General features: G+C 70.2%; 55 protein-coding genes and 2 pseudogenes (1 of these 57 running past the window's edge). 32 read left to right on the top strand and 25 right to left on the bottom strand.

Annotation, left to right across the window (positions count from 1 at the left end; genetic code table 11):
* Positions 1-390: 390 nt before the first annotated feature.
* Positions 391-588 (bottom strand): annotated as a pseudogene (locus OG349_RS00425) (phosphotransferase); the annotation flags it as partial.
* A 120-nt stretch (positions 589-708) separates the two neighbouring features.
* Here OG349_RS00425 and OG349_RS00420 point away from each other — a divergent pair.
* The 3 genes and pseudogenes from OG349_RS00420 to OG349_RS00410 all read left to right on the top strand — a co-directional run.
* A pseudogene (locus OG349_RS00420) lies at positions 709-1,140 on the top strand (iron chelate uptake ABC transporter family permease subunit); the annotation flags it as partial.
* 371 nt (positions 1,141-1,511) lie between these two features.
* Positions 1,512-1,685, top strand: a complete 174-nt coding sequence (locus tag OG349_RS00415; protein WP_327232627.1) for a hypothetical protein — start codon at positions 1,512-1,514, stop codon at positions 1,683-1,685.
* Between the two features lie 5 nt (positions 1,686-1,690).
* A complete protein-coding gene (locus OG349_RS00410; protein ID WP_327232626.1) occupies positions 1,691-2,230 on the top strand; it encodes a hypothetical protein in 540 nt (179 codons plus the stop codon).
* A 219-nt stretch (positions 2,231-2,449) separates the two neighbouring features.
* Here the strand turns inward: OG349_RS00410 and OG349_RS00405 are convergent, their stop codons facing one another.
* Positions 2,450-2,830: a fic family toxin-antitoxin system, toxin component gene (locus tag OG349_RS00405; protein WP_327232625.1), complete on the bottom strand. Its 381-nt coding sequence runs from the start codon at positions 2,828-2,830 to the stop codon at positions 2,450-2,452.
* A complete protein-coding gene (locus OG349_RS00400; RefSeq protein WP_327232624.1) occupies positions 2,827-3,126 on the bottom strand; it encodes a type II toxin -antitoxin system TacA 1-like antitoxin in 300 nt (99 codons plus the stop codon). The genes OG349_RS00405 and OG349_RS00400 overlap by 4 nt, the downstream gene beginning before the upstream one ends.
* A gap of 108 nt (positions 3,127-3,234) precedes the next feature.
* Here OG349_RS00400 and OG349_RS00395 point away from each other — a divergent pair, with 108 nt between their 5' ends.
* The 6 genes from OG349_RS00395 to OG349_RS00370 all read left to right on the top strand — a co-directional run bounded on the left by OG349_RS00395 (position 3,235) and on the right by OG349_RS00370 (position 8,637).
* Entirely contained in the window at positions 3,235-4,068 is an 834-nt protein-coding gene (locus tag OG349_RS00395) for an aldo/keto reductase (protein ID WP_327232623.1), read from the top strand.
* A 230-nt stretch (positions 4,069-4,298) separates the two neighbouring features.
* Positions 4,299-5,258 (top strand): serine hydrolase, encoded by a 960-nt coding sequence (locus OG349_RS00390; protein ID WP_327232622.1) that lies wholly within the window; start codon positions 4,299-4,301, stop codon positions 5,256-5,258.
* A gap of 132 nt (positions 5,259-5,390) precedes the next feature.
* A complete protein-coding gene (locus OG349_RS00385) occupies positions 5,391-6,257 on the top strand; it encodes an oxidoreductase (RefSeq protein ID WP_327232621.1) in 867 nt (288 codons plus the stop codon).
* Positions 6,258-6,390: 133 nt separating this feature from the next.
* Positions 6,391-6,795: a TraR/DksA family transcriptional regulator gene (locus tag OG349_RS00380; protein WP_327232620.1), complete on the top strand. Its 405-nt coding sequence runs from the start codon at positions 6,391-6,393 to the stop codon at positions 6,793-6,795.
* A 135-nt stretch (positions 6,796-6,930) separates the two neighbouring features.
* Positions 6,931-7,341 carry a GlcG/HbpS family heme-binding protein gene (locus OG349_RS00375; RefSeq protein WP_327232619.1) on the top strand — a complete coding sequence of 137 codons (411 nt, stop codon included), beginning with the start codon at positions 6,931-6,933 and terminating at the stop codon, positions 7,339-7,341.
* A 294-nt stretch (positions 7,342-7,635) separates the two neighbouring features.
* On the top strand, positions 7,636-8,637 hold the full coding sequence (locus OG349_RS00370; RefSeq protein WP_327232618.1) for a hypothetical protein: 1,002 nt from the start codon (positions 7,636-7,638) through the stop codon (positions 8,635-8,637).
* A gap of 99 nt (positions 8,638-8,736) precedes the next feature.
* On the opposite strand, the gene OG349_RS00365 is transcribed toward OG349_RS00370, so the two are convergent.
* The 3 genes from OG349_RS00365 to OG349_RS00355 all read right to left on the bottom strand — a co-directional run bounded on the left by OG349_RS00365 (position 8,737) and on the right by OG349_RS00355 (position 12,050).
* Positions 8,737-9,831, bottom strand: a complete 1,095-nt coding sequence (locus OG349_RS00365; RefSeq protein WP_327232617.1) for a protein kinase family protein — start codon at positions 9,829-9,831, stop codon at positions 8,737-8,739.
* An 82-nt stretch (positions 9,832-9,913) separates the two neighbouring features.
* Positions 9,914-10,870 carry an alpha/beta hydrolase gene (locus tag OG349_RS00360; RefSeq protein WP_442806171.1) on the bottom strand — a complete coding sequence of 319 codons (957 nt, stop codon included), beginning with the start codon at positions 10,868-10,870 and terminating at the stop codon, positions 9,914-9,916.
* 178 nt (positions 10,871-11,048) lie between these two features.
* Positions 11,049-12,050, bottom strand: a complete 1,002-nt coding sequence (locus OG349_RS00355) for an aldo/keto reductase (RefSeq protein ID WP_327232616.1) — start codon at positions 12,048-12,050, stop codon at positions 11,049-11,051.
* 136 nt (positions 12,051-12,186) lie between these two features.
* Between OG349_RS00355 and OG349_RS00350 the strand changes: the two genes are divergently transcribed.
* Positions 12,187-12,786, top strand: a complete 600-nt coding sequence (locus OG349_RS00350; RefSeq protein ID WP_327232615.1) for a TetR/AcrR family transcriptional regulator — start codon at positions 12,187-12,189, stop codon at positions 12,784-12,786.
* A 106-nt stretch (positions 12,787-12,892) separates the two neighbouring features.
* On the opposite strand, the gene OG349_RS00345 is transcribed toward OG349_RS00350, so the two are convergent.
* Positions 12,893-13,309, bottom strand: a complete 417-nt coding sequence (locus OG349_RS00345; RefSeq protein WP_327232614.1) for a nuclear transport factor 2 family protein — start codon at positions 13,307-13,309, stop codon at positions 12,893-12,895.
* Between the two features lie 103 nt (positions 13,310-13,412).
* On the opposite strand from OG349_RS00345, the gene OG349_RS00340 reads away from it, so the two are divergent.
* A complete protein-coding gene (locus tag OG349_RS00340) occupies positions 13,413-13,853 on the top strand; it encodes a MarR family winged helix-turn-helix transcriptional regulator (RefSeq protein WP_327232613.1) in 441 nt (146 codons plus the stop codon).
* Here the strand turns inward: OG349_RS00340 and OG349_RS00335 are convergent.
* Positions 13,819-14,709 carry a helix-turn-helix transcriptional regulator gene (locus OG349_RS00335; protein WP_327232612.1) on the bottom strand — a complete coding sequence of 297 codons (891 nt, stop codon included), beginning with the start codon at positions 14,707-14,709 and terminating at the stop codon, positions 13,819-13,821. The genes OG349_RS00340 and OG349_RS00335 overlap by 35 nt on opposite strands.
* A gap of 161 nt (positions 14,710-14,870) precedes the next feature.
* Here OG349_RS00335 and OG349_RS00330 point away from each other — a divergent pair, with 161 nt between their 5' ends.
* Positions 14,871-15,710 carry a class I SAM-dependent methyltransferase gene (locus tag OG349_RS00330; protein WP_327232611.1) on the top strand — a complete coding sequence of 280 codons (840 nt, stop codon included), beginning with the start codon at positions 14,871-14,873 and terminating at the stop codon, positions 15,708-15,710.
* A 34-nt stretch (positions 15,711-15,744) separates the two neighbouring features.
* On the opposite strand, the gene OG349_RS00325 is transcribed toward OG349_RS00330, so the two are convergent.
* Positions 15,745-16,620: an alpha/beta fold hydrolase gene (locus tag OG349_RS00325; RefSeq protein ID WP_327232610.1), complete on the bottom strand. Its 876-nt coding sequence runs from the start codon at positions 16,618-16,620 to the stop codon at positions 15,745-15,747.
* Positions 16,621-16,834: 214 nt separating this feature from the next.
* On the opposite strand from OG349_RS00325, the gene mptB reads away from it, so the two are divergent.
* Positions 16,835-18,322 (top strand): polyprenol phosphomannose-dependent alpha 1,6 mannosyltransferase MptB, encoded by a 1,488-nt coding sequence (mptB, locus tag OG349_RS00320; protein WP_327232609.1) that lies wholly within the window; start codon positions 16,835-16,837, stop codon positions 18,320-18,322.
* Positions 18,323-18,564: 242 nt separating this feature from the next.
* Here mptB and OG349_RS00315 read toward each other — a convergent pair whose 3' ends face one another.
* Positions 18,565-18,735: a hypothetical protein gene (locus OG349_RS00315; RefSeq protein ID WP_327232608.1), complete on the bottom strand. Its 171-nt coding sequence runs from the start codon at positions 18,733-18,735 to the stop codon at positions 18,565-18,567.
* A 299-nt stretch (positions 18,736-19,034) separates the two neighbouring features.
* On the opposite strand from OG349_RS00315, the gene OG349_RS00310 reads away from it, so the two are divergent.
* Positions 19,035-19,466: a PPOX class F420-dependent oxidoreductase gene (locus OG349_RS00310; RefSeq protein ID WP_327232607.1), complete on the top strand. Its 432-nt coding sequence runs from the start codon at positions 19,035-19,037 to the stop codon at positions 19,464-19,466.
* A 68-nt stretch (positions 19,467-19,534) separates the two neighbouring features.
* On the opposite strand, the gene OG349_RS00305 is transcribed toward OG349_RS00310, so the two are convergent.
* Positions 19,535-19,972, bottom strand: coding sequence for an organic hydroperoxide resistance protein (locus tag OG349_RS00305; protein WP_327232606.1), 438 nt, complete (start codon positions 19,970-19,972; stop codon positions 19,535-19,537).
* A 135-nt stretch (positions 19,973-20,107) separates the two neighbouring features.
* Between OG349_RS00305 and OG349_RS00300 the strand changes: the two genes are divergently transcribed.
* On the top strand, positions 20,108-20,608 hold the full coding sequence (locus OG349_RS00300) for a MarR family winged helix-turn-helix transcriptional regulator (protein WP_327232605.1): 501 nt from the start codon (positions 20,108-20,110) through the stop codon (positions 20,606-20,608).
* A gap of 152 nt (positions 20,609-20,760) precedes the next feature.
* Positions 20,761-21,924, top strand: a complete 1,164-nt coding sequence (locus tag OG349_RS00295; protein ID WP_327232604.1) for a cytochrome P450 — start codon at positions 20,761-20,763, stop codon at positions 21,922-21,924.
* A 93-nt stretch (positions 21,925-22,017) separates the two neighbouring features.
* Here OG349_RS00295 and OG349_RS00290 read toward each other — a convergent pair whose 3' ends face one another.
* From OG349_RS00290 to OG349_RS00270, 5 genes are all read right to left on the bottom strand, one after another.
* Positions 22,018-23,172, bottom strand: a complete 1,155-nt coding sequence (locus OG349_RS00290; RefSeq protein ID WP_327232603.1) for an oxygenase MpaB family protein — start codon at positions 23,170-23,172, stop codon at positions 22,018-22,020.
* 206 nt (positions 23,173-23,378) lie between these two features.
* Complete coding sequence (locus OG349_RS00285; RefSeq protein ID WP_327232602.1) at positions 23,379-23,741, bottom strand: STAS domain-containing protein; 363 nt, start codon at positions 23,739-23,741, stop codon at positions 23,379-23,381.
* Entirely contained in the window at positions 23,738-25,054 is a 1,317-nt protein-coding gene (locus tag OG349_RS00280; RefSeq protein ID WP_442806170.1) for a PP2C family protein-serine/threonine phosphatase, read from the bottom strand. The genes OG349_RS00285 and OG349_RS00280 overlap by 4 nt, the downstream gene beginning before the upstream one ends.
* Entirely contained in the window at positions 25,051-25,854 is an 804-nt protein-coding gene (locus OG349_RS00275; RefSeq protein WP_327232601.1) for an alpha/beta fold hydrolase, read from the bottom strand. Before OG349_RS00275 ends, OG349_RS00280 begins: the two co-directional genes overlap by 4 nt.
* 212 nt (positions 25,855-26,066) lie before the next feature.
* A complete protein-coding gene (locus tag OG349_RS00270; protein WP_327232600.1) occupies positions 26,067-26,237 on the bottom strand; it encodes a hydrophobic protein in 171 nt (56 codons plus the stop codon).
* Positions 26,238-26,581: 344 nt separating this feature from the next.
* Here OG349_RS00270 and OG349_RS00265 point away from each other — a divergent pair, with 344 nt between their 5' ends.
* From OG349_RS00265 to OG349_RS00230, 8 genes are all read left to right on the top strand, one after another.
* The gene (locus OG349_RS00265) at positions 26,582-27,586 is read left to right on the top strand and encodes a LacI family DNA-binding transcriptional regulator (RefSeq protein ID WP_327232599.1); all 1,005 of its coding nucleotides are present in this window, start codon (positions 26,582-26,584) and stop codon (positions 27,584-27,586) included.
* 266 nt (positions 27,587-27,852) lie between these two features.
* Entirely contained in the window at positions 27,853-29,190 is a 1,338-nt protein-coding gene (locus tag OG349_RS00260; RefSeq protein WP_327232598.1) for an ABC transporter substrate-binding protein, read from the top strand.
* A 7-nt stretch (positions 29,191-29,197) separates the two neighbouring features.
* Positions 29,198-30,148: a carbohydrate ABC transporter permease gene (locus OG349_RS00255; protein WP_327232597.1), complete on the top strand. Its 951-nt coding sequence runs from the start codon at positions 29,198-29,200 to the stop codon at positions 30,146-30,148.
* Between the two features lie 62 nt (positions 30,149-30,210).
* The gene (locus OG349_RS00250; RefSeq protein WP_327238385.1) at positions 30,211-31,017 is read left to right on the top strand and encodes a carbohydrate ABC transporter permease; all 807 of its coding nucleotides are present in this window, start codon (positions 30,211-30,213) and stop codon (positions 31,015-31,017) included.
* A 75-nt stretch (positions 31,018-31,092) separates the two neighbouring features.
* Positions 31,093-33,822, top strand: coding sequence for an alpha-mannosidase (locus OG349_RS00245; protein WP_327232596.1), 2,730 nt, complete (start codon positions 31,093-31,095; stop codon positions 33,820-33,822).
* 123 nt (positions 33,823-33,945) lie between these two features.
* Entirely contained in the window at positions 33,946-36,945 is a 3,000-nt protein-coding gene (locus tag OG349_RS00240; protein WP_327232595.1) for a glycoside hydrolase family 2 TIM barrel-domain containing protein, read from the top strand.
* 128 nt (positions 36,946-37,073) lie between these two features.
* The gene (locus OG349_RS00235; protein WP_327232594.1) at positions 37,074-37,352 is read left to right on the top strand and encodes a hypothetical protein; all 279 of its coding nucleotides are present in this window, start codon (positions 37,074-37,076) and stop codon (positions 37,350-37,352) included.
* 79 nt (positions 37,353-37,431) lie between these two features.
* Positions 37,432-38,178 (top strand): VOC family protein, encoded by a 747-nt coding sequence (locus OG349_RS00230; RefSeq protein WP_327232593.1) that lies wholly within the window; start codon positions 37,432-37,434, stop codon positions 38,176-38,178.
* A 56-nt stretch (positions 38,179-38,234) separates the two neighbouring features.
* Here the strand turns inward: OG349_RS00230 and OG349_RS00225 are convergent, their stop codons facing one another.
* On the bottom strand, positions 38,235-39,278 hold the full coding sequence (locus tag OG349_RS00225) for a DUF4331 family protein (RefSeq protein WP_327232592.1): 1,044 nt from the start codon (positions 39,276-39,278) through the stop codon (positions 38,235-38,237).
* A 338-nt stretch (positions 39,279-39,616) separates the two neighbouring features.
* Here OG349_RS00225 and OG349_RS00220 point away from each other — a divergent pair, with 338 nt between their 5' ends.
* On the top strand, positions 39,617-41,137 hold the full coding sequence (locus OG349_RS00220; RefSeq protein WP_327232591.1) for an MFS transporter: 1,521 nt from the start codon (positions 39,617-39,619) through the stop codon (positions 41,135-41,137).
* Between the two features lie 107 nt (positions 41,138-41,244).
* Here OG349_RS00220 and OG349_RS00215 read toward each other — a convergent pair whose 3' ends face one another.
* From OG349_RS00215 to OG349_RS00200, 4 genes are all read right to left on the bottom strand, one after another.
* Complete coding sequence (locus OG349_RS00215) at positions 41,245-42,708, bottom strand: carboxylesterase/lipase family protein (protein WP_327232590.1); 1,464 nt, start codon at positions 42,706-42,708, stop codon at positions 41,245-41,247.
* Between the two features lie 98 nt (positions 42,709-42,806).
* Positions 42,807-43,712, bottom strand: coding sequence for an MBL fold metallo-hydrolase (locus OG349_RS00210; RefSeq protein ID WP_327232589.1), 906 nt, complete (start codon positions 43,710-43,712; stop codon positions 42,807-42,809).
* A gap of 39 nt (positions 43,713-43,751) precedes the next feature.
* Positions 43,752-44,717, bottom strand: a complete 966-nt coding sequence (locus OG349_RS00205; protein WP_327238384.1) for an SMP-30/gluconolactonase/LRE family protein — start codon at positions 44,715-44,717, stop codon at positions 43,752-43,754.
* A 172-nt stretch (positions 44,718-44,889) separates the two neighbouring features.
* Positions 44,890-45,789: a helix-turn-helix domain-containing protein gene (locus tag OG349_RS00200; RefSeq protein WP_327232588.1), complete on the bottom strand. Its 900-nt coding sequence runs from the start codon at positions 45,787-45,789 to the stop codon at positions 44,890-44,892.
* 137 nt (positions 45,790-45,926) lie between these two features.
* Here OG349_RS00200 and OG349_RS00195 point away from each other — a divergent pair, with 137 nt between their 5' ends.
* Positions 45,927-46,427: an SRPBCC family protein gene (locus OG349_RS00195; protein ID WP_327232587.1), complete on the top strand. Its 501-nt coding sequence runs from the start codon at positions 45,927-45,929 to the stop codon at positions 46,425-46,427.
* 497 nt (positions 46,428-46,924) lie between these two features.
* On the opposite strand, the gene OG349_RS00190 is transcribed toward OG349_RS00195, so the two are convergent.
* Both OG349_RS00190 and OG349_RS00185 read right to left on the bottom strand, forming a co-directional pair.
* On the bottom strand, positions 46,925-47,422 hold the full coding sequence (locus OG349_RS00190; protein WP_327232586.1) for an HAD domain-containing protein: 498 nt from the start codon (positions 47,420-47,422) through the stop codon (positions 46,925-46,927).
* Positions 47,419-48,672, bottom strand: a complete 1,254-nt coding sequence (locus tag OG349_RS00185) for an IS256 family transposase (RefSeq protein ID WP_327232585.1) — start codon at positions 48,670-48,672, stop codon at positions 47,419-47,421. Before OG349_RS00185 ends, OG349_RS00190 begins: the two co-directional genes overlap by 4 nt.
* A gap of 287 nt (positions 48,673-48,959) precedes the next feature.
* Between OG349_RS00185 and OG349_RS00180 the strand changes: the two genes are divergently transcribed.
* Complete coding sequence (locus OG349_RS00180) at positions 48,960-50,162, top strand: S8 family peptidase (RefSeq protein ID WP_327232584.1); 1,203 nt, start codon at positions 48,960-48,962, stop codon at positions 50,160-50,162.
* Here OG349_RS00180 and OG349_RS00175 read toward each other — a convergent pair.
* A complete protein-coding gene (locus OG349_RS00175) occupies positions 50,146-50,601 on the bottom strand; it encodes a hypothetical protein (protein WP_327232583.1) in 456 nt (151 codons plus the stop codon). The two genes, OG349_RS00180 and OG349_RS00175, sit on opposite strands and share 17 nt — an antisense overlap.
* Before the next feature lie 388 nt (positions 50,602-50,989).
* Between OG349_RS00175 and OG349_RS00170 the strand changes: the two genes are divergently transcribed.
* The 3 genes from OG349_RS00170 to OG349_RS00160 all read left to right on the top strand — a co-directional run bounded on the left by OG349_RS00170 (position 50,990) and on the right by OG349_RS00160 (position 53,879).
* The gene (locus OG349_RS00170; RefSeq protein WP_327232582.1) at positions 50,990-51,823 is read left to right on the top strand and encodes an alpha/beta fold hydrolase; all 834 of its coding nucleotides are present in this window, start codon (positions 50,990-50,992) and stop codon (positions 51,821-51,823) included.
* Entirely contained in the window at positions 51,816-52,382 is a 567-nt protein-coding gene (locus OG349_RS00165) for a TetR/AcrR family transcriptional regulator (protein ID WP_327232581.1), read from the top strand. Before OG349_RS00170 ends, OG349_RS00165 begins: the two co-directional genes overlap by 8 nt.
* A gap of 441 nt (positions 52,383-52,823) precedes the next feature.
* Entirely contained in the window at positions 52,824-53,879 is a 1,056-nt protein-coding gene (locus OG349_RS00160) for a hypothetical protein (RefSeq protein WP_327232580.1), read from the top strand.
* Between the two features lie 152 nt (positions 53,880-54,031).
* Here OG349_RS00160 and OG349_RS00155 read toward each other — a convergent pair whose 3' ends face one another.
* Positions 54,032-54,553 carry a hypothetical protein gene (locus OG349_RS00155; protein ID WP_327232579.1) on the bottom strand — a complete coding sequence of 174 codons (522 nt, stop codon included), beginning with the start codon at positions 54,551-54,553 and terminating at the stop codon, positions 54,032-54,034.
* 486 nt (positions 54,554-55,039) lie between these two features.
* Between OG349_RS00155 and OG349_RS00150 the strand changes: the two genes are divergently transcribed.
* Together OG349_RS00150 and OG349_RS00140 are read left to right on the top strand one after the other, a co-directional pair.
* Positions 55,040-55,579: a hypothetical protein gene (locus OG349_RS00150; protein WP_327232578.1), complete on the top strand. Its 540-nt coding sequence runs from the start codon at positions 55,040-55,042 to the stop codon at positions 55,577-55,579.
* Between the two features lie 423 nt (positions 55,580-56,002).
* On the top strand, positions 56,003-56,338 hold the 5' portion of the coding sequence (locus tag OG349_RS00140; protein ID WP_327232577.1) for a GNAT family N-acetyltransferase. Its footprint extends 93 nt past the window's final position; 336 of the gene's 429 nt are visible here — the first part of the coding sequence; the start codon lies at positions 56,003-56,005; the stop codon falls past the right edge of the window.

The following is a 56,338-nucleotide window of genomic DNA, read 5'->3' as shown; positions in this document are numbered from 1 at the left end:
GAGAGAGTCAGAGGAACGCGCGTATCACGATGACCGGCCCGGCCGCGGAGCGGGCGACGACATCGTTGCCATCACGTAAAGGATCACGTGCGATCTTCATGGGACGACCCGCTTCCCGCTTCTTGAAGAGTCGTACGAAGGACGGACGCAAGGCGGAGGCGGGCCGTAGGGAGACCGCATCCGCCCTCCGGTGGCCCAGGGGCACCGTGATGATTGATCAGCTGTTGAGGACCTGTCAATGGCTCCCAGGGGCAGGCCGGTTCGGCGGCAAAGAATGAGCAATGCATGGGCTTCCCGACGTCCGCGCACCCCCGCCTGATGGCATGCTGTCCCTGCTCGACCAGGCGCTTTTCGGCGGCGTGTGTGGGGGAGTTGAGGATGAGGACCGGCTCAGCCGGCCGGAATCCGCGCCGCGGGAACGCCGTCGAGGATCGCCGTGACGGTTTCGTCCGGAGTCCGGTCCGACGTGTCCAGCCAGAGCCCGACACGTGGCGTCGCCACGCGGAGGACGCGGTCGAGGGCCTCGACCGTCCGGACGCCGTAACCGGACTTCGGCCGCCGCGCCTCCCTGGCCCGTACGGGCGGTGGTTGCCAGGAGTGACCACAAGATCGCGTCCCACGCTGCCCAAACCCTCCGGCGGCGAACAGCCGGCAGAGGTGGCGCGGCCCTGCGCGCGAGGGCCCCGGTACGGCGCCTACGGAGCGGGCGGACGCGGTTGGGACCAGGCGGTCCCCCTCGCCTGTGTGCTGGTCCTCTGCCTGCCCGGCCTGGTGTGGGCGAGCCGCGCCATGCGGCCGCTCGGCCTCGACAACGACACCGCCGCCGGGCTCGGGGTACGGGTTCAGCGGACCCAACTCGGCCTGACCGTCCTGGGCGTGGTCCTCGCGGCCACCGCCACGGGCGCCGCGGGACCGATCGGCTTTGTCGCGCTCACCGCCCCGCAGCTGGCCAGGCGCCTCACCCGAACCCCTCAACTCCCCCTGATCGGATCGGCGTTGACCGGTGCGGTCGTCGTGGTCGCCGCGGACCTCGCGGCCCGTACGGCGATGCCGCCGCTGGAGATCCCCGTCGGAGCCCTCACCGCGCTGGTCGGAGGCCCGTACCTGCTGTGGCTCCTGGGGCGTCCGGGACGGTCGTAGAGCCGCCCGCGCCCGGCACGGCGCGCGACAGAAAATGCCAACGCGGTCGCCGGGACCAGTGGTTGGAGTGGCGGCACACCATCATGCACGCACCTCCCGGTGCGCAGGTGTCGGTTACTTCTCTGGCCGAAGCGCCCCCGGGCGCGCGGGCTCGACACCCGCAGAACCGGCAGCGCTTCGATCTCGGGCACCCGCGAAGGCGGCACCGGACACCTCCGCGACGCCAAGAGCGAGCTGTTCCTCCTCACGGTCGGCAACTTCGTCGGCGTCGACACCTGCTACGAGAAGGGCGGCCGGCGCGACGACCGCTACACCCGCCTCGTTCAGCGGCTGGCCGTCGAAGACCCGGCATGGGCGGCCGGACTCCTCAAGTGGCGGTCGCACGGAAGATCGCCGACCCTGAGCAGGTCGCCCGCTCCCGTATGTTCCCGTTCCGGTTCTGGGCCGCGTACCTGCACGCCCCGTCACTTCGCCGGGGACCCGCGCTCGACCGGGCGCTCAACGCGTCGCTCGCCCATGTGGCCGCCCTCGACGGCGGACCCTGATCCTCGTGGACCGGTCGCCGTCCATGTTCCCGGGGCCGGCGTACTCCACGCCCCACACGTCGGACATCCCCCTCGCCGAGCAGGCGGCCGTGTTCGGGGCCGCCCTGGCCACCCGGGCCGCGGCGCCCACCCTGGTCGAGTTCGGCATGCGCTCCCGGCCCGTCGACGTACCGGAGGGCGGCAGCGTCCTCAAGCTCATCGAGGCGTTCGGCAGGATCTACGGCACGGACATCCCGTCCGCCGTACGGCAGCACTACGCCGGACACAGCCGGGTGGTCATCGTCACCGACGAACAGACCCGCCCCGGCCGGATCCCCTCCCACTGCGTGCACCACGGCGGCATAGCGGAGACGGAGATCGACGACCTCATTCCCAGGAACGTTCCCGTCTACATGTGGAACACGGCGGACTACAAGGAAGGCGCCATGCCGTCGGGCACCGGTGGGCGGCACGCGTTCGGAGGCCTCACCGACCGGGCGTTCGGGATGATCCCGCTCCTCGAATCGGGACGGGACGCGACCTGGCCCTGGGAGACGAGGGCCTGACAGGGAGGGCGGCCGCCAGGGTGCCGACCGGGGGACCCCAGAGCGTCGCTCCATCCCTGGGGCCGCCGCCGCGACCATGATGTGCCGCATGAATACGATCGACCACCTGGCCGGAACGGACACCGTACACATCGCCACCGAGCGGGAGGACGGGGTGAGGTCAAGACCCCGATCCGGACGGCGAGCGGCCGCCCCCGACGCTCAGTCGCTCCTCCCCGCTCAGCCGACGGTCCACGCGTGGAGCCGGCGGGCGATCTGCGCGACCCCCACCGTCCCCGTGGCCGTGTCACGGACCAGAGCGGGCGCCGCCTTCGGGTCGTAGTCGAGGCGATGGCCGTACAGGGAGAGGAACGCCTCCGTGGCGTGCCAGGCGAACGCCTCGTTGGAGTGTTCGAGGCAGGGCAGTTTGACGAGCGTCTGGAGCAGGGCCGCGGCCTTGAGGTGGTGCGAGCCGTAGATGTCGCGGTCCATGGCCCGCGCGTGGACACGGGCCACGGCGGCGTGGAGCGGGCCGTAGTCGTCGACCTGCGGATCACGGGGGAGCAGCTCGGCGGCGTGCAGCAGGTACGAGACGTCGATCTGTGGTTCCGGCTCACTCACGCGGCGTGACCCTGGTCCCGCCGCGCCAGCTCTTGGCGGGCCTGCTGGTCCGCGGCGCGCTGTTCGGGCGTGGGGTCGATGCCGCTGGGCTCGGCGTCGAAGGCCGCACCGCTCCGGGCCATGGACGTCTTGAAGCCGTCCAGGAAGGTGTTCTCGACGGCGGTGGCGCGCTCGTACGCGGCGGACAGGATGTACTCCTGCATGCTGATTCCCGCGGCCTTGGCCGCCGCCGCGATGGCGGAACGCTGCCGTGGATCGGGAAAACGCAGGCTCATGGCTCCTTTGGACTCACTCATGGTATCGAAGCTACCACTGATACCGGGCAGGCGGGGAGGGGGGAGCCGGGAAGAGCCCCGGCAGGCTGCGAGCATGGTGACCACCCGACCTCCGAGAAGGAGCTGACGATGACAGCGGTGCGGACCGTACGGTTCCCCTCCGGGGCGGAGGTGCCGGCACTCGGCCAGGGCACCTGGCACATGGGCGACGACCCCGCACGGCGCCCCGAGGAGATCGCCGCTCTGCGGAGGGGCCTGGACCTGGGGCTGACCGTGATCGACACGGCGGAGATGTACGGAAGCGGCGCCGCCGAGGAGCTGGTCGGCGAAGCCGTCCGCGGCCGGAGGGACGACGTGTTCCTCGTGAGCAAGGTGCTCCCGTACAACGCCGACAGAAGGGGTACGGCCGAGGCCTGCCACGCGAGCCTGCGCCGCCTGGGGACCGACCGGATCGATCTCTACCTGTTGCACTGGCGGGGGAGTGTGCCCCTGCACGAGACCGTCGAGGCCATGGAAGCGCTGGTGTCGGAAGGCAGCATCGGCGCCTGGGGGGTGAGCAATCTGGACGTCGACGACCTCGCGGAGCTGCCCGCGGGCGCCCGGCTGGAGACCGATCAGGTGCTCTACAACCTCAGCAGGCGGGGCCCGGAGTTCGACCTCTTTCCCCGCTGCCGGGAACTCGCCGTCCCGATCATGGCGTACTCACCGGTGGAGCAGGGCCGCCTGCTCGGCCACAAGACGCTGAGGGCGGTGGCCGCCGCGCGTGGCGCCTCGCCCGCCCAGGTGGCCCTGGCCTGGGTGCTGCGCCGCGACGACATCGTGGCGATCCCCAAGGCGTCGACCGTCACGCATGTCGAGGAGAACCACGCGGCCCTGGACCTTCACCTGACGGACGACGAACTCCGCACCCTCGACCGGGCCTTTCCGGCCCCGGTCCGCAAGCGGTCCCTCGACGTGCTGTGACGCCCGTGGTGTGACGGGTACGACATGGTCGCCGGTGGCGGTGCCGTACGACTCCGGGCGCCGGCCCCATGAAGCAGCCCGATCATGCCGGCCACCCTGCTCAAGGGGGCTTGCGGCAGGGCGACATGGCCCCCTGCGGGGCATGAGGCGGGACGCGCTTCCGACGTGCCGACATCCAGGGGTGAAGGGGCCCAAACCTATCGAACTGACCCTCGATTACCATCGAACGCGTGCATGAGGACATGCCCGGCCGGCGCCATTCCCGCTCCCGCTCCCGCAGGGAGCAGCGGCGCCGTCGAAGGGCCAGGAGACGGCGGGTGGTGTGGACGGCGACCGGCGCCGCGCTGCTGGCGGCCGCCCTCGCCGCGTACGGCGCCGCGACCAGCCAGGGCGAGGGCGGCGGCGAGAGCACCGAAGCCAAGAGCGGGGTGTCCTCCGGCCTCGCGCCGACCGCGTCCCCGACCCCCGCCCCGGCGGATCTGGCACCGGCCCTCGCCGCCGTCACCCCGGGCCTGGCCGGGAGGGGGCTGTCCGTGGCGCTGCTGGACACGACGAGCGGCAAGTGGGCCACGTACGGTGGAGGCACCTTCGACACGGCCAGCATCGTCAAGGTCGACATCCTCGCCACGCTCCTGCTCCAGGCACAGGACGCCGAGCGGGAGCTGACGGCGAAGGAGCGGACCTACGCCACCGACATGATCGAGAACAGCGACAACGACGCGACCAGCGCACTGTGGACCGTCATAGGAAGCGCGACCGGGCTCGACGCGGCCAACAAGCGGCTCGGCCTCGTCGAGACCCAGGGCGGTGGCGGCACGGTCTGGGGCGTGAGCCAGACCACGGCCGAGGATCAAGTACGGCTGCTCCAGAGCGTGTTCGATGCCAAGTCGCCGCTCACGCCGGAATCGCGGGCGTACATCCGGAAACTCATGCACCACATAGCCCCGGGACAGGACTGGGGCGTCTCCGCCGCGGCAGACGACCCGGCGGCGACCGCCCTCAAGAACGGCTGGCTGAAACGGTCCCTGACCAAGAAGTGGGACGTCAACAGCATCGGCCGGATCGAGATCCACGGCAGGTCCTACTTCCTGGCGGTCCTGACGAACGGCCACACCACCCAGGAAGCCGGCATCCGGCTGGTGGAGGAAGCGTCACGAGCGGCGGTCACGGAGATCGCCGCCCTGCGCTGACCGCGCCGCCCGGCCCCGGGCCCCGCCGCGGACCGCCGCACCCGGGTGCCCGGCACGGTCAAGACGCACAAGCCGGCACGTCCGGGACAGAATGGATCAAGAGAAAGCCGCGAAACGCTCCTGGAGGAACAAATGACCCGGAATCTCCCCGGTGGGGCTCTCGCTCCGGCCGACGATCTCATCCTCAGCCGCGCCGGTTACGGTGCCATGCAGCTGGCCGGCCCCGGCGTCTTCGGGCCGCCCGGGAACCGGGACGAGGCGGTGGCGGTGTTGCGCGCGGCGGTCGACCTCGGGATCACGCACATCGACACCAGCGACTACTACGGTCCTGTCGTCGTGAACGAGATCATCAAGGAGGCGCTGTTCCCGTACCCGGCCGACCTGCACATCGTCACCAAGGTCGGCGCCCGCAGGACCGGTGACGGGGGCTGGGTCCCTTCACTGGAGCCCGGGAAACTCAAGGCCCAGGTCCGGGAGAACCTGGAACACCTCGGCCTGGAGACCATGGACGTGGTCAACCTGCGACTGGCGTCGTTCGAAGGCGCGTCCGACCAGTCCATCGCGGAGGAGTTCGGCGCGCTCGCGGAGTTGCGGCAGGAGGGCCTGATCCGTCACCTGGGCCTCAGCGGCGCCTCCGACGCCCAGTTGACCGAGGCGCAGGGGATCGCACCGGTCGTCACCGTGCAGAACCTCTACAACCTCGCGAACCGCCAGGACGACGCGCTGGTGGACCGCTGCGCGGCCGAGAACATCGCCTTCGCCTCGTTCTTCCCTCTCGGCGGCTACACCCCGCTCCAGTCCCGGACGCTCACCGACGTCGCCGTCCGCCTGGACGCCTCGCCTCAGCAGGTCGCCCTGGCCTGGCTGCTCCAGCGTTCCGCCACCACCGTCCTGATCCCCGGCACCTCCTCGGTCGCCCACCTGCGCGAGAACGTCGCCGCGGCGGAGCTGGAACTGCCGGCCGACGCGATCGCTGAGCTGGACGCCATCGGTAAGTAACACCCCGGAGACCGCACGGCCCGTCCCGCGATCGGCCGCTGAGCGGCCGCGGCGTCCGGTGGCCGGGCCCTGTCACCCCCGTCACCGCCGGAAGACCGGAATAGTTGATTGGCGGGTTTTGTTGCGATCTGCCATGGAACGTCGTACGAACAGTGACGGAGGCTCGCCGGCCCGGCGGAGGGCGGCCACGCAAGCGATCAACGAGGCCCGGGCGGGCAGCGCGCGGCTGATCGAGTCGTTGACGCGCCTGTGGGACGACGTCGTACAGGCGTCGGCGCTGGTGGCCAACGACGACGAGCACGATCCGGAAGGCGCCACGGTCGCGTTCGAGCGGGCGCAGCTGAGGGACGTCCTGAAGCAGGCACACGCCGACCTCGACGACCTGGAGCGAGCCGCCGAGCGCATCCGTACCGGCGAATACTGGGTCTGCGAGCGCTGCGGAGGCCCGATCTCCCCGGAGAGGCTCACCGCCCGCCCCACGGCGAGAACGTGTATCAGTTGCGCGGCCCACAAGACGCCCCACCGGGCGGCCAGGTGACGAGCCGCAGCTATGAATTGACAGATTGTTCCGCCGTGGGACGCTGGAAGAGCTGAGGGGGTACGGAGTGCCGGGCCCTGGTTTCTGTTCTCCGGGCCGGACGACCGCGACGCTGACCATGGGAGGCAGGGCGGCATGACCACCATCGAGACGGTTTCCCTGGACGATGCCCGGAGGGTGATCGAGGCCGGGGAGAAAAAGGCCCGGGACATCGGCCGGCCCAGCAACATCGCCGTGGTGGACCACGGAGGAAATCTCGTGGCTCACATACGGATGGACGACGCCTGGATCGGCAGCATCGACATCTCCATCAACAAGGCCTTCACCGCCCGCGCCTTCGACATCACCACCAAGGATCTCGCGGACAACGCCGGGCCGGGTGCGCAGTTCTTCGGAATCAGCGGATCGAACCAGGGCCGGGTCATGATCTTCGCCGGTGGCATCCCGCTCCACCGCGACGGCAAGGTGATCGGCGGAGTCGGTGTCAGCGGCGGCTCGGGCGAACAGGACCAGGCGGTGGCGGAGGCCGCGGCGGCGGGCTTCTGACGGACGAGAGACTTCTCGTACGAGAGCCCTCCGCTCAGCTCCGGCTCGTGATCATTCCCCGCGAGGGGTGACAAGGGGCTTCCGGGCCCCGGGACAATGGATCTACGCCCGGGGCCACAGGCGGACCTCGGCGGACGAACCGCGCCCGCGCGCCGGTAAAGGTGCCCTACGGCAACGAACTGGTCACGACTCCGCGTGCACGTGCAACTTCGCGGCGGGCCGGGGGGTCTTAGGGATGACCAGCACCTTGGTCGTACCCATGAGGAGACCACCATTTCTGTTATACGCAAGACCTTGACCGCCACCGCCGTCGTCACAGCGGTCCTGGCGGGCTCCGCCGCCTGCGGCACGGTGGAGAACCTTTCCGCCGGGCAGAAGCTCGACCGTGCCTTCGACAAGCTCGGCGCCGAGCGCTCGCTCTCCTTCGAGCTGGACCTGGACGCCGACGCCAAGACGTTGCAGGCGCTGGATGCCGACGCGGCGCCGGGCGAGGAACTGCCGGACAAGGTCGCCGAGTTGCTCAGCGGTGCCAAGATCTCCCTGTCCGTCCAGTCGAAGAAGCCGCTCGCCGAGTCCGGCGAGAAGGACTTCACCGGCGTGGGGATGAAGGTCAGCAGCCCCGAGGGCGACCTGCTGGAATACCGGGTCGTCGGCGACTACACCTACTTCCGCGCCGACGTGGCCACGCTTTCGAGCGCGACGGGCACCCCCGCGCCGCCCGCGGACGAACTGCCCGAGGACGCGGGCACGTTCAAGAAGATCCTTGAGGGCGAATGGGTCAAGGTCGCGACGAAGGAGCTTCAGCAGGACGCCCTGAGCCAGGGCGAGCCGTCGGCGGAACCCACGCTCGACGCCAAGACGCAGAACAAGATAGTGAAGGCCCTGCGCGGAGTCATCGCCCGTGAGGTCGAGTTCAAGACCGCGGGCGACAAGGACGGTACGGAGCACGTCACCGCCACCGCTCCCTTCCGTACGCTGCTCACCGGACTCCTCGACGGGATCCGTCCGCTGGCCAAGGAACTCCCGGCGGGCATCGAATTCCCGGCGGACAAGGACTTCAAGGACGCCCCGGACGTGAAGGTCGCGGCGGACTTCGCCCTCAAGAACGGCGCACTCACCGAGGTGTCCGTCGACCTCGCCAAGCTGGCCGAGAACGCGAAGGTGAAGAAGCTCGCGCTGGTGCTGCGTGTGGGCAAGGGCGAGAAGACCACAGCGCCGGCCGGAGCCACCGAGGTCAAGCTGGACGAGCTGCTGGAGAGCGTCCTCGGGTCGGCCGCCGGTGACGCCGCCCTCTGAGGGGCGGTCCTGCCACAGAGCGCGCGGCGATGACGCCCGGCAGCCACTGGGCTGTCGACGCCGTTTTTCCGCGTCACACGACAGGGGCCCCGACCCGGGCTACGACCGGGTTGGGGCCCCTGTCCGACCAGTAGGGGCACCTCGGTGTTCCGTACGGCGGATCGCCGCCAGCGGGTACGGAGTGTCCCTGCTCTCGTCCCGGAGCTCGCGGAAGAAGTCCGCCATCACCGCCGTGAGCGGCGCGTGGCGCGCGAGGATCGCGGCGGCCGTCTCCGGCAATCCCGTGGGGCGTTCACCCCGGGCGTACGCGCGCACCCGCGCCTCGCGGTCGTCCTTCCCGTACCCGTACACGTCCGTCACCAGCCAGTTGACCAGGTACGAGACGCTGTAACAGCGGTCATAGGTCAGGTGACGAGCGAAGAAGCCGGCCTCTTCCCGCGCCAGTTCGAACCGGGAGGAGAGTGCGAGGCCGTAGTCCGCGAAGTAGAGGCGCCGGCCGTCGGTGAGGATGTTCTCGAAGTGGACGTCGAAGTGCAGCAGTCCGCGCGCGTTCATGAACGAGGTCCCGGCTTCCAGGCCTCGCTCCACCATGGCGCAGGCCCGGTCCGCGACCTCGCCGCCGGCGTCCATCTGCTCGCCCAGCCACGCGTGGAGCGTGCGCGGGATGTACTCCAGGAACAGGGCGACGCTCGCCGACGACCGCTGAAGACCCTCGACGCGACGGCGAACCTCCGAGCCGCCGCCCCAGAAGGCGACGGTCTTCTCGACGTCCGCCAGCGCGTCGGGCAGAGGCGTCGAGTCCGGCAGGACCCGCCAGTGGTACATGAGGGGGAAGCCCTCGTGGTCCCCCGCGAGCACCCAGTTCGTCGTCATGGTGTGTACGGCGAGTTCTCGCCAGACCCCGAAGCCCGGGCCGCCGATGCCGTAGTGGCAGAAGGCGGGCAGCTCGAACACGTTCGCCGTGGACCGCGCGTTCTCCGGGTGCCGCTCCCGATCGGTGAGGGGCACCCGCTTGACGAAGACCGGGGTTCCGCCGACGTCCAACAGGGCCGACTGTCCTCCGATTCCGGTGCCCAGCGGCACGGCGGTGTCCACCAGCGCGTGCAGCTCATGGTCACTCAGCAGGGCGAGGGAGGTGGAGACGGCACCGTGGGCGGCGAGGCGCGTACCCCGCGTCATGTCGCTCACAGCCATCGAAGGCTCCCTCCGCGCTGTCGACTTCGATCCACTCCTGCCGAACGGTCAACGGTCGCGTGCCCCCCGTACGTTCCCCTTGTCAGTTCACCGACACCGGACTGCTCAACCGGCTCCCGAAGAAGTCGGTCAGCTCGGCCATCGCCGGGGTGACACACGTGTCCGTGTCGTACAGGTCGACATGGCTCGCACCGTCGATCCAGCGGAGCCGTTTGGGCTCCCTCGCGCCCGCGAAGGCCTCGGTGGTCATGTGCGAGGTGACTGCCTCCGTTCCGACGATCATGAGCAGCGGGCGCGGGGCGATCAGCGAGATGAAACGGAACGGCTCGAAGGGCACGATGCGGTCGACGCTGTTCCAGGTGAACGACTTAGCGGAACGCGGGTGCCGCGCGCGGTCGGTGCAGTAGTACTCCCAGCCCTCGAAGGCGTGCTGGCCGAGCGCCCTGGCCTCTTCCTCCGTGGCCGGGAAGATCGGGAACTCCCCGACCCCCTCGCCACGGGCCTCGGCGGTCCGGGCCGCGGCGGCCGCGTCGAGCATCCCCTGGATGACCGCGGGGTCCTGCGCACCGTCGGCGCCCTCACGGAACTGGCGGCCGACATCGGCGGCACTGACGGTGGCGACAGCCCTGATCCGGTGGTCGGTGGCGGCGGCCGGGACGACGTAGCCGCCGGAGGCACAGATCCCGAGAGCCCCGATGCGGTCCGGGTCCACCTCGGCGCGCGCGCTGAGGAAGGACACGGCGGCCTTGATGTCCTCGACGCGGTGGGCAGGGTCCTCGAGGCCGCGCGGGGTGCCTTCGCTCTCGCCCTGGTGGGCGGCGTCGAAGGCGAGGGCGATGAACCCCTCGCGGGCCAGGCGTTCGGCGTACAGACCCGCCGCCTGTTCCTTGACGCCGCTCGCGGGGTGACCGACGACGATCGCCGGGAAGGGGTTACGGATCCCCTCACCGGAGCCGGGGGCGGAGGCAGGGCCGTCCGGGGTGTAGAGGTGGCCGGCGAGCTTCAGCCCGCCGCTGGGGAATGTGACGTCTGTCCTCATGATGATCTTCTCCGAGCTTGTCCGAACCGGGAGACCGGCGGCCTCCCTCCACTGTCACTCCGTGGCGGGCGGGGTGCCAGGGAGGAGGCTGCCTATGCGGGCCGGTACCAGGCACGGCACCAGGAAGTCGGAGACGGCCGGAGGACCCGCGCCGGACCAGAGGCAGGCCGAAGCCCGATCAGCGCTGGGGCGTGACCCCGTACGACCAGTTCTGCCCGAGTACGCTCTCCCGGTCGCCGCTCACGGGGATCGCGTCGAGGCGGCCGATCTCCTGCGCCGTGAGGGTCAGGCCGGCCGCGGCACTGTTCTCCGTCAGACGGGAGGCGTGGAGGGTGCCGGGGATCGGTACGACGTCCGGGGCCTTCGCCAGCAGCCAGGCCAGCGCCACCTGCCCCGGCGCGGCCCCGTGGGCGTCCGCGACCTGTCGTACCGTCTCGACGGCCGCGAGATTGGCGTCGAACGCGGCCCGGGCGAAGCGCGGCATCCCGCGCCGGTAGTCGTTCTCGGCCAGCTCGTCGCGCGAGGTGAGCTTCCCGGTGAGCATGCCCCGGCCGAGCGGGCTGTACGGGACGATGCCGATGCCCAGTTCCCGGCAGAGCGGGAAGATCTCGTCCTCGATGTCGCGGGACCACAGGGACCACTCCGTCTGCACCGCCGCGATGGGGTGCACGGCGTGCGCCCGGCGGATGGTGTCGGCGGCGGCCTCGCAGAGGCCGAGGTGGCGGACCTTGCCCTCGGCGACGAGCTCCGCCATGGCGCCGACGGTCTCCTCGATGGGGACGTCCGGGTCCACGCGGTGCTGGTAGTAGAGGTCGACGTGGTCGGTGCCGAGGGCCGCCAGCGACTTCTCGATGGACCGGCGTACGTACAACGGCGTCCCGTCGACGACGGGCGGCCTGTCGGCGGACGGTGGCGCGACGATGCCGAATTTGGTGGCCAGGACGACCTGGTCCCTGCGTCGCGCGACGGCCTTGCCGATGATCTCCTCGCTCGGGCCGTACACATCGGCGGTGTCGATCAGGGTGGTGCCCAGCTCGACGGCCCGGCTGATCAGGTCGTCCGCGGTGTCGTCGGTGTCGGTGTCGCTCTGGCCGTACGGCCTGGCGAAGCTCATGGCTCCGTAGCCGACGGCGCCGACCGTGGGGCCGGCCGAGCCGAGGGTGCGCTGGGGGACGGGCATGGGAAAACCTCGTGATTCTGTCGTTCGCAGCCGGACAAGCGGTTATGTCCACGCTTGAGGACATCGTAAGTCCTCGCATGTGGACATGCAAGCGCCGACCGCCGGTGGGAGACGCCGGGACCGATATCCTGGCCGCATGAACGAGGACGACCTTCCCTCTCCCGCGCCGGTGCGCCGCAGGGACGCGGCGGCGACCCGGGCGTCCATCCTGCGGGCGGCCCGCGAGGTCTTCACGCGGCTGGGGTACGACGGGGCGGGGGTGCGCGAGATCGCCCGGGCGGCGGACGTGGACACGCGCCTGATCAGCCGGTACTTCGGCTCCAAGGAAGGCCTGTTCGCGGAGGTCGTCGACCTCGCCTACCAGAAGTCGCTCATGATGACGCCGGACGTGACCGGCGAGGCGGCGCGTGCCCTGCTGACGGGCGAGGACGAGGTCGCCTCCGACGGGCTGCTGCTCACACTCCGCTCGGCCTCCAACGAACGGGCCGCGGCGATCATGCGGGCCAGCATCGAGGGCAACTACCAGCGCAAGCTGGCCGACGCGCTGCCCGGCGCCGATGCCGACGCGCGCTCCGCCCTGCTGGTCTCCATCTGCTCCGGGGTCCTCCTGAGCAGGATGCTCCTCGGGAATACGGTGATGAACGGCCCGGACGTGGAGCGTCTGGTGCCGTACCTGCGCGCGGCCCTCGACGCGGTGGCCCGCGACCCGGCGGCGTCCGTGCGCCGCGATCCGTAACGGGGATCGCGGCGCACACGACGAAGTCACCGTCACGACGGAGCCACCATGACGATCCCGGCCGGGATCACTTCTGGTTCACCCCGTCTGATTCACCCCATCTCGTTCATCCCGTCTGGTTCGTCCAGATGACCACGGTCCGCGACTCGCGGATCCGCCAGCCCGCAGGCGTCCGGACCACGGTGCAGACCACGCGCAGGCCGCTGGACAGGTGAGGTGCCTCGCCGTCGCGGCAGAAGTGGACGAGCGAGTTCGCCGAGGCGGCCGCCCGGTCGCCGTCCACGTCCACCAGCGGATCGGTGGTGAGGTGCTGGGTGTGCTCGCCGCCGGCCCCGGCCTGTCGCATGAAGCCGACGAGCGTGTCGAGCCCGTGGACCTCGCCCGAGCGAGGCGAGTGGGCCGTCACGTCGTCCGTGAAGACGGTGTCCGCGTCGTCCCACCGCTTTTCGTCGAGCAGGAGCGCGAAGCGGGCGAACAGGTCGGCTATCTCGATACGGTCGGCGATCAATGTGTTGGTGGACAAGGTGTACCTTTTCGTTGGCGGGTCCAATATTGGCCTGTCCAACATTGGTGTTGCCAACCATACAGATATTCATTGGCGGCGCCAACGATGTAAAGTGATTCTCGTGGAAGAGACCCCCGCGCACCTGACCGCGAAGCCGAGTTGGCTGCTCACCCAAGTGGCGGTGTACGCACACCGGTTGGCCTCCGACAGCTTCGGCGCGGTGGGCGCGCGCGGATACCACTACCGGATCCTGGCCGCGCTGGACGAGTTCGGGGGGGCCAGCCAGGCCGAACTGGGCCGCCGGTGCAGCATGGACCGCAGCGACGTCGTGGCGGCGATCAACGAACTGGCCGAGCAGGACTGCGTCGAGCGGACGCCGGACCCGGACGACCGGAGGCGCAACAGGGTGACGCTCACCCCTGCGGGACGTCGCCAACTGGGACGGCTGGACCGAGCGCTCGACGGGGTCCAGGACGACCTCTTGGCCCCGCTCTCGGCCGAGGACAGACGGACCTTGACCGACCTGCTCACTCGGCTGCTCGCGCACCACCAACGGGCCTAGATCCACTTTCGGACCAGCGGAGGAGGAAGTGAAGCGCTTCCTCGGCGGGGCTGTCGGGTGGCGCGGTGTATGTGGTCAGACGCTGGCCGGGCTGGGTGTCGACGGAGAGTTGCTGTACGTCGAGAGTGAGGGTGCCCACCACCGGGTGGCGATAGGTCTTGGCCAGCTGTCGGGGCCCCCGGACCTGATGGCTTCCCCACCAGGTCCTGAAGTCCGGGTCGCGGACGCTGAGTTCGCCGACCAGCGCGGTCAGGACGGGATCGCCGGGGTTGCGGCCCGCCTCCATCCGCAACACCGCGACGCACTCCCGCGCGACGCGGGGCCAGTCCGCGTACAGGGAACGGAACGACGCGTCGAGGAACGTCAACCGGAACAGGTTGCGCTCCCGTGGCGGCAGCGCGCCGAAGTCGATCAGCAGGGCCACCGCGGCGGAATTCCAGGCCAGGACATCCTGCCGGCGCCCGAGGACGAGGGCCGGGATGTCGGGCATGCCGTCGAGCAGCCGCAGCAGCTGCGGATCGACGCGCTGCTCGGCCGGCTGTCGCGTGGGTGCGGCCTGGGTGACGTCGGCCACGGCGAAGAGGTACGACCGTTCGTCCGGCGCCAGCTGGAGCGCGTCCGCGAGCGCGTCGAGGACCGGGCGGGACACCCGGCGGGTCCTGCCCTGCTCCAGCCGCACGACGTAGTCGGGACTCACATGGGCGAGTTGGGCCAGCTCCTCCCTGCGCAGACCCGGCACCCGGCGGGGGCGGCCGTCGTCCGGCATGCCCATGCGCCGGGGATCGAGCGCGGCGCGGCGTGCGCGCAGGAAGTCCCCCAGTTCGTTCCGGCCAGGCGTGTCACCGTGGTGCTTCATGGTTCCAGTCTGCGTCGGGTCGGTGCCGTGTGCCTGGTACTGGTTCGCATACGCGGAGCCCCTCCCCGGCCTCCCGCGCCGGCGCTGTGGAATCATCGCGCCGACGGGCCGGACACGTCCGCGCCCGGAAGGGCATGGGTACGGAAGAAACGGGAGCCGGCATGCCTGAGGGCTGGGAGTGGGACGACACGCTGTTCCTGGGGTCGGCCCCGTACTACCAGCGGGGGAGGCTCCCGTACGCGCCCGGACTCGCCGACGCACTGGCCGAGACCCTGACCCCCGACGGCCGGGGACGCCTCCTCGACGTGGGATGCGGACCGGGGACCCTCGCCCTGAGCCTGGCACACCTGTTCGATGAGGTGGTCGGTGTGGACCCGGACCACGGCATGGTCGCGGAGGCCGAGCGGCGGGCAGGCGACGCGGGTGTCTCCACCAGAACCACATGGGTCCGGGCCCGGGCCGAGGAACTCCCCGCGGGACTCGGGACCTTCACCGTCGCGGCCTTCGGCCAGTCCTTCCACTGGATGGACCGCGATCTGGTGGCGTTGACCGTCAAGGACATGCTCGTACCCGGCGGGGCTCTCCTGCACGTGGCGGACCTGAAGACGGAGACCCGGACCGCCGACGGCCTGCCCCACCCGGCGGTCCCGTATGCCGGCGTCACCAGCCTGACCGAGCGATACCTCGGGCCGGTCCGACGGGCGGGCCGGGGAGTGCTCCTGCACGGAACACCCGGCGACGAGGCCGCCGTACTCACCCGCGCCGGGTTCGCCGGCCCTCAGCGGCTCGTGGTCCCGGGCGGTCAGGCGCTGGTCCGCACCCGCGAGGACGTCGCCGCATGGGTGTTCTCCCACTCGTTCTCCGCACCCCACCTGTTCGGCGGGCGCCGCGACGCCTTTGAAGCGGACCTCGAACGGCTGCTCCGGGAGGTCTCGCCGTCCGGTCGGTTCTCCGAACGGGGACCGAGCACCGAGGTTTTCGTATGGCGCAAGCCGGGATAGCTGTCCTAGGCAGCGACACCGTCGATGTGCGCTCCTAGCCGCGCCCGCGACCCGCGCCCACCGCCCCGGAGCCCGTGGCGGCGTACCCTCCGTCCCACCACGCCGTGACGATCGCCGCGTACGCGTCGGCGGCGTCCTCCCAGGTGAAGTGCCCCGCGTCGACGATGTCGAGTTTGCTGTGCGGCAGCCGCGCATGGAGGTATTCGGAGTTGACCGGGGGGACGAATCCGTCCCGGCTGCCGGCGATGTGCTGCACCGGTGTCCGTATCTCCGGCAGCAGCTCTCCGAGAGCGGGAAGATCCGTAGGGTACGTGCGCACATAGCTCATCGATTCAAAAAATCGATCGCCGTCGTAGGCGGAGAGATAATCCTCGGTGATGTCGTCAGGAATCACATACCGCTCAAGAGTGGCCAGCGCGGCGGCGACAGCAGCGCGCGGATCGGCGCTGCGGTATTGCTCGACGTCGGTGCTCTCGACCAGCTCCTTCAACATGCCGCTGAGCTGAAGAGGGAAGGCCGCCCCTCCGCTTCCGACGACAAGACTGCGCCATTTCCCGGGGTGGAGCGCCGCGGCGAAGAGAGCGGTCCCGGTGCCTACGTCGGGCCCGACGACGTGCGGGTGGTCAAGGTCGAATGCCTCGGCGACGTGAAGCAGGAATTCCCCCATCGCCCGTGGGGACATCAGCGCGTCACGGCGTTCGGAATGACCGAATCCGGGCAGGTCGATCGCCACCAGATGATGGTGTTCGGCCAACCGCGACCACGTCGGCCGAAAGGCGAACAGACTCTCCGGCCATGGGTTGAGCAGAAGAACGTCCTCCCCGCGATCCTCGCTCTCGGCAAAACGAATGGACAATCCGTCGACGGTACGAAATCGCGGCTGGATGGATTCATTCAACGACTGGGACACGACCGTGCTCCCCTCGGAGGGAAAACTTGCCTCATTTCAGTGTCCCGCAGGAGCGGTGCGCCAGCATTTCAGCTGATCACCGGCCGACACGTCCGGATGCTCCGGGTGTCGGGGCGGCGGACCCCACGGACGGCGCGGTCCGGCCGGGACGGCGTCCACGGGAGTGTGAAGCATCGTGCGTTCGTTCGACAAAACTTCGATAGGTTGACCGCTCATGTGGGCAATGAGCGCTGTCGGATGCCGTCGGCTGGGTGCGGTCGGCTCCGCCGCGATCGCCGTGGGCGGCTGGGCCGCCGGAGCGCTGCCGGCCCGTGACCCGTGGGGGCTCTGGGTACGGCACGGCTCCGCCGTCGGCGTGGCGGGCGCCGTCCTCGCCTACCTCGGGCTGACCCTGCTCGTCGTGGCCTGGTGGCGGTACGGCAGGACCGGGGCCCGCGTACGGGACACGCTGGTCACCCTCGCCTGGTGGGTGACCCCGCTCCTGCTCGCACCGCCGCTCTACAGCGCCGACGTGTACAGCTACATAGCCCAGGGCGCGATGGTCATCGAAGGGCACGACGTCTACACCGCCGGGCCGTCGGTCGTCGACCCCGGCGGCCTCGGCGGCGACGCCGCCGCGAGCGTCGGGGGCAACTGGACCGACACCCCCGCCCCGTACGGCCCGTTCTTCCTGATCCTCGCCCGAGGCGTGACCTGGACGGCGGACGGGGCGATCGTCCCCGCCGTACTGGGGATGCGACTCCTGGCCCTCGGCGCGCTGGTGCTGATCGTGTGGGGGCTGCGCCACCTCGCCCGGGAGCACGGCAGGAGCGAGAGCGGAGCCCTCCGGTTCGGGGCGCTCAACCCGCTGCTGCTCATCCACGTGGTCGGCGGCATGCACAACGACGGCCTGATGATCGGCCTCCTGCTGGCCGGTGTGGTGTGCGCCCTGCGCGGGAGGTGGATCGCGGGCAGCGCGCTGGTCGGGCTCGCCATGATGGTCAAGTCGCCTGCCGCGCTCGCCCTGTTGTTCATCGGTGTGCTCGTCGGCAGGGCGGCGACGGGCCCGCTCGTACGCCGGACGGCGAAGGGTCTGCTGGCGCCCGGCCTGGTCGCCGGAGCGGTCGCCGTCGTGGTGACACTGATCGCCGGCACCGGCTTCGGCTGGCTCAGGACCCAGAGCGTCGCGGGCGGCATACACACCCCGCTGTCGGCCACCAGCGACCTGGGCCTGGGCCTCGGGAAGGCACTGCACACGCTCGTCGGCACCGATCCGGACGTGATCAAGAGTGCGGTCCAGAACCTGGGCCTGGCGGCGGCCCTCGCGTTGATCGTGCACCTCGCGTGGCGGGCGGCGCGTGGCCGCGTGGACCCGATCCACGCGCTGGGGCTCGCGCTGCTGGCCCTGGTCGCGCTCTCCCCGATGGTGCAGCCCTGGTACCTGCTGTGGGGCATGGCGATGATCGCCGCCACCACCTGGCACGGCCGGGCCGGCAGCGTACTGGCGGTGCTGTCGGCGGCGCTCGTGTACGAGACCCACCCCTCGGGGAGCACCCCGCCGTACGGCTTTGTCCTGGCAGGGGTCGTGTGCGTGATCGGCACGCGACTCGTGCTCCGCGAACCGGCGGCGTCGCACGACGCGCACGTGCCGGGCCCGCGCCGCGCGGGCGACGACGCCGACCGCGCGGCGGACGAGGTGGTCGAGGCGGCCGGGGGTACGTAGACGACAGGGATCCCGTACCCAGGGCGTGCGAGGCGCGGACACCGCGCAGCCGTCAGCGGGCGTCTCCCTGGTCGGCGGACCTGTCTCGGACACCCCGAATCCTTCGACGACGGTCCTGGTGCCGGCCGCCACGCCCTTCACGGCGTGCCGGGAACCCATGAACCGCAGGTCCAGGAAGAAGCGCGTGGTCGCGCCGGACTGCTTGAGGCCGTGGATACGCGTGTCGATGTATCCGAGGTCGTTCAGGGTTCTTCTGACGCGGGCGGCGGTGGGATCAGCCAGGTCGAGGGCGCCCGGCCGATGCGCTCCTCGTGGAGCTGCGGCCTGTCTCCTTCGGGGATCGGGTCCTCCCCGGTCGGGCTGTCGACCACGCACGGCTCCGCGACCGTGGTGAGCATCTTCAGGAAGGCCACCTCCGGATCCGGCCCGGGCGACGTGGCATCCGGCCCGGGCGACGTGGCATCCGGCCCGGGCGACGTGGCATCCGGCCCGGGCGACGTGGCATCCGGCCCGGGGGACGTGGCATCCGGCCCGGGTGGGGGATCAATCATGCTCGTCGGTACGGGAGTTCGTGTCATGCGCCCAGTTTCGACCGAGCGGCCGCCCGCACATGAGCACGCGTACTCATAGCCCTGAATGGCCGTCGGGCGATGACCGCTCGGCGGCTGCCCGACCCGGAATACGCGGCGTCCGGTCACGGGTTGTGGTCAGCATGACCGACACACTCTTCGACCCGTACGAGCTGCTCGCGCACAGCAGGCTCGGCGTCCTCGCGACGATCAAGTCCGACGGCCGCCCCCAGCTTTCGCCTGTCATGCCGTCATACGATCCGGACGCCGGTGTCATCCGCGTGTCGACGACCGAGAAGACCGCCAAGATCGCGAACTTGCGCCGGGATCCCCGGGCCACCCTGGAGGTGACCAGTCAGGACGGCCGGTCGTGGGCCACGGTCGAGGGTACGGCCACCCTCGTCGGGCCGGGGAACGACCCGCACGGTCCCGAGGTCGGGACCCTCGTGGACTACTACCGCGCGGCAGCCGGCGAACACCCGGACTGGGACGAGTACCGGTCGGTGATGGTGTCCGACCGGAGAATCCTGATCACGATGACGGTCGACAAGGTGTACGGCACCCGAATCGGCTGACAGGCACGGGCCGGCCGGGCGGAGAAACCGCCCGGCCGGCCCGTCCCCGTCCGCATGAAGCGGAGGACTCAGGCGATGACGAGGTCGACCTCCACATTGCCGCGCGTCGCGTTGGAGTACGGGCAGACGTGGTGCGCCGCGTCCACCAGCTGACGCTGCTGCTCGGGGTCGAGGCCCGGGAGGTGTATCTCCAGGCGGACCGCGATGCCGAAGGCGTTGTTCTCGATCGGGCCGAAGGAGACGGAAGCGTCGATCGACACGTCCTGCGGCACCCTGATCTTCAACTTGCCGCCGACGGCCTTCAACGCGCCGATGAAACAGGCGGAATAGCCCGCGGCGAACAGCTGCTCGGGGTTGGTGCCCGGGCCGCCGGAGCCGCCCATCGCGGCGGGCGTGGACAGGCTGACCTCCAGGGCGCCGTCGTCGGTCCGGCTGACGCCACCCTCACGGCCGCCGGTGGTGTGGGCGTGCGCCGTGTAGACGACCTTTTCGAGCTTGTTGACCATGGGTCTGCCACTTCTCTCAGGTGATCCCGCAACGCGCGGGGGCGGCGATCCGCTCCGCGTACGTAGAAAAATAGTACACAACTGAATCGTGCACAATCAAAATGGGCGGACCGCCCACCTGCGTAGACTGAACGCATGGGTGGAGAACCGTCACCAGGCGCCAAGGCCGAAGCCGCAGACACCGGCGACGGCCTGGTCCTCGATCTCCAGCTCTGCTTCGACCTGCTCAAGGCGTCCAGGGCGTTCAGCGGCGTGTACCGGAACCTGCTCGGCTCCACGGGCCTGACCTACCCTCAGTACCTGACGATGATGACGCTCTGGGAACACCGCGAGATGCAGGTCAAGCAGCTCGGCGAGGTGCTACGGCTCGACTCCGGGACCCTGTCCCCGCTGCTGAAGCGGCTGGAGGTGGCGGGCCTGGTGACGCGGGAACGCAACGCGGCCGACGAGCGCTCGGTGACCGTCCGCCCTACGGCGGACGGCAACGCCCTGCGCGACCGGGTACGGCAGGTGCCGGCCCAGATCATGGCGGCCACGGGCCTGAGCCCTGCCCAGGCGGCGGACCTGCGGGACACACTCCGTACCCTCACCGAGTCACTGGACACCGCGGCGCACGCACACAGCACACTGGACTGACGCCCACGACCCGACGGCGGAGAGACGGTGGTATGGAACAGACCGATGGACAAGGCTTACGCACCGGCGAACAGAGCCCCCATACCGGTGGACCGGGCCTTCATGACGAACGGTCGGACACCGGAGCGGACGGCGGCCCGAGCTGTCCCGTGATGCCCTTCCGGTCCGCCTCCCCGCTCCTGGAGCCGGCCGGGCTGGCACCGCTCCGACTGCGCCCCGGACTGGCGAAGTTGCGCACCACCGCAGGGGACACGGGCTGGCTGGTGACCCGCCGCGCCGACCTGCGGAAACTGGGCATGGACCCACGCATCGGCCGCTCCCACGCCGACCCGGACCACGCGCCCAGACTGTGGGACGCGGCCCTGTTCACACCCCAGGCCAACTTCGACACGGAGGTCGAGGACCACCGGCGCTGGCGCCGGGCGGTCTCCCACCGCTTCGGTGCCTCCCGTATCGACGCGTTACGGCCGCAGGCCGGCAGGCTCTGCGCCGGACTGCTCGACGCCATGGTCGCCGAGGGCGCGCCCGCGGATCTGCACGCGGCGCTCGCCGACCCCTTCGCCTCCCGGCTGAACTTCGACGTCCTCGGCATCCCGCCCGAGGACCACGACCGCATGCGCGCCCTCTCGGACGACCTGCGCACCGACGACCGCGACCGCGCCACGACCGCCCACGCCTTCTTCGTCCGTTACCTCACGGACCTCCTGGCGCACAAGCGCCGGCACCCGGGCGACGACGCTCTGTCCGACCTGGCGACCGCCCGCGACAGCGACGGGCCGCTGACACCGGCGCAGGCCTTCGAAGGCGCCTACCAGCTGTACTTCGGCGGGTACGAGACCCTGGCCGCGCGGATCTCCCTCGGAGTCCTCGCCCTGCTGACTCATCCGGATCAGTACGAAGCGCTCGCCACCGGCCGCGCGCCCGCGTCCGGCGCGGTCGAGGAGATCCTGCGCTTCGCCGTCCCCGGCGGAAGCTGGATCCCCCGCTACGCCCTGGCCGACATCGACCATCACGGGGACCGTATCCGCGCCGGTGACCTCGTGGTCTTCTGCGTGCAGTCCGCGAACCGCGACGAGAGCGCCTTCACCGACGCCGACCGGTTCGACATCACCCGCGAGCCCAACCCCCATGTCGGCTTCGGGCACGGCAACTTCCACTGCGCCGGGGCCTCCCTCGCCCGGCTGGGACTGTCCGCGATCCTCGGCAGCCTCCCCCCACACCTGCCCCGGCTACGACTCCACACCTCCCGCACCGCGCCCACCACCCACGACGGCAAGGTCACCGGAGGACTCCACGCCCTGCCCGTGACCTGGTGAACCGGCGACCGGCCGTCGGCGGGCACAGGCGGCGGGCGACAGGTGACAGGCGGCGGGTCGCGGGTGGCGGGCGGGCCGGATCGGGGTGGCGGCTCAGCGGTTGTCGTGGAGTTCCTGATGCATCTGCGGCTGGTTGTCCTGGTCATGCGTCAGCGCGAACTTCTGCACGCCGTTGTACCCCCGGGACGCGATGCCGAGAACCTCCTTGTACGGGTTGACCCCCACGGCCTTCTTGGCACCGCCGCCCAGCAGGCCGCCGCCCACCGTGCTGACCAGACCGTGACCGGCCGCCAGCGGCCCGGCGGCCACGCCGAGAACGCTCCTGGGCAGCCCGGCCATGTCGGCGTACTTGTCGGTGAGGGCATGGCGGACCATCGCGAAGAACGCGTCGTGCACACCCGGCGGGTAGAACTTCTTGTAGAACTCGACGGCCTGCGCGGTCATGAAGACGCCGTCGTCGGTCTTCTTCCACTCCTTGTCGCGTTCCTGGTTCCACAGCGCCTCGACCTGCTCCGCGTCCTTCGGCAGCAACCACTTCTCCTCCGTGCCGAGGTAGTGGTTGACGTAGTGCCAGGCGCACATGAACCCGTTCGCGTCGTCCTTCGCCACGTCGACGCCGAGGCGGCTCATCGCTTGCAGGATCTGGGTGGAGAACACGCAGGCAGCGCCGGTGGTGTACTTCTGCGAGACCGGCTCTCCCCACGTGGCGTAGTCCCACTCGCCGCTTCTCTTGTGCAACTGCCGTACGGACGCGTGCACCAGGCGCACCTTGGTGACGTTCGCCGCGAGCGTCCCGTCCCGCATCGCGTTCTTGTCGCCCATGTCGAGGAACAGCCGCGAGGACTGCGACAGCCGCCGTCCGGGCCCCTCGACACCGCCGAGGCGGCCGGTGGAGCGCAGGGTGAACGCACCGGCGGGGGAGAGGTACGTACCGATCAGGCCCACCGTCCCCTGGAGCATGGTGACTTCACCGTGGTGGTGGGCGAAGAAGCTCTCCGCCGCCTTGACGTCCGACTCGGACCAGTCCGGCGGCGGGGCCGCGGCCTCCTTGAGGAACTCGGCCAGTCTCGGGGGGAGGTGGGAGAGATCCTGCCCCGGCTTGAGCGTTCCGACCGTACGGAAGAGGGCGTTGACCCCGTCGATCTCCTTGTTGTCGAGCAGCTCGGACACCAGCGTGTCGGCTCTTGGATCACCGACCTTGTTCGCCGCTTCCAGTTCCGCGGCGATCGTCGCCGTTGTCAGTGCCACAGCAGAGCTCACATTCGGGGTACGGGGACAACGCCGCGCCCGTCCTCCGAGTCGACCAGGATCAGCAGGCGGCGACCCGGCGCGGACCGCCGGGCAACAGCATGCTCGCGCCGGCCGCGACAGCCCGTAACCCCCTCCCACGGAGGAATCGTTTTCCCCTCACCCGAATGGCCGCCGAACGGTCCGGCACCGAGGGGCGGGCCGTCTCAGGAGCCGGCCGTCCCCCGGATCCAGGACTCGGTGGCGTCCTGGGCGGTCGGGTAGGTGGTGAGGACCGGTTCGAGCCCGACGAGGCGGAGGATGCGCGCGACGTGGTGGGGGACGGCCGCCAGAGCGAGCGTGGCGTGGGCGGCCAGAGCGTGGTTGCGGGCGGCGATGAGGACCGTGATGCCGCTGGAGTCGCAGAAGGTCAGGCCGCCGAGGTCGACCAGCAACTGCTGGCCCGGTTCCAGGTCCAGGGTGGGGAGGAGGTCGCGGACCTCCGGGGCCGATTCGTACGCCAGATCGCCGGCGAGTTCGAGGACCGGGCCGGCCGTGGAGCCGCGGGTGCGGACGCTGAACTGGTTCACCGGGCTTCCTCGGTACGGGGGAGGGGCACGCTGATGGCCAGGAGGGCGGTGTCGTCGTCCAGCCCCTCTCCGAAGGTGTCGAGAAGACCCGTCAGGTGCGCGACGGCGGCGGGTGCGGTGGTGGGTGCCAGGTCCCGGGCGAGGTCGAGGAGCGCGTCGTCGCCGAAGCGTCCGCCGTCCGGGGCAGTACGGGCCTCGGTCAGGCCGTCCGTGTACAGGAGGAGGGTGTCCCCCGCCCCCAGACGCACGGTGGTGGCGGCGAAGTGGGCGTCGGGGATGACGCCGATGAGCTGCCCTCCGGGGGTGGGCAGGTAGTCCGCGGACCCGTCCGCGCGCATCAGCAGCGCGGGCGGATGACCGCCGCCGGCGAGCGTGACGTGGAAGCCGCCCTCGTCGCCGTCCGGCGTGAGGACCCCGAAGATGGCGGTGCAGAACCGGGGGTCGTGGCCCTGGTACTCATGGTTGAGGACGGTGTTGAGATTGGCGAGCACCGTGGTGGGGGCCGGGTCGTAGACGGCCGCGGCGCGCAGGGTGTAGCGGGCCAGGGAGGTGACGGCCGCCGCCGCGGCGCCTTTGCCGCAGACGTCGCCGAGGAACAGGCCCCACGTTCCCGGAGTCAGGCCGAACAGGTCGTAGAAGTCGCCGCCGACCAGGTCGGCGGAGGCGATGCGGTAGTGCGCGGCGACCTCCAGGCCGGGCACCGGGGGCAGGGCCGGCGGCAGCAGCGTCTGCTGGAGTGTGGCGTTCAGGCGTTGGAGCCGTTCGCGTTCCAGGTCGGACTCACGGCGGGCCCGCAGCAGTTCGATCTCGTACGCACGGCGGTCACGCGCGTCGAAGACCGTGGTCCGGATGAGCAGCGGCTGCCCGTCCGCGCTGTGCTTCACCGTGGAGGTGACCAGGACCGGGAGGCGCCCGCCGTCGGCGGTCCTCAGTTCCAGCGCGATTCCGCTGATCTCGCCCTGCATGCGCAGCAGCGGGGCGAAGTGGGTCTCGTGGTAGAGCCGGCCGCCGACGGTCAGGAGGTCGGCGAAGCGCCTGCGTTCCACGAGGTCCTCGCGGCGGTGGCCGAGCCATCCCAGCAGGGTGCCGTTGATCTTGGCGATCTGGCCGTCCAGCAGGGTGGAGAGATAGCCGCACGGGGCGTTCTCGTACAGGTCCTCCGCGCTGTCCTCCAGCAGGGACGCGAACAGGGCCCGCTCGTTCCCGCTGTGCTGCCTGTCCCCGTCCCCGTCCCCGTACTCGTCCCCGTCTCCGTCGTCGCCGCCCCCGGACTCGGGCCTGCCGGGCGCGGGGTCTCCCGTCTCGCACATCATCGGACGTCCCGCACAAACGCGGTGATGGCCATGGCGGTGGCCTCCGGGGCGCTCAACTGGGGGCAGTGGCCGGTCGCCTCCAGCGTGACCAGCCGGCTCCCCTTGATCCGGGCCTGCACGAAGGCTCCCACACCGGTCGGGGCGATCGCGTCGTCGGAGCATTCCGCCACCAACGTGGGGATGCTCACCCCCGGCAGGTCGGCCCGGTTGTCGGAGCGGAACGTGGTGTGGGCGAACGCGCGCGCGATGGCCGGATCCGTACGGCAGAAGCTGTTCGTCAGCTCCTCGCCCAGCTCGGGACGGTCCGGATTGCCCATGATCACCGGTGCCATCGCCCCGGACCAGCCCAGGTAGTTGCTGTCGAGGGATTCCAGCAGCTCGTCGATGTCCTCGGCGCTGAATCCACCCCGGTACTCACCGTCATTCAGGTAGCAGGGCGAGGGAGTGAGCAGGACCAGCTTCTCGAAGTGCTCCGGCTCCCGGTTCGCGGCGAGCACGCCGATCATGGAACTGACCGAGTGCCCGACGAACGTGACAGGTCCCAGACCGAGTTCGCGGCAGATCTCCAGGACATCCGTCGCGTAACCGTCCAAAGACGAATACCGCTCGGCGGTCCAGGCGGTCAGATCCGATCGTCCGGCCCCGACGTGGTCGAAGAGGACCAGGCGGAAATCCTCCGCGAGAGCCGGCACCACCAGACGCCACATGTTCTGGTCGCAGCCGAATCCGTGCGCCAGCATCAGCACCGGCCCGTCCTCGCGGCCGGTGACCACCACGCGGTTCCTGCTTCGTATATCCATCCGACACCCTCGTACTTACCGGAATACCGGCGGCGTTCGCACGTCGCGCCGCTTCGTCACTTCCAGGCCGGGGCGAAATGAATGCCCCACCTTTCTTATGCTGTGCTCGGCCGCTCTGTCCAGCCGGCGGAGAACTCCAGGCCCGCGCCACACGTGGGCGGGGCCCCGGCATCGTTGACGGGGCCCCACCCACATGGTGCGAGAAACGCTGTCTACCAGCGGTACCAGCGGCCTCGCTTGCCGCCGCCGGCCGCGGGCCGGACGACAAATCCGAGCACCCAGACCACCAGCACGATGATGGCGATCCACCACAGAATCTTGAGTGCGAAGCCCGCACCGAAAAGAATCAGGGCGAGCAGAAGAACGAGAAGCAGGGGAACCATAGTTATCAACCTCCAGGACAGCGTGTGCCCCCGGGCGATCACTCCACACCTCTGGATCTCCCGTAATTCCTCCGGCACGCGCAGTTGTCGCCCAGCGAGTGTCCGGCAGGGAAAGGAATCGCGGATTCAACTCATTCATGTCACGTTCTCGGTTGCGATTCCGAAACGAAAGCATCACGGAGAGGCGGTCCGCCGTACGGGCCCTGCCCTCGCGCGGGGCCCGGCGCCCAGGGCCGGCCAGTGAAGCAGGCGTGACAGAAGCGAAAGGGGAGGTCCGACGGCGCGTCGGGCATACTCGGGCCCTGCGGGGCACGTCAGCGCCCGCGAGCAGCGGGAGGTGCGCGATGGTGTCGCCGTCGAAGTCGGAACCCCGAAGGGTGACGATCCATGATGTCGCCCGCTCGGCGGGAGTGTCCCGCCAGACCGTGTCCCGGGCGCTGAACGACAAGGCGGAGATCGACGGCTCCACGAAGCAGCGTGTACTGGACGCGGCCCGTGAACTGGGCTACCGGCCGAGCCGGTTCGCGCGGGGTCTCGTCCGGCAGGACACCACCACCATCGGCCTGGTGATCCCTGACCTGCTCAACCCGTTCTTCACCGAGGTCGCCGCCGCGGCCCTGGAAGCGGCACGGGCCCGTGGCTGGCACGTGGTCGTATACGACACCGCGGACCGGGCCGAGGAGGAGCTGGGCACGCTCCAGGTGATCGGCTCGCAGGTGGACGCGGTGGTCGGCTACTTCAGCTGCTCCGAGAGCGACCTCGACCGGTTCACCCGGGGCATGCCCATGGTCCTCATCGGCCGTGAGCCCCGGATGGGACGGTTCAGCTCGATACGGATCGACGGCGAGGCCGGCGTCCACGCCGCGATCGCGCACCTCGTCGCCCAGGGCCACACGCGGATCGGCATGCTCGACCACGACAACCGCGCCGAGCCCAGCATCCGGCGTGTCTGGTTCACCGCGGCCGCCGCCGCCCACGGCGTCGACCCCGGCCTGGTGGCCGGCGCCGCCCAGTCGGCCGACGGCGGGGGACTGGGCCTCAACGCCCTTCTCACCGCCCACCCCGAGGTGACCGCGATCTTCACCTTCAACGACATCGTCGCCATCGGCGCATTGCGGGAAGCGCGCCGGATGGGCAGGAGCGTCCCCCGGGATCTCGCGGTGATCGGCTTCGACGGCCTCCAGCTCGGGGCGGTCGTCGAACCTCCGCTCACCAGCGTGGCGCTCGACACGCGCCGGCTCGGCGCCCTCGCGATCGAGCAGGTCGGGCGCCTGTTGACCGGCGTCGACCCGCTGGAGGCCGACGAGCTCGTCGTCCGGGCCGAGCTGAGACCGGGCGGTTCCGCGTAACCTGCCGGACTTGTACTTGACCCGAATGTCTTGACATACATCCAGACCGGAGCGCAAACTTCCGGAAAATTCACGGACTTCCGTGAACGTTCACGTGAGCGCTCACGCGAACTGGATGTGCCACTCCCGCAACGTCGTTCGACGCTTGGTCCGACGCCGTCGCGCCGGTGACCACACCCACGCATTCCAACCAGAAGGCATCCCGTGCCTTGAGGTGTCAACGTCGACGCGTCCAGCGCTGGAGCTGGACACTCTGGAAGGAAATCATGAGAAACACCGCCTCGCGCGTCCGCCTGGCCGCCGTCGCAGCGGCAGCGAGCATCGCCCTGCTCGCCGGCTGTTCGTCCTCCGATCAGCCGGACAGCTCCTCCGCCGCCGCCTCCTGCGAGCCCGCGAAGGGCAAGGTCACCCTCCAGTACTGGAACACCGTTCCCGGCATGGACGAGGTCGTCGCTCTGTGGAACAAGCAGAACCCTGACATCCAGGTCCAGACGAAGAACATCTCCAACGACCAGTACGGCACGATCAGCAACGCCCTCAAGGCGGGCAAGGCGCCGGACCTCGCCCAGGTGGGTTACGACGAGCTTCCCAACCTGCGCACCCAGAACGCCTTCGTGGACGCGTCGGCCTGCTCCGCGGCCACCGCCGCCAAGTCCAAGTTCGTCCCCTGGACGTGGTCGCAGACCAGCTTCGCCGGCACCGGCGTCTTCGCCCTCCCGCAGGACACCGGCCCGATGGCCCTCTACGTGCGCAGCGACATCTTCAAGCAGCACGGCCTCGCGATACCGAAGACCTGGGACGAGTACGCGGCGGAGGCGAAGAAGCTCCACGCCGCCGACCCCAAGCTCACCATGACGTTCTTCGACCCGAACAACGCCGAGTGGTTCAACGGCCTGCTCTGGCAGAACAGCGCGGAGATGTACTCGTACTCCGGCGACAAGTGGCACGTCACCGTCGAGTCCCCGCAGAGCAAGCAGGTCGCCGACTACTGGCAGAAGATGATCGACGACAAGCTCGTCCGCACCGACCTCGCCAACGGCTCGACCCAGATGTACGCGGCGTACCAGCAGAACCAGATCGCCAGCTACGTCGGCGCCGCCTGGGGCTACAGCATGTTCCGCGACAACCTGCCCAAGCAGGCCGGCAAGTGGACGATCGTCCCGATGCCGACCTGGGGCACCAGCGCCGCGTCCGGCGACTGGGGCGGCTCCACCGTCGCGTTCATGAAGGGCAGCAAGCACCTGTACGAGTCGGTCAAGTTCAACACCTGGCTGAACACCGACCCGGAAGCCCTCGCACTGGAGAACAAGCTCGGCGGCCTCTACTCGGCGTCCCCCGTCGGCACCGGACTGCCCCAGCTCTCCCAGGGCGTGCCGTACTACGACAACCAGAAGATCTTTGACGTCTTCGCCGAGTCGTCCAAGAACATCGACACCAGCTTCACCTGGGGCCCCACCCAGAAGACGGTCAACCTGAGCCTCCAGGACGCGATGGCCAAGGCCGCCGCCGGCCAGGGCACCCTCGCCGACGCGCTCAAGACCGCCCAGGCGACCGCGCTCACATCGATGAAGGACCTGGCCATCCCCGCCCAGGCAGGCAAGTGACCGCAGCATGACCGACACCGAAACCCGCGCGATACGCGTGGTGGCGGCGCCCCGAGGCTCCCGCCGCCGTCTCAACGGCGGCGGGCCCCGGGCGGGCGTCATCACCGCGTTCCTGACCCCGTTCTTCCTCCCGTTCGTGCTCTTCTACCTGGTGCCGGTCGGGTACGCGATCTGGCAGAGCTTCCGGGTCGTACGCCGCTCCGGCGGCCAGTACGGCACGTCGTACACGACCTTCGGCGGCTTCCAGCAGTACGCGCACGTCTTCGAGAACACCGAGTTCTGGTCCAGCATCGGGCGCATCGGGCTCTTCGGCATCGTGCAGGTGCCGGTCATGCTGTTCGTCGCCCTGATCATGGCGCTGCTCCTCGACACCCCGCTGCTGAAGCTCAAGTCGTTCTTCCGCATCGCGGTGTTCATGCCGTACGCGGTACCCGGCGTCATCGCCGCGATCATGTGGTCGTACCTCTACTCACCGCAGCTCAGCCCCGTGGTCGACGTACTGAACGGCATCGGGCTCCACCCCGACTTCCTCGGCCCCGGCGCCGTGCTGTGGTCGGCGGCGAACATCTCCACCTGGCTGTGGACCGGCTACAACATGCTGATCATGTACTCGGCCCTGCAATCGATCCCGCAGGAGCTGTACGAGGCGGCCAGGCTCGACGGCGCGAGCAACTGGGCCATCGCCTGGCAGATCAAGGTCCCCATGATCGCCCCGTCCATCGTGCTGACCACGGTGTTCTCGATCATCGGCACCCTCCAGCTCTACGCGGAGCCGGCCGTGCTGCGCCAGATCTCCTCGAACATCTCCAGCACCTACACCCCGAACATGCTCGCGTACGCGGTGGCCTCGGGGAACAACTACCAGCAGGCGGCGGCGATCTCCGTGGTCATCGCCCTCATCACCTTCGTCTTGAGCTTCGGGTTCATGCGGCTGACGTCGAAGAGGGCCGGACTGTGAACAACCTGATCGTGAGCGACAAACCCACCGTCCGCGAGAGCAGGGCCAGCCGTACGGCGGTCATGGCCGTGATGGTCCTCCTGACCATCTACTTCCTGCTGCCGGTCTACTTCCTGATCGTCGCGGCGACCAAACCGCAAGGAGACCTGGCCTCCACCAACGGCCTGGCCTTCTCCCACTTCAACCTGTTCAGCAACCTGCACACCCTGTTCACCCGCAGTGACGGCATCTTCCTCCAGTGGGCCCTGAACAGTGTGATCTACGCGGTGCTCGGCGCGGCCGTCGGCACACTGGTCTCCGCGCTGTGCGGCTACGCGCTCGCCAAGTTCCAGTTCCGGGGACGGGAGTTCCTCTTCTCCGTCATCCTCGGCGGCGTCCTGGTCCCCACCACCGCGCTCGCGCTCCCGCTGTTCCTGCTGTTCTCGGCGACCGGGATCGTCAACACCTACTGGGCGGTGTTCCTGCCGAGCATCGTCAGCCCGTTCGGCGTCTACCTGGCCCGGATCTTCGCCTCCGCCGCCGTACCCCAGGAACTCCTGGAGTCGGCGCGCCTCGACGGCGCGGGAGAGTTCCGTACGTTCTTCTCGGTGGCCTCCCGGCTGATGGCACCGTCGCTGGTGACGATCTTCCTCTTCCAGTTCGTCGCCATCTGGAACAACTTCTTCCTGCCGATGGTGATGCTCCAGAAGGAGTCGCTCTTCCCGGTCACCCTCGGCCTCTACACGTGGAACGGCCAGACCGCCAGGGCGCCGCTCCTCCAGCAGTCCGTGATCACCGGCTCACTGGTCTCGATCGTGCCCGTGATCATCGTCTTCATCCTCCTCCAGAGGTTCTGGCGCACCGGCCTCGCCACCGGCTCACTGAAGTGACGCCGTAGCCCGGCCGCCCACCACGCGTCACGCACCCGCCTCTCTCCGCACCCGCCGACAGAAGGTCCCTGACCCATGCAGAATTCCGCCGTCTTCGTGCCCCATTTCCACTGGGACCGGGAATGGTACGAGCCTTTCCAGGTGTTCCGGCACCGGCTCGTGGCCGCTCTCGACACCGTGCTGGAGACGGCCGAATCGAACCCGGACTTCCGGTTCACCGTCGACGGGCAGATGGCCGCGATCGAGGACTACCTGGAGATGCGGCCCGAGAACCGCGAGCGGCTCGTGGCCCTGGTCTCCGGCGGCCGGCTCGCCATCGGCCCGTGGCTCATCCTCCTCGACGAGTTCCTCTGTTCCGGCGAGACCGTCGTACGCAACCTCCAGATGGGCTGGGCCGCCGCGGCGGAGCTGGGCGGCTCGATGCCCATCGGCTATCTGCCGGACATGTTCGGCCACATCGCGCAGATGCCGCAGATCCTGGCCCGCGCCGGAATCGAGCACGCCGCCCTGTGGCGCGGAGTTCCCGGCTCCGTCGAGGGCCACGCCTTCCGCTGGCGCGCCCCCGACGGCTCCGAGGTGCGCACGGAATTCCTCTTCGACGGGTACGACAACGGGCTCGACGTCCTGCTGGTGCCCGACCGGATCGGCCGGGCCCTGGGCCAGTACGCGGAGGCGACCGCCGACCGCTGGGGCACCGACCCGCTGCTCGCGATGGCCGGCACCGACCACAACGCGCCCGACCCCCAGCTCGCGGCCTGGCTGCGGCGCGCGTCGAGCGACGAGCGCGCCATCACCATCGCGACGCTCGACGAGTACATCCGCGAACATGTGCGCGACGAGGTCTCCAGCGTCGTCACCGGCGAACTCCGCAGCCACGTACGGGGCAACATCCTCCCGGGTGTGCTCTCCGTACGGCTCGGGCTCAAGCAGCGCATGGCCGTGGCCGAGCGCACGATCGACCACGCCGAGCGGATGAACGCCCTGTGGTCCCGCCGCGACGACACGCCGTTCCTCTCGCTCGCCTGGCACAAGATCATCGAGTCGGCGGCGCACGACTCGGTCGTCGGCTCCGGCACCGACGAGACCTGCGACCAGGTCGACGCGCGGCTCGCCGAGGCCGCGCAGACCGCGCGGGCCGTACGGGACGCCGCCCTCGCCGAGGCAGCCGCCCTGGTGCCGAGCGACGGGCATCTGGTCGCCAACCCGCTGCCGTTCGCGCGTACGGCGGCCGTCGAGGTGGACGTCGTCGCCCCGCCCGAGGGGCACGTGCTGGCCGCCACGGCCGCCGACGGCTCCGTGCGCCCCGTCCAGCTGATCTCCCAGGCCCCGACCGTGCTCAGCGACGAGCGCATGGACGCCTCCCAGCTCGAACGGGTCCTCCGGCGCATCCACCGCCGCGAGCTGTTCGGCCGGCTGATCGACACGTACGAACTCACCCCGGGATCCCTGGTCTTCCACCTCGCCGAGGTGCCGTCCAGCGGACCCTTCGACCTGATGATCCTGCGCGGGAAGGTCGCCGAGGCCGCCGCCGCGCACCCGGGGGAGTGGCGCGTCCTGACGCTGGAGGAGCCGCGCGCGACCGCCCTCGCCCTGGTGGACGTGCCCGCCTCCGGCCTCGCGAGCTTCCGGGTCGGACCCACCGACCGGACTCCCGTACTGCCGACGGAGTTTGTCCCCGCCACCGCGACGGACCGCACCCTGGCGAACGGCCTCGTCGAGGTCGCCGTCACCGCCGACGGCACCCTGGACGTGACCGGGGCCGACGGCTCCGTCCTGCGCGGTGTCGGCCGCCTGGTCGACGGCGGCGACCGGGGCGACAGCTACAACTACGGCCCGCCCGCCCAGGACGTGCTCGTGTCGGAGCCGGCCGAGGTCGCCGTCAAGGTCCTGGAGGACGGCCCGCTGCGGGCGAGGACCCGGATCACCCGCGTCTACGCGTGGCCCGCCGCGCTCTCCGCCGACCGCGATGTGCGCAGCGGCGAGACCGTACCGACCCCGGTGGAAACCCTCGTGGAGGTACGGGCGGGTGAGCCGTTCGTACGGGTCTCCACCTCGTTCCTGAACCGCTCCGCCGACCACCGGCTGCGCTTCCACGTACCGCTGCCGGAACCGGTGACCGGGTCCGCCTCCGCCGGCCAGTTCGCCGTCACCCCGCGCGGACTCACCGCCGAGGGAGGCTGGGGCGAACACCCCATCCCGACCTTCCCCGCCGAGTCGTTCGTATCGGCCGGCGCCGCCCACGTCCTGCTCGACCACGCCTCCGAGTACGAAGTGGTCGGCGACGGCTCCGAACTCGCCGTCACCCTCCTGCGCGCGATCGGCTCGATCAGCGTCAACATCCATCCGTTCCGCGACGAACCCGCCGCGACCGAGATCGCCGCACCGGGCGCGCAGGACCTCGGCCTGCGCGTCGAGAACCGCTTCGCCGTCCTGCCCCCGGCGGCAGGCTGGCAGCAGGCGAACGCGGTCGCCCTCGCGGACCTCTTCCGCAACGACGTGCTCGTCGCCCGTGGCACCGCGCCCGCCGGAGACCGGCTGCCCCCCGACGCCACCGGCATCCGGGTCGACGGTACGGACGTCTCCGTCTCGGCCGTCCGCCGCGTCACCACCGAGGACGGAGGCACCGGCACCGAGGTACGGCTGGTCGCGATGAGCGACACCGGAGCCGGCGCCCGGGTGACAGGCGCCTTCACCGAGGCCACCACCGTCGATCTGCTCGGCCGGCCACTGTCCACCACACCGGCAGCGGACGGACTCGACCTCGCCCTCGGCCCGTGGGAGATCCGCACGGTTGTCGTCCGCTAGACACCCGTAACCGTACAAAAAGGGGCGCACCGCCGGTCATGCGCCCGGGATCCACCGGACCCCGGGCATCCGACCGGCCGCCGCCGCCATCCGTCCTTCCGCCATCGAGAAAGTTGTGACCTCGTGCCCTCCCCCCATTCCGGGTATGTATCGGACACCGCGCCAGGGCGCGGCGCGCTGCGTGCGGCGCGCTCGTGGCTCCCCTCCGACGCCCCCTCCCTCTCCCTGAACGGACCGTGGCGGTTCCGGCTGTCGCCCACGGCGTCCGCGGCGGAGGACTTCGCGGCCGAAGGCTTCGACGACCACGGCTGGGACGACATCCCGGTGCCCTCGCACTGGGTGCTCCAGGGCGACGGGGCGTACGGCCGGCCGATCTACACGAACGTGCAGTTCCCGTTCCCGATCGACCCGCCCCACGTCCCGGACGAGAACCCCACCGGCGACTACCGCCGCCATATCGAGATCCCCGCCGCATGGACGGAGGCCGAGCGGGTGGTCCTCCGGTTCGACGGCGTCGAGTCGCTCTTCCGGGTCTGGGTCAACGGCGAGGAGATCGGCAGCGCCAGTGGCAGCCGGCTCGCCCACGAATTCGACGTGACCTCGTCCGTACGCCCCGGCGACAACGTCGTCGCGGTGCGCGTGCACCAGTGGTCGGCGGCCAGCTACGTCGAGGACCAGGACCAGTGGTGGCTGCCGGGCATCTTCCGTGACGTCACCCTGATCGCCCGCCCGGCCGGCGGCCTCGAGGACGTCTGGCTGCGGACAGGCTTCGACGACGGGCACGGCAGGATCGAACCGGAGGTCACCGCCGGCGCGGCGGCCTTCCCCGTCACCCTCCGCCTCCCGGAACTCGGCGTCGAGCGGGTCTGGGCGACCCCGGCCGACGTGACCCCGCTCGACCTCGGCGCCGTGGAGCCCTGGTCGGCGGAGCACCCCCGCCTGTACGACGTCACGGTGTCGACGGCCGCCGAGAGCATCGCCCTGCGGATCGGGTTCCGTACGGTCGAGATCCGCGGCGACCGGTTCCTGGTCAACGGACGCCGTGTCGTCTTCCACGGGATGAACCGCCACGAGACCCACCCCGAACGGGGCCGCGTCTTCGACGAGGAGCACGCCCGCGAGGACCTGGCCCGGATGAAGCGCTTCAACGTGAACGCGATCCGCACCAGCCACTACCCGCCGCACCCCCGGCTGCTCGACCTCGCCGACGAGCTCGGATTCTGGGTCGTCCTCGAATGCGACCTGGAGACACACGGCTTCGACCAGACCGGCTGGACCGGCAATCCGAGCGACGACCCGGCGTGGCGCGAGGCGTACCTCGACCGCATCCGGCGCACGGTCGAACGGGACAAGAACCACTCCAGTGTGGTGATCTGGTCGCTCGGCAACGAAGCCGGGACCGGCGGCAACCTCGCCGCGATGTCGGCGTGGGTCCACGCCCGCGACACCGGACGGCCCGTCCACTACGAGGGCGACCACACGGGCGAATACACCGACATCTACTCACGCATGTACTCCTCGGTGCTGGAGACCGAGCAGATCGGCACCGACGGCTCACGCGCGCCGCTGCTCGACTGCACCCCCGCGCAGGGCGCCCGGCAGCGCACCAAGCCGTTCCTGCTCTGCGAGTACGCGCACGCGATGGGCAACGGACCGGGAGCGCTCGACCAGTACGAGGCGCTGACGCACCGGCACCCGCGCCTGCACGGCGGCTTCGTCTGGGAATGGCGCGACCACGGAATCGCGACGACCGCCCCGGACGGCACGCCGTACTTCGCGTACGGCGGTGACTTCGGCGAGGTCGTCCACGACGGCAACTTCGTGATGGACGGCATGCTGCTCAGCGACGACGTCCCCACCCCGAGCCTGTACGAGTTCAAGGCCGTCGTGCAGCCGATCCGCTTCACCTTCGGTGCCGGCCACGCATCCGGCCACGCGGCCGACCACGTGGAGATCACCAACCTGCGCCACTCCGCCGACACGTCCGACCTGCGCTTCTCCTGGCGCGTCGAACACGACGGAACGTCCGCCGCCTCCGGATCCCTGGAGATCCCCGTGATCCCGGCCGGCGGATCGGCGCGCGTACCCCTCCCGCCGATCCCGCTGTCGCGGGACGCGGAGACGTGGCTCACCCTTGACGCGGCCCTGGCGACCAGGACCGCCTGGGCGAGCGAGGGCCATGTACTGGCGACCGCACAACTGGACCGTTCGGCGCCCCGCCCCGTACCCGCGGTCCGGCCCCGTACCGATTGGCGCCCGAGCGGCGGGACGCTGGCACTCGGCATCGCCGAGTTCACCGGCGGCTCCCTGACGCGCCTCGCCGGGCGCCCGGTGACGGGCCCGCGGCTGGAACTGTTCCGTGCCCCGACCGACAACGACGAAGGCACCTCCGGAGAGGTCGAGGAGAGCGACGCGAGTGTCGCCGGAATCTCCAACGCGGCGCTGTGGCGCGGCCACGGACTCGACCGCCTCACCACCCGGCGCGTCGAGGTGGACCGTACCCCGGACGCCCTGCGCACCCTGGACAAGGTCTCCGCGGCCAACTCCGCCCTGTCGGTGATGGTGGAATCCGTCTGGTCCCTGGAGGACGGCACACTCGAACTCCGCGTGGAAACCAGCCCGTCGACCGGCTGGCCCACGGTCTGGCCGCGCATCGGCATACGCTTCGACCTGCCCGACGGCACGGCTTCCGTCGACGGCGCCGACTGGTTCGGCCTCGGCCCACGGGAGTCCTACCCCGACAGCCTGCGCGCGGCCCGGACCGGCCGCTTCTCCTCACCCCTGCGCGACCTCTCCGTCGAGTACGCGCGCCCGCAGGAGACCGGACACCGGTCCGCACTGCGCCGGTTGACCCTGACGAGCGCCGACACCGGCATCCTGCGCGTCACCGCCCTCCCGGACACCCGGGGCCGCCGCCCCGGCTTCACCCTCAGCCGCCACACCCCGCAACAGATCACCCGAGCGGCCCACCCCTACGAGCTCCCGGACTCGTCAACGACGTACCTGATCATCGACGCGGCCCAACACGGCCTGGGCTCCCGCGCCTGCGGACCGGACGTATGGCCCGAATTCGCCCTGCGCCCCGAGGCCCGCACGATCAGACTCCGTATCGCGGCGATCTGACGGGTCATCACTCCCGGCCACCGCCGGGCCCCGTCATGATCGACGGGGCCCGGCGTGTGTCGATTCGGTTGCGGGACGCGGCGATGCCGACGCCGGCCGACGGGTGCGTCGTTGGACGGGGCATGGAGATGTCCGCTCTGCCTGGCGGGGGAGAGGGTTCGGGCGCCGCGCTGCTGGGCGCGTACTGGATGGAGCCCTCGACCGGCCGAAGTTCACGTCCCGGCTGCCGCTTCTGCGGCAAGCGCACCTGCCCCCGGAGTACGGCCGCGCCGCCCGCCTCCCGTGGTTCACGGTCGACCGGAGGGACTCTCGCGAGAGCGGCGGCAGCGGCGCGGACGGTGATGCTCGTCGCCGCAGCCCTCACCATCGCCGCCGCGATGATCATGGTGATCCTGGACCGATCTTGATCTAGGACACGACCCGCCCTAGTTGCCCCCTAACGTCGCGCCGAGTCAGCCACTCCCCCCGCGAGCGCAGGAGCACCCGATGAGTCAGGTCACCGAGAATCAGCCGCTGGGCACCCCCACCTGGATCGACCTCGCGGTCGTGGACCTGGAGGGAGCGAAAGCCTTCTACGGGGCGGTGTTCGGCTGGGACTTCACCACCGGCGACCTCGGCACATACTGCCTGCTGCGCGGTCTGCCGGTCGCGGGCCTGCGCCAGGTCACCGACCGGGCGGACACGAGGGACAGCTGGACCGTCCACCTCGCCACCGACCACTGCGACAGCACCGCGCGTCGTATCGCGGCCGCCGGGGGCGCACTGCTCGAAGCTCCGCGCGAAGTCGGTGACCTGGGCCGGGCAGCCCTCGTCGTCGATCCGACCGGGGCCCGGTTCGGGCTCTGGCAGGGGCGCACCCACCCGGGCTGCCGCCTGGTCAACGAGCCCGGCACCCTGGTCCGCAACGACCTTGTGACCGCCGACCCGGGCCCCGCCCGTACCTTCTACACCGCCGTCTTCGATTTCACCCTGGACGGCAACGACGACCTTCCCGGTTCTGACTTCACCTTCCTGCGCCGGCCGGACGGCCACGAAATCGGCGGGATCCTCGGCCTGGACACCGCTCCCGCCCCGGTCTGGGCGACCACCTTCGAGGTGGCGGACACCGACGCGACCCTGGCGCGGGCCAGGTCCGCCGATGGCACTTCGACGGCCCCGGAGGACACCCCGTACGGCCGGTTCGCCACCCTGACCGATCCGTACGGAACGACCTTCTCCGTGATCGCCCGGTGATCGCCCGGTGATCGCCCGGTGGGGGGCCGCGGACTCCTCGGCCCCGTAGGCCCGGGTCAGGCGGCAGCCGCCACGTACGGGAAGAACGGTGTCGGAAGGGCGTCGACGGAGTCCTTGGTCAGACCGATGCTCAAGGCGCTGTCGGTGGCGAGGGAGAACATCACCTCACCCGCGTTGTCGTTCAGCGCCCGGCCGTTGAAGGCCGCGAAACCGAACACCGCGGGAGTGCCGATCGTGTACGGGAGGATGTCCGGCAGGATGCGGTCCGCGACCTCCAGACCGTAACTGTGCGGGTCCGATGTGGTGCCCCGTATGCCCACAACAGCGGCGACCCGGTCGGTGATCTCCGTGCCGAACGTGTGGATGTCGTCGGCGGGCGGGGTCTGGTTCAGCTTCTCCGCCAGCTCGTCGTCGAACTGCGCGAAGATCGGCGAGACCATCGGGATGCCGCACCGATTGACGCGGTGCCAACCGCCGGCGTCGGTGGCCAGCGCGGTGACCCCCCAGACGCCGATGTCCCTGTTGCGGGTGAAGGGCAGCAGGTCGTCGTCCGGCAGTTCGAGCACGATGGACCGTACCTTCAACCCGGAGAACAGGCTGGTCACCTCTTCGGTCGCCTCTCCCGGATCCGGCGCGTGCAGTTCGACGTCGGTGCCGTGCTGGAAGGCCTGACCGACCGCTTCCACCACGTCCGGGTTCATCCAGAACGGGTCACCGGCCCGACCGGTCCACAACCGCAGACCCCCCTGGGTACGGAGGGTCCGCCCCGTCGCACCGGTGAGCAGCACGGTGCCTTCCGCCGTGTCGTCGGCCGCCTCCGCTCCCACGAGGCGGCACAGCTCCACGGCCTGCGAACCGTCCGCGTCCGCCGCTCCGAAACGGAGGCGGAAGCACACGTCCTCGACGGCGTCACCCGTACTGTCGATCTTGAATTCGTACCGGGCCTCCGGGTGGAAGCCTTTGGGCGCTTCCGGGCCCGCGAAGTCCGAGCAGACGTTCATCGCGAGAACGGTGCCGCGGTCGCCCCGGAACACGTAGAGGTCCGAGATGTTCAACCGGGCATCAGCCCTGGCGGCAGGCGAATCGAGGTGGTGAGACATCGCACTCACTCCAAACACACCGCGCCGAGACACGCGGAGCACAGGTGGACCGGCACACCATCGCCATGGTCGCGTGCCGCCCAAGGGTGGCTTATCCCCCTGAACCAGGCTACCTCGCCTGCGCACGTGCGGCCGGGTGGAGACGGGGCACCCGTCTCCGATCACCGCGTTCACCCCCTCGGTGCTGCCCCGGCCCACCGATCGGGACGGCCGGAAACGCATCCCCGCACGCTGCCGAACGTCGACGATCCGCACCCGCGTTTGTGTCTTTCGGTCACGGGTAGCCGGACGCGGCACCCCGGGCGCAACCGGGGTCGCCGTCAGGCAGGAGGCTGAACATGACCCCATCCGGAGACGCGGTCACCGGGACCGTCACCACGAAGGTTCCCGCGCGGCTCGACCGGCTCCCGTGGTCGCGCTGGCACTGGATGATCGTGATCGGCCTGGGAACCGTATGGATCCTCGACGGCCTGGAAGTGACCGTCGTCGGCAACATCGCGAGCCGCCTCTCGGAGGACGGCAGCGGCCTGCCGATCTCCGACGCGCAAGTCACCGGCCTGGCCGCCGCGTTGTACGTCGCCGGATCGTGCGCCGGCGCGCTCTTCTTCGGCTGGCTCACCGACCGGTACGGACGCAAGAAGCTCTTCCTCATCACCCTCGCGGTGTATCTGGCGGCGACCGCCGCCACCGCCGTCTCGTTCTCGGTCTGGTGGTTCTTCCTCTTCCGCTTCCTCACCGGCTTCGGCATCGGCGGAGAGTACGCGGCGATCAACTCCGCCATCGACGAACTGATCCCCAGCAAGTACCGCGGCCGCGTCGACCTCATCATCAACGGCAGCTACTGGCTCGGCGCGATGGGCGGCGCGCTGCTCTCCGTGCTCGCCCTGAACACCGACATCTTCCCGAAGGACCTGGGATGGCGGCTCACCTTCGCCCTCGGAGTGGTCCTGGGCCTGGTCATCCTCCTCGTACGGCGCCATGTGCCGGAGAGCCCCCGGTGGATGTTCATCCACGGCAGGTCCGACGAGGCGAACGACCTGGTCGACGGCGTCGAGAAGGAGGTCGAGGCGGAGACCGGCCGCGCGCTGCCCGAGCCGGCGGGCGCGCTCACCATCGAGCAGCGGCGATCGATCGGCTTCGTCGAGATCGGCAGGACGCTCTTCCGCGAATACCCCAAGCGCGCCGTCCTGGGCTTCTCGCTCTTCATCGGCCAGGCGTTCCTGTACAACGCGATCACCTTCGGCTTCGGCTCGATCCTGGTGAAGTTCTTCGACGTCTCCAGCGGCTCCACCGGGTACTTCTTCGCCGCCATCGCCTTCGGCAACTTCCTCGGCCCCCTGCTCCTCGGCCGGCTGTTCGACACCGTGGGCCGCAAGCCGATGATCGCGGGCACCTACGTCGTGTCCGGGCTCCTGCTGTTCGTCACCGCCTGGCTGTTCGGCAACGGCTGGCTCAACGCCACGACCATGACGATCTGTTGGGGCGTGGTCCTCTTCTTCGCGTCGGCCGGCGCCAGTTCCGCGTACCTCACCGTCAGCGAGATCTTCCCGATGGAGACCCGCGCCATGGCGATCGCCTTCTTCTACGCGATCGGTACGGCCGCCGGCGGCATCTCCGGCCCGCTGCTGTTCGCCGAACTCACCGACAGCGGAGTGGTGAGCGACGCGGTGATCGCGTTCTGCATCGGCGCGACACTGATGGTGCTCGCGGGGATCGTGGCCTGGTTCTTCGCCGTCGCGGCCGAGGGCAAGTCGCTGGAGGACATCGCCGCACCGCTCTCCGCGCGGCAGGAGAAGCGGGATCCGCAGGCGCGGGACGCGGCGGACACCACCAACTCCCCCAAGACACCGGCGCGCTGACACCGGACGCCACAACCGAGGTCACCACCGGTGATCACGGCCACACCCTTCCCCGCTGCCCCCGGGTCCGATCCTTCCCGGGGGCAGCGGGGGCGCCGGGACCCCGGTCAGCCAAGGCCGACGGGCGGAACGTGGCCGATGGGCTGGACGTACCCTTCGGAAGGCTCGTGGACGGGCCAGCCAGGATCTCCGGTCCCGGCGAACCGTATCCACGAGCGGTGAATACGTGACGCCAGCACGGCGGGCGGCTCGGCGTTGCCGAGGAGCCCCCGCGGGCCGCGCAGCGACGGTAGGGCGAGGCGGTCGAAGACGAACGGCAACTCCATGACGTGACTGGCGCCCAGCCGCCCGTCGACCGCGTCGGAGCGCCAGCCGAACTCGTAGCGGTACGTCCGCCCCGCCCCGGACTTCGCGTGTGCGGCGGCCATCCGCCGGGTGCCGGCCCCGAACAGCCCGTCACCGAGAATCCCGGTGCGCAGTTCGGCGGTGGACGCGGACGGGCGCTGGGCCCGGTAGGCGCGGACCGCATCCTCGGGGTCGGCGTGGAACTTCGCCGCCGTGTCCCGGACATCGGCGTCGGTGGTGCCCGCCAGGATTCCCAGCGGGGCCAGATAGAGGGAGCCCTCGTCCAGATTGCTGCCGATCAGCAGATCGACCTCCCCTCCCCGGCCGGCGGCGACCGCACAGGCCGGCTGCTCCTCGCCGACCAGGCTGAAGGAGGTGATGCCGCCGAGCGGGTCGTGGTGGGTGGACGTACGCAGATCCAACCCGGTGAGGGAGGCCGTGGCGGCGACAAGCCGCTCGTCGGGGACGTCGGCCAGAGACTTGGCGGTGGGTACGAGGCCCAGCTCGCGTCCGGCAGCGGCGGTGACGAGGCCCGCCTGGCCGGGGGTGAAGGCGCCGGTGCCGGTCCCGCTCTGGATGATCGCGCGTCGGAGGAGGCCGGACGAGGCCGGGTCGGCGAGGATGCCGCCCACGATGATCGCTCCGGCGGACTGGCCGAAGAGGGTGACGTTGTCGGGATCGCCGCCGAAGCGGGCGGCGTTGTCCCGTATCCACCGCAGGGCGGCCAGGACGTCGAGCATGCCGCGGTTGTCCGGGGCGTCGGGCAGGTGGAGGAAACCCGGGATTCCCAGCCGGTAGTTGACGGTGATCAGCACCACACCGTCGCGGGCGAAGGCCGTTCCGTCGTACAGCGGCGCGCGGCCCGAGCCGGCGACAAAGCCTCCGCCGTGTACGAACACCATGACCGGCCGGTCCGGCCCGTCCGGCTCCGGGGCCCAGATGTTCACGGTCAGGTAGTCGTCGCCCCGCTGCCAGCCGGGCCCGAAGTAGGGCGACATGTCGAGGGTGCCGAAGGAGTCCCGGGCGGGCTGGGGCGCGGTCGGCCCCGGCCGTGTCGCGTCACGGACCTCGGTCCACCCGGGATGAGGGCCCGGCGCGGTGAAACGCCCGTACGCGACAGGAGGGGCGGCGTACGGCACATCGAGAAACGCCGTGCCGTGTTCGCCGCGACGGCCGCGGACCGGGCCTGAGGTGGTGGTGACGGTGACCGAACCGGCGGGGGTCATCCCGCTTCTCCTCGCTGTTGGTGAGCTCCGGGGCGGTGTGCTCCGGTGGGGGCCGCCGCTCCGGTTCGGCCGGAGCGGCGGCGGGGTGGGAGCCGGGATCAGTACCGGGTGAACGGCGCCCAGTTCTTGATCGTGAAGCCGCTGCCCGTCTTCTCGACCTCCAGCGCGCTGTGGCCGCTGAAGTGGGCGGGCAGAACAAGGGCGTTGACGTCGGCGGCCCAACCGAGCAGCCTGCGGCGGGTGGTACGGGCCCGCGCCGGGTCCTCGCAGAAGCAGCTGTTGTGGTCCGGGTGCGCGACCTGGAGCGGGGTGTGCATCAAGTCACCCGCCAGCAGGGCCCGTTCGCTGCCGGATATCAGCTTGACGACACTGGACCCCGGAGTGTGGCCGGGGGCCGCCTCCAGGCTCAGATGTTCGTCGATGGTGTGGCTTCCCTCCCACAACTGGACCTGGCCCGCGGCGTGCACGGGAGCGACGCTGTCCTCAAAAACGTTCTCGTTGACCCCGCCGGCGACGGACGGGTTGTCCGCCGGGTTCCAGAACTCGAAGTCCGCTTTGGGCATCAGATAGGTGGCGTTCGCGAACGTCGGCACCCATACGCCGTCGACCAGACGGGTGTTCCAGCCGACGTGGTCGACGTGGAGGTGGGTGTTGACCACGAGGTCGACGTCCTCGGGCCGTACCCCGGCACGCGCCAGGTTGCCCAGGTAGTCCAGGTCGAGGTGGTCCCACGCGGCGACGGCGGGGCGGGCCTTGTTGTTGCCGACACCGGTGTCGACCAGGATGGTCCTGCCGCCGCTGCGGAGCAGCCAGGTCTGCATGGCCACGTGGACCATGGTGTCGTCGGCGCCCAGGTGGTCGGGCACGAGGGACTCGCGGTGGTCCTTCCAGGCCTGCTCGGGCAGGTCGGGGAAGAACTGGTCCGCGGGCATGATGGGACCGTGCGTCTCCTCGACGCGGGTGAGGGTGACACCGCCGAGGGTGAGCTGGTTCGTACTCTGCAAGGTGTTCTCCTGAGGTGCGGTTCTGCTCGGGGGCGTGCGCTAGTCGTTGAGGTGGGCGACGACGAGGTTGGGGTCCTCGCCGGTGACGTACGCGGCACTGCCGACGTGCACGGTGCTGCCGCGCAGCGCGACGGAGGTGGGGTTCTGGAGGCCGTCGGCGGCGGTCAGGACGATGGAGTGGGTGCCGTCCGGCCGGACGAGCGCGACCTCGCTGGAGCCGTTGAGAGCGGCCAGGATCCGGTCGCCGCGGCCGGTGAAGGCGAAGTCGTCGATCCCGGCCAGGCCGGTGGCCCGGATCCGGACCGCTCCGGCGCGCCCGTCCCGCTGGACGGGGATGCGGAGGACCGTGCCCTGGTCGAGATTGGTGACCCAGACCGCCCCGTCGTGGATCTTCAGGCCGTTGGCGCCGAGGAAGCCGGCGGAGGCCAGCTCGGGGGCCGTGGACCACGCGGTGGGAGTCCCGCCGGTGACCGGCACGCTCCAGACGGTGCCGAGCACGGAGTCGGTGGCGTAGAGGGTCCCGGTCCTCCGGTCCAGGTCCAGGCCGTTGGGCAGGCCGGTCGCGGGCAGCGCGGCGATGCGCCGCGGGGTGCCGCCGGGGCGCAGGCGCCACACACCGGTCAGGTCGGCGGTGCCGGTGGCGTACAAGAAGTACAGGGTGCCGTCGTGCGCGCGGACGACACCGGTGGTCAGGGGGAAGCCCAGGACGGGGGTGTTGACGCCGCCGTCGGCGGGCGCGGGCAGGGTGGCCAGGACCTGGACGGTGCCCTTGGGGGAGAGGCGGGCGAGCTGGCGGGCGCCGGCGAAGGTGACGTACGCACTGCCGTCGGGGGCCAGGGCGATGTTCTCCGGCATCTGGCCGTTGGCCAGGTCGAAGTGCGCGGCGATACGGGCGCCGCTCAGCGGGGCGGAGAGGGCCGACGCCGGAACGGCACCGGCCGCCGCGATCACGGCCGCGGACAGGATCGCGGCGGTGGTGGCGGTCGTGGACAGCTTCTTGAACATGATGCCTTCACTGTTTTCGGGCATGCGTCAGCGGTACGCCGACGCACAGGGGGACGGCCTGGGCCCAGGGCGAGCACCAGGAAGTTACTCCGGGCAACGGTCGGTGACGGTCCGTGCCCGGACAGGGCGGCGACGGCGTATGCCGGCCGGAGCCCGGTGGTGATGTGGAGGGTCAGCCCGCCTCGGGCCGGGCTCCCGGTCGTGCCGGGTCGCCCTGGGCGCCGGGCCGGGCGAGGGCCTGGGCCAGCAGAGCCAGCGCGGTGCGCGCGGGCGATCCGGCCTCCGTGGTGGCGACCACGATGTTCTGGCCCGGCCCCTGGCTCAGGGTCTGCTGAGTGGCGGTCAGCGGTCCGACCAGCGGATGACGCATCTCGTACGTGTCGACGGCGCAGGGCTTGACGCGGTGGTCGGCCCACATCGAGGCGAAGTCCGTGCTCTTCGCGCTCAGTTCGCCGACCAGCTCGTGCAGGGCGGCGTCGTCCGGGTACCGGCCCGCCACCAGGCGCAGGTTCCCCACCACGGCCCTCGCCTTGCTCGGCCAGTGCGCGTACAGGTCACGGGTGTGCGCGTCGAGGAACACCAGCCGGGCCATGTTGGGACGCTCCGCCGGCCGGTCCGGGGCGCCCGGGTCCAGGTGCCCGGCGAACAGCGCGTGGCCCAGCCGGTTCCACGCCAGGACGTCGCTGCGCCGGCCGATCACGATCGCCGGGACGTCCGCCAGCGCCTCCAGCAACTGACCCGTCGCCGCCGTCACCCGCTCCGGCGCCGGCCGCCGGCCCCGGCCGGGCCCGTTGGCCGAGCGGGCCAGATTGTGCAGATGCAGGCGCTCCGCCTCCTCCAGCCGCAGAGCCCGGGCGATCGCGTCCAGCACCTGCGGCGAGGCGTTCAGCGACTGCCCCTGTTCCAGCCGGGTGTAGTACGAGACGCTCACCCCGGCCAGCAGCGCCAGCTCCTCGCGCCGAAGGCCCGGCACACGCCGGCGTTCCCCGTAGGTGGGTACTCCGAGATCCTCAGGACGCAGCTGGGAACGCCGCGTCTGCAAGAAGTCCCCGAGCTGCACTTTTCCGCTCATGGATCCGAGTATGGGCCGACCCGGAACGCACAGCCTGCCCCTGGCGTGGATAGGCACCGGCGGGAGTGGCTGCCCGACGGCACCGGTGATGACGTGGGGCCGTACGCCACCCCGGCACCCCCCCCAGGAGGATCCCCATGACCGCCACCACCGACGAACACGACCTTTCCGGGCCCTTGGACGCGTCGGACTTCGCCTTCGTCCGACGCGCCTGGGTCGACGCCCCGCCGCCCCGGGTGTACGACCTGGTCAGCGACGTGTCCGCGATCAGCCGTTGGAGCCCCAACGCAACGGACGTCACCTTCGACGAGGGAGCCGCCCCCCGGGCCGGCGCCTGGTTCAGCGGCCGCAACCACAAGGACGGCAGGCAGTGGACCACCCGCTCCCAGATCGTACGAGCCGACCCCGGCGCCGCCTTCACCTTCGTGGTCGGCGGCGCCGAGGACGGCATCGTGCGATGGAGCTGGACGCTCAGCCCCCAGGGACGCGGGACCGTCGTAGAGCAGTCCTGGCAACTCCTGCGCCTCGACCCGGTCCTGGGCACCACCCGCGGCGACCTGGAAGCACTGCGCGACTACATGACGAACAGCGCCGAAACCACCCTGATCGCCCTGGCGCGATGGATCGCCGAACAATGAACGCACGAATGCCCGGCCTTGTCCGGCGGGCCCGTGCGATCATGGCCGTCGGTGCTCCTGCGGCTCGACCGGACCCACCGAACTGCCGTACATGGGGGGAACGGGCATGGGGCACAAGGGAACACCGGAAGCGTGCCGGGAGCGCACGCGAGCCGTGCGGACAACGGAAGGGGTGACCGTCGCCGTGGCGTCGGTCCTCTCGTTCGTCCTGCTGGTCGGCCCGGCCTCCGTCTTAGGGCCGTTGGCCTGGCAGTCGGTCACCGAGAGGGGCCTCACGACGTTCAGCCGGCTCGTGGTACCGGTGATCTGCGTCGCCCTCGTGGCGTTCCCGCTCGTCCTGGCCCGCGTCGTCTACCTCTCGGGCCGACGCAAGGGCAAAGAGCGCCTGACCGCGGCGACCCCGGCGACGCTGACGCTACTCGGCCTGTCCGTCGTACCGTTCACGGCTCTGTCCCTGAGAGTAATAGTCAAATCCTGTGGATCTTCGCGGGTGAACCTCAAGCCAGCCGCAGCCATTGATCAAGGATCCCGAAGTCCTGGTCGGTGAGGCCGCGGGACGACGCGACGTGATGGAGGAGGGCCGGCGCGGGGTGGTGGGTGGATACCCAGTCGCGATCGGCGTCGGTGATCTCGTCGTCGACCCAGGCGAATGGCCGTTTGTCCGCCCACTCCACGAGGGTTCGGGTTTTCCAGTGGAGTCCGAACCATTGGTCTTCGCGTTCGTGGGAGGCGCAGGGTTCCGGCCAGTTCACGACCGGCAGGTGCGGCAGGCCGAGCCGTGGTGCCAGCTCGGTGTTCGCCTCCTCTTCCCAGGTTGTGGCCCAGACCAGGTCGCACGGCAGCGCCGTGAGCCGCGGCCCGACCTGCGGATCGAGCCGCGCCAGGTGTGAGTCCGATGCGGTGCCCGATGGCTCGCGCTGTGGGCCGTCGCCGAACGGCAGGAGCGGCCCGTCGACGTCCAGGAAGAGCAGTGGACGGTTCCCGCGCGCGGTCACGCTGCGCTCACCTCGGGACGTTCGACGAGGTGGCCGTTCTTGAACGTGGCGCCGTTGCGGACAAGGGCGACGAGGTGAGGTGCGGTGATCGCGCGCCAGCGGGCCTGGGCGGACTCGGCGAGCTTGAACACCATCGCCAGGGCTGCGGCCGGGCTGCCGGCGCCACGGGTGACCCGGGTCCTCAACTTGACGGTGCTGAAGGTGGATTCGATTGGATTTGTCGTTCTGAGGTGCACCCAATGTTCGGCAGGGAAGCCGTAGAACGCCAGGAGTTCATCGGTCTCGTCGATGACCTTCTTCACCGCCTTCGGCCACTTCGCACCGTAGGTCCGCTCGAACTCCTTGACGGCCTTCTCGGCGTGGTCGCGGCCCTCGGCGTTGTAGACCTCCTGCAGGGCCTTCTTGGCGCCGGGCTGTGCGGACTTCGGCAGCGCGTTCATGACATTGCGGACCTTGTGAACCCAGCACCTCTGGTGTCTGGCCTGCGGGAACACCTCAGTGAGAGCGCGCCACAGACCCATCGCACCGTCACCGACGACGAGCTCGGGGTCCCGCATGCCGCGCCGCCGGCAGTCACGCAGCAGGTCGGCCCAGGACTCGGTGGACTCGCGCAGGCCCTCGGCGAGCGCGATGAGTTCCTTGCGGCCGTCCGTGCGCACGCCCATGAGGACCAGGACGCAGGAGCGGGCCTGGCCGAGGCGGACCTTGGGATGCACACCGTCCGCCCACACGTAGACGTAATCGGACTCCGACAGGTCGCGGGCCTGGAAGGCGGCGTGATCGTCCTGCCACTGCTTCGTCAGACGCGTCACGGTGGCCGGGGAGAGCCCGGCCGAGCTGCCGAGGAACTGCTCCATCGCGGGCACGAAGTCACCGGAGGACAGTCCGTGCAGGTAGAGCAGGGGCAGCACCTCGCTGATCTTCGGCGACTTCCGGCACCAGGGAGCCAGGATCTGCGACGAGAACCGCTTGCGCTCGCCCGTCTCGGTGTCGACGCGCTTGTCGTTCACACGCGGTGCCTTGACCGGGACCGGCCCGGCGGCCGTGGTCACTGTGCGCTCGGCGTGGTGGCCGTTGCGGACCACAAGCCGGCGCCCCTTCTCGTCGCGCTGGTCGGTCAACTCCGCTATGTATTGGTTGACTTCGGCCTCCAGGGCCGCGGCGAGCATCCTCCTGGCGCCCTCGCGGACGATGCCGTCCATGAGGGAGCCGCCCTCGGTAGTTCCGTCGTTGTTGACTACGCTGAGCACGGGCGTACCTTCCCAACCCGCGCGCCAACGCGGGCCTACTCGATGACCAGAAGTCGATCACTCGGGAAGGTACGCCCTCCGCGTTCCGCGAGGCACCCTTCTCAAGGTCGATCCACAGGTCTTGAGCATTGCTCTGTCCCTGATAGTCGTGTACGGAGACTGACTCCGCCGACGGGAGGGCTCCGCAGCCCCGGCCCGTTCACGAAGATGCCGTCACTGCCGGCGTGGGGCGAATCGCCGACAAGGGTCCTTGGGAAGGATCGTTTCCGCGTGATCGTCTGGCCCGCGTGAACACTCGCACCAAGCTCGCTCTCGCCGGCGCCGTCGTGCTCGCCCTGTCCGGGCCCCTCGCCGCCAGTACGGCCTCCGCCTCCGCCTCCGCTCCGGCCCGCGAACCCGCACCGCTGGTGCATGCGGCGAACCCGGTACCGGGCAAGTACATCGTCACTCTCGACAAGCTCGTCGATCCCGCCACGGCAGCGGCCAAGTTGGGTCTGAAGCCGACCGTCCTCTACAGCAAGGTCCTCAACGGCTTCGCCGTCCCCCTCACTCCCTGGCAGTTGACGCTTGTCCGTGGCAGCCTCGGTGTGAAGGCGGTGGAGGAGGACGCGAAGGTCTCCGCGCCCCACTCCACGACCACGCCCTCCGCGTTCGCCCGCCAGAGCCCGGCCCCGGCCTGGGGCCTGGACCGGATCGACCAGCAGAAACTACCGCTCGACGGGAGGTTCACCACGGCGGGCGACGGCGCCGGGGTGAGCGCCTACGTCCTCGACACCGGAATCGACTACGGCCACTCCGAGTTCGGCGGGCGCGCCACGTTCGGCTTCGACACGGTCGGAGACGGCAGGAACGGCGCGGACTGCAATGGCCACGGCACTCACGTCGCCGGCACCGTCGGCGGCAGGACCTACGGCGTCGCCCCCCGCACGAGCCTGGTCAGCGTCCGCGTCCTGAACTGCCAGGGCAACGGCGAAGACTCCGCGGTGATCGCGGGCCTGGACTGGGTCGCCAAGAACGCCGTGCAGCCCGCCGTCCTCAACGCCTCCCTCGGCGGCGACACGTCCCCGGCCCTCAACGCCGCCGCGACCGCCCTGTCCGAAGCGGGCGTCCTGCCGGTCCTCTCGGCGGGCAACGACGCGAAGAACGCCTGCGGCGCGTCCCCGGCCTCGGCGGACCGGGTGGTCACGGTGGCGGCGAGCAACAAGCGCGACGAGGAGAGCGCCTTCTCCAACTGGGGCCCCTGCGTGGACCTCTACGCCCCCGGCGAGGACATCCTCTCCGCCAAGCTCGGCGGCGGCTCCCTCTCGCTGAACGGCACCTCGATGGCCGCACCCCACGCCGCCGGAGTCGCCGCCCTCTACAAGCAGGCCCACCCCGAGGCAGATCCGGCCGAACTCGCCGGCTTCCTCGCCTCCGAGTCCACCAAGAACGTCCTGACCAAGCTCAGCAAGACCTCCCCCAACGCGATCCTCTTCACCGACGGACTGTAGCCCCGGCCCGGACGTGGACGTCGCCGACCTGTACGTCGGCGAGGGCGATCCGGGGCAGCCCGTCACCGATGGAGAGCGTGCCGCCCATCAGTTCTTCCACGGCTCGTGGCATCAGGTCGGGCTGCTCGCGGAGGCGTTGCATCGTCTCGGGGTGCTGGACGAGGGTGAGGACGGCGTGGAGGAGGAACACGCAGGTGCTCATGGCACCTTGTCCCAGTTGGCGGTGCTCGTGCGGCAGGCCGAGCACTTCACAGACCATCCCCGCGGAGTACGGCTCGGCGAACCGCGTCCGCAGATCGACGGGCGGTCCTTCCTCGACCACGCTGTCGATCAGTTCGTGCACCCGCGCCCGCATCCACTGGGCACTCGCCGGGCCGGGCCGGGGGCCGAAGGCTCGGAGTACCTCCTGGTGGAGTCCGGCGCTGTTGACGTTGCCCATGGTGTTGACGACTTCCGGCGCCGGACTCCCCGTAACCGCTTGGCCGCGCTCCTGCGCGCATCCGCCCGTTCCTAGCCGAACGCCTCACACACCGGTCCGGACAGAGATCGGCATGGATCACGTCGACCACCTCTAAGCGCCCGGTCGCCCAGGAGATAGCCCTCGCCAGTCGCCGGCGGCTGAAGTAGCCCCGGCCCGGACGCGGACGTCGCCGACCTGTACGTCGGCGAGGGCGATCAGGGGGAGGGACTCCAGGTCAGGGCGGCATGACGGGCACGCCGACCGAGCGCCAGGAGCCACGTTTGATCTTGTACGGAGGATCGGTTGACGGACGCGGCTTATGGCATTAGCTTTTAGCTATCAAGGTTAGCCAAACGTGAGGGATGCCATGACCGAGTTTGTGACAGTCGATGACGGCACGATCGCGTACGAGGTGACCGGCGAGGGCCCGCTGGTCGTCCTGGCGCCCGGCATGGGGGACAGCCGGGAGGCGTACCGGTTCGTCGCGCCCCGCCTGGTGTCCGCCGGGTACCGGGTGGCCACGGTCGACCTCCGGGGGTGCGGCGGGTCGAGTGCGGTGTGGCCGTCCTACAGCCGTACCGACATCGCCGGCGACCTGCTCGCGCTGATCCGCGTCCTCGGCGGCCCCGCCGTACTGGTCGGTCACTCGATCTCCGGCGGCGCCGCCACCATCGCCGCCGCCCAGGCACCCGACGTGATCACCGGCATCGTCGAACTGGGTCCGTTCACCCGCAAGCAGACGGTCAAGCCGGGCGACCTGCGCTTCGGTCGCTACCGCAAGGCGGCACTCCGGATGGCCGGCGCCGGCATGCTGGGCAGTGTGGCGCGCTGGCGCGCCTACCTCGACACCGCTTACCCGGGGAAGAAGCCCGCCGACTGGACCGAACGGCTGGATCGGATCGACGCGATGCTGCGTGAGCCCGGCCGTATGAAGGCGTTTCAGAAGATGTTCCAGTCGGCGCCGACCGATGCCGGGGCGCAGCTGGAGAACGTACGGTGCCCGGCCCTTATCGTGCAGGGGTCGCTCGACCCGGACTGGGCCGACCCCCGGGCCGAGGGCGAAGCGATCGTGGCCGCGCTGCCGGCCGGGCTGGGGCAGCTTGAGATGGTCGAAGGCGCGGGCCACTACCCGCACGTCCAGTATCCCGACGAGGTGGTGTCCCTGATGCTCGCCTTCCTCCAGGCGCACGCCCGTGCCTAGGGCCGGCCTCAGCCCGGCCGCCGTTGTCGCGGCGGGCGCGGATCTCGCCGACGAGGTCGGCTTCACGGAGCTGTCCATGGGTCTGCTGGCCGAGCGGGTCGGCGTACGGACGCCGTCCCTCTACAAGCACACCGCCTCGCTGGACGCTCTCCGCCACGGCATCTCCGTACTGGCGAAACGCGAATTGGGGCATACGCTCGCCCGGGCCACCGCCGGCCGGTCCGGCCGGGACGCGGTCCACGCGATCGCCGACGCGTACCGCCGCTGGGCTGTCGATCACCCCGGGCGCTACGCGGCCACCATTCGCGCACCCGCCGCCGGTGACGAGGAAGACCAACAGGCCAGTGACGATGCCCTCCAGATCTTCCTCGACGTCCTCGCCGGTTTCGGACTGCGTGATGCCCGTGCCATCGACGCCACCCGCACGCTCCGCTCGGCGCTGCACGGCTTCGTCACCCTGGAGAGCGCCGGTGGCTTCGGGCTGCCCCAGGACGTCGACCGTAGCTACGGCTACCTCGTCGACACCCTGATCGCCGGCCTCCGGACAGCCCCATCCTGATCACTCACCGCCCACGAAGAGCCGATATGACCGCCACCGATGGTCCCGGCGCCGGGAGCCCGCGTTGATCAGCCGCACCGGCCGCACGTGCGCACGACCGCCTCGCCTGAGCGCCGGGCCGGTGATCCGAAAGAGGTCCGCCGGGCGGGCTTCGCGTCGCACAGTGCGGGGGGTGTCCGCAACACCGGACCAATGGACGCCCCGATCGCCGCCGCCCCGCCCGGCCGAAAGCCGGCTGGCCCGCACCTGGATCTCGCGCGTACAGCCGGTGGCGGAGGCCCCACTCCGCCGCGGCGTCCTCGCGGAAGCGATACGAACATCGTCGTACTTCGCCATGGACCAAGATGACCTCGTGGTTTCCCTATGCCATCGCGGCATCACGCCAACTGCGACGCTTTCCTGTGCGCCGCAACGACGGGCCGCTAGGTGACGGAGGCGTACGTGCCGAACCAGGGGGACCTTGACCGGCGCTACGCGGCGGATATGGCGCAGGTTGTTGTTCTGCGTATGGCTGGGGTCCGGGCTTCGGGAACCGCGGTCACGTGGCAGGCGAACCGCTGCTGGCCCTTTGCCCTTGCGGTCGGGCTGCCGTTTGTCGCTGCCGGCGTGCACCTGGGATTCTTCTCGACCACCGTGCCGGAGTTCCAGACCTCCGGCATGTGGCTTCTGTACTACACACTGGTCAACCTCGCGGTGATCCTTTGCCAGTGGATAGGCTGCCGGAGCTTTCACGCGATGTGCGACTCCCTGGACCGCATGCTCACGCCGACCGGCCGCGTGGGGGTACACACCTGGATCGACCGCGGGATCTCTGCGAAACGCCAATGGCGCTACACCGTACTCGGCGCGGTAGCGGCTGTTGGCGCGATGTTCGGAATTCAACGTGCGGTGGGAACCACACCACGCCTCTTTGTCGACGTCGCCTCCTACATGGTGATCGTGGTGACCGGCGCCGCGGCGGCCAACAGCAACTATTGGATGATCCGCGCCATCCGGCTGGCGCGCATCGTGACCAACCCGGCGAACGTCAAGCTCCTGTGGTTCGCGCCGTCGCGCACTATCGGTCTCGAGCGGGTCGCCCGCTGGTACCGATTTGTCACGCTGGTAGCAGCCGCAGGCTTGTGCCTCGCCTTCGTCCCCATCATCTACGTATCCCGAATAGACCCGGGCAATGATCTCCTCATCACCATCAAGTGGGTCCTGGCCGGCACGTTCATGGTGGCCATCACACTCTTCGGCCTCTACTCGCAATGGCGCCTGTCGTGGATCGTCGAACAGGTAAGGGCCGTCTCGATCAGGCGACTTGAGGAAGCGCTGCCCCCTCGCGCCCCTCGGCGTGCCTCTGACATCTCGGAGGCCGACGCGCGAGTGAACGACTTGCTGTCGTACATCGTCGCGAGTCCCAACACCGCCGTGAATGGCCAGACCCTCGCCTCCACACTCCTGGCGATGTTCGCCGGTGCTCTTCCCTTCATCGTCACCGTACTGCTGAGGTGACGAGGCCTGAGCGGAGGCTTGTCGCAGAACCGGACGGCAACGGTTCGCCGGGTTGCCGGCGGCGTCCCAGGCGGGCTCGAAGACTTCGGACCCGGCGCCCAGCCTGCCACGGTGACAACGGCTGGAAGCGGCAGGCTCCGTCAGCCCCCCCGTCAGTGTCCGAGGGCCGCTTTCGCCGCCACAAGGATCAGCCCCAGGACCAGATTGACGATGCTCTCGATACCCGCCTGGGTTCGGGACGCACCGGCACGCAGAGCTCCGAGGAAGGCCCAGGCGACCAGTTGCGCCAGCGCGACGGCCAGCGCGAGCCATCCTGCGCCGGTCAGCCCCAGTCCCAGGAGAGGGCTCACCGCCACGGCTGCGGCGGGCAGCAAGGCGGCCTCGAAGATGGGCCGCTCGTGCCGCCCGACGCGTCGGGTCTCGGCCCAGCTGACGCGTCGGCCGATCTGGCGCTCGCCGACGAGCCGTGCGTAGACGTGGGCGGCCCAGAAGACCAGACCGGTCACAAGGAGCAGCACGGCGACCTGGAGCCGGGGGAAGTCGCCGACCGCGCCGGCCGTGGCGATCACGGAAGCGGTGAGAAGCGATCCGTAGAGAGCGCCCGCGTAGTCCGTCCGTGCTGCCGGCCGGCCCGCCGGGTCTGGTCTGCGCGGCCAGGGACGAAGGCTGTTCACCGGTACAACCTATAGATCCGGCCCGCCCCCGGGCCGCACCACACGTGGACGTTCCCGCAAGTGGGCGGCAGGCCGCCGCGGCATCCGCTCCGCGCCGACACGTGGAGTCCGACCGAGCGGCCAGCCACGGGCACGACATCCTCCGCCGACAGCAGGCGCGGCGCTCTTGTCCCGCCCAGTAGCCCATTGGCTCGCCTCAGCGGCGACCCTCGACCTTGGCTTGCTGCTGCCCCGGACGTACGTCGCTCTGGTCGGCGTCCCTCTGCTTCCACGGAGATCTCTTGGTGTTCACCGGCCGTTCAGGCCGCTGGGTGGCCGCACTGGGCGGGCGAAACTACGGTTGGCGGCATCCGGTGGGGCCATCCGGCACCGGCGCGGCTACTCCTCGCGGACCGCTGTGGGTGTTGAGCCTGGGCCGGAGGCTGCGGTGTGGGGCAGAGATGTCGGGGGGTGGGGTGACCCTCTGCGTAGCGAGTAGGGGGCTCGGTGATCAGACACGTCCACCATCACCTGATGGGCGCCGCGATGGCGGTGAGCTCCTGCGCCGTCAGCGCGCCGGTGTCGTTCGGCGTGCGGGGATTCCCCGCCGTGGCCGACGGCGTGGTGTGGAGGTTTGCTCTCTGCTTCTTGGGCGGCGTCGTGCTCTTCGGGATGCTCGCGGCTTCCCGGTCCAAGTGGGTCGGTGAGGTGCGCATTTTCGAGGAGGCGGTTCCGCTGCTCGACCCCGAAGCCCTCCGGCCCGCCGAGTACTCTCCGCGCCGCAACATCGTCGACAAGCGTTTCTTCTCCGTGCTGCTGGTGCCGTCACTGGTCGCGGGGCTGGCCCTGAGCCCCTGGCTGTCCCTGATCCCCCTTTGGCTCTCCCTGGACTGGCTGATCCGGGCCGGCGTCGCCGAGCGCTGGGAGAGGAAGAACGCGGTGCTGTTGTGGCGGGGGCACGTCCCGGACAGGTCGTGGGAGCTCTCGTACTCCCCGCGCAGGCTGTCGCCACCGACTCGACCTGGCACCGATACACCGCCCGAGTGACCAACTCCCTCTCGGATTCGGGAGTTCGACAGCGTCTCACCACGTGATGACCAGCACCCCGGTCTCGCGGGGGCCGGGAGGTTTTGCGGCGCAGGGGCGGGCGGCTCCTCTCCTGCGCGCAGAGCACGACGCGGTACCGCCTCAGGGCCCTTCCACCGGGCTTGTATACCCGGTGTGGCTGGCGCCCGGTGAAGATCGCGCGCATTCTGAGGGGCGATGCCTGGCCTTCGGACGCGGATGTCCGGGCCTGGTGCATGGCCTGTGACGGGGACGATCAGGCTGACGGCCTCATCGCCCGTCGACCGTGGGGGCGCCGGTAGCGGGGGTGGAGTGGAATCTTCCTGATCCGGCGCCGCTGTCGTTCGTACGGTGTCGGGTCTGAAATGCTTGTGGGCTGGTGCCTCGGGTATCACATGATCGGAGATGGACGGTTTGAACGACCTGTACGAGTTGCGTGAGGGTGTGCCTTCCGTGGCGGTTTTCCGGCGCTTGCGTACCGATGCCGGCTTGTCGGACAAGGCCCCGGAAGCGGTGGCGCTCGCGTTGCCTCATACGTGGTACGGAGTGCTCCTTCAGCATGAGGGAGAGCCCATCGGTATGGGCCGCGTCATTGGTGACGGCGGTACGGCGTTTCAGATTGTCGATGTTTGTGTTCATCCCGTACACCAGGGCCGTGGCCTGGGTGGGCGCATTATGGCCGCGCTCACCGGGGAACTGGAGCGCCGGGCGCCCGCTACCGCCTACGTCTCACTGATCGCG

Origin of the sequence: Streptomyces sp. NBC_01317, assembly GCF_035961655.1 — a bacterium.
In the GTDB taxonomy this organism is placed as follows: domain Bacteria; phylum Actinomycetota; class Actinomycetes; order Streptomycetales; family Streptomycetaceae; genus Streptomyces.
The sequence above is the reverse complement of the archived record's forward strand: the minus strand, read 5'-3'. Positions and strand labels throughout refer to the sequence as shown.

What these genes read in the sequence shown, in the direction of transcription:
- OG349_RS00385 (WP_327232621.1), top strand. Translation starts at nt 5,391, where the DNA reads ATGACCCGGAATCTCCCCGGTGGGGCTCTCGCTCCGGCCGACGATCTC.
- OG349_RS00205 (WP_327238384.1), bottom strand. Translation starts at nt 44,717, where the DNA reads ATGTTCAAGAAGCTGTCCACGACCGCCACCACCGCCGCGATCCTGTCC.
- OG349_RS00330 (WP_327232611.1), top strand. Translation starts at nt 14,871, where the DNA reads ATGCCTGAGGGCTGGGAGTGGGACGACACGCTGTTCCTGGGGTCGGCC.
- OG349_RS00300 (WP_327232605.1), top strand. Translation starts at nt 20,108, where the DNA reads ATGGGTGGAGAACCGTCACCAGGCGCCAAGGCCGAAGCCGCAGACACC.
- OG349_RS00295 (WP_327232604.1), top strand. Translation starts at nt 20,761, where the DNA reads ATGCCCTTCCGGTCCGCCTCCCCGCTCCTGGAGCCGGCCGGGCTGGCA.
- OG349_RS00245 (WP_327232596.1), top strand. Translation starts at nt 31,093, where the DNA reads ATGCAGAATTCCGCCGTCTTCGTGCCCCATTTCCACTGGGACCGGGAA.
- OG349_RS00275 (WP_327232601.1), bottom strand. Translation starts at nt 25,854, where the DNA reads ATGGATATACGAAGCAGGAACCGCGTGGTGGTCACCGGCCGCGAGGAC.
- OG349_RS00225 (WP_327232592.1), bottom strand. Translation starts at nt 39,278, where the DNA reads ATGTCTCACCACCTCGATTCGCCTGCCGCCAGGGCTGATGCCCGGTTG.
- OG349_RS00365 (WP_327232617.1), bottom strand. Translation starts at nt 9,831, where the DNA reads ATGGCTGTGAGCGACATGACGCGGGGTACGCGCCTCGCCGCCCACGGT.
- OG349_RS00265 (WP_327232599.1), top strand. Translation starts at nt 26,582, where the DNA reads ATGGTGTCGCCGTCGAAGTCGGAACCCCGAAGGGTGACGATCCATGAT.
- OG349_RS00270 (WP_327232600.1), bottom strand. Translation starts at nt 26,237, where the DNA reads ATGGTTCCCCTGCTTCTCGTTCTTCTGCTCGCCCTGATTCTTTTCGGT.
- OG349_RS00250 (WP_327238385.1), top strand. Translation starts at nt 30,211, where the DNA reads ATGGCCGTGATGGTCCTCCTGACCATCTACTTCCTGCTGCCGGTCTAC.
- OG349_RS00235 (WP_327232594.1), top strand. Translation starts at nt 37,074, where the DNA reads ATGTCCGCTCTGCCTGGCGGGGGAGAGGGTTCGGGCGCCGCGCTGCTG.
- OG349_RS00355 (WP_327232616.1), bottom strand. Translation starts at nt 12,050, where the DNA reads ATGCCCGTCCCCCAGCGCACCCTCGGCTCGGCCGGCCCCACGGTCGGC.
- OG349_RS00375 (WP_327232619.1), top strand. Translation starts at nt 6,931, where the DNA reads ATGACCACCATCGAGACGGTTTCCCTGGACGATGCCCGGAGGGTGATC.
- OG349_RS00255 (WP_327232597.1), top strand. Translation starts at nt 29,198, where the DNA reads ATGACCGACACCGAAACCCGCGCGATACGCGTGGTGGCGGCGCCCCGA.
- OG349_RS00380 (WP_327232620.1), top strand. Translation starts at nt 6,391, where the DNA reads ATGGAACGTCGTACGAACAGTGACGGAGGCTCGCCGGCCCGGCGGAGG.
- OG349_RS00200 (WP_327232588.1), bottom strand. Translation starts at nt 45,789, where the DNA reads ATGAGCGGAAAAGTGCAGCTCGGGGACTTCTTGCAGACGCGGCGTTCC.
- OG349_RS00400 (WP_327232624.1), bottom strand. Translation starts at nt 3,126, where the DNA reads ATGAGTGAGTCCAAAGGAGCCATGAGCCTGCGTTTTCCCGATCCACGG.
- OG349_RS00175 (WP_327232583.1), bottom strand. Translation starts at nt 50,601, where the DNA reads ATGGGCAACGTCAACAGCGCCGGACTCCACCAGGAGGTACTCCGAGCC.
- OG349_RS00335 (WP_327232612.1), bottom strand. Translation starts at nt 14,709, where the DNA reads ATGAAGCACCACGGTGACACGCCTGGCCGGAACGAACTGGGGGACTTC.
- OG349_RS00260 (WP_327232598.1), top strand. Translation starts at nt 27,853, where the DNA reads ATGAGAAACACCGCCTCGCGCGTCCGCCTGGCCGCCGTCGCAGCGGCA.
- OG349_RS00230 (WP_327232593.1), top strand. Translation starts at nt 37,432, where the DNA reads ATGAGTCAGGTCACCGAGAATCAGCCGCTGGGCACCCCCACCTGGATC.
- OG349_RS00310 (WP_327232607.1), top strand. Translation starts at nt 19,035, where the DNA reads ATGACCGACACACTCTTCGACCCGTACGAGCTGCTCGCGCACAGCAGG.
- OG349_RS00395 (WP_327232623.1), top strand. Translation starts at nt 3,235, where the DNA reads ATGACAGCGGTGCGGACCGTACGGTTCCCCTCCGGGGCGGAGGTGCCG.
- OG349_RS00170 (WP_327232582.1), top strand. Translation starts at nt 50,990, where the DNA reads ATGACCGAGTTTGTGACAGTCGATGACGGCACGATCGCGTACGAGGTG.
- OG349_RS00350 (WP_327232615.1), top strand. Translation starts at nt 12,187, where the DNA reads ATGAACGAGGACGACCTTCCCTCTCCCGCGCCGGTGCGCCGCAGGGAC.
- OG349_RS00305 (WP_327232606.1), bottom strand. Translation starts at nt 19,972, where the DNA reads ATGGTCAACAAGCTCGAAAAGGTCGTCTACACGGCGCACGCCCACACC.
- OG349_RS00360 (WP_442806171.1), bottom strand. Translation starts at nt 10,870, where the DNA reads ATGAGGACAGACGTCACATTCCCCAGCGGCGGGCTGAAGCTCGCCGGC.
- mptB (WP_327232609.1), top strand. Translation starts at nt 16,835, where the DNA reads ATGTGGGCAATGAGCGCTGTCGGATGCCGTCGGCTGGGTGCGGTCGGC.
- OG349_RS00220 (WP_327232591.1), top strand. Translation starts at nt 39,617, where the DNA reads ATGACCCCATCCGGAGACGCGGTCACCGGGACCGTCACCACGAAGGTT.
- OG349_RS00215 (WP_327232590.1), bottom strand. Translation starts at nt 42,708, where the DNA reads ATGACCCCCGCCGGTTCGGTCACCGTCACCACCACCTCAGGCCCGGTC.
- OG349_RS00195 (WP_327232587.1), top strand. Translation starts at nt 45,927, where the DNA reads ATGACCGCCACCACCGACGAACACGACCTTTCCGGGCCCTTGGACGCG.
- OG349_RS00280 (WP_442806170.1), bottom strand. Translation starts at nt 25,054, where the DNA reads ATGATGTGCGAGACGGGAGACCCCGCGCCCGGCAGGCCCGAGTCCGGG.